The 56,754-nt window shown below is 73.8% G+C and carries 46 protein-coding genes and 1 pseudogene; 31 read left to right on the plus strand and 16 right to left on the minus strand.

Translation table 11 applies throughout. The annotated features are described in order from the left end of the window. The coding region (locus ACZ7C5_RS23575) for a putative Ig domain-containing protein (RefSeq protein ID WP_470323411.1) at window positions 1–1,256 on the minus strand (1,256 nt) is incomplete at its 3' end. Between the two features lie 252 nt (window positions 1,257–1,508). After that, window positions 1,509–2,474 (minus strand): hypothetical protein, encoded by a 966-nt coding sequence (locus ACZ7C5_RS23580; RefSeq protein ID WP_470323412.1) that lies wholly within the window; start codon window positions 2,472–2,474, stop codon window positions 1,509–1,511. Between the two features lie 152 nt (window positions 2,475–2,626). Here ACZ7C5_RS23580 and ACZ7C5_RS23585 point away from each other — a divergent pair, with 152 nt between their 5' ends. Together ACZ7C5_RS23585 and ACZ7C5_RS23590 are read left to right on the plus strand one after the other, a co-directional pair. Further along, window positions 2,627–3,748: an alpha/beta hydrolase gene (locus ACZ7C5_RS23585; protein WP_470323413.1), complete on the plus strand. Its 1,122-nt coding sequence runs from the start codon at window positions 2,627–2,629 to the stop codon at window positions 3,746–3,748. Window positions 3,749–3,821: 73 nt separating this feature from the next. Continuing rightward, window positions 3,822–6,221: a glycosyltransferase family 39 protein gene (locus ACZ7C5_RS23590; protein ID WP_470323414.1), complete on the plus strand. Its 2,400-nt coding sequence runs from the start codon at window positions 3,822–3,824 to the stop codon at window positions 6,219–6,221. A gap of 84 nt (window positions 6,222–6,305) precedes the next feature. On the opposite strand, the gene ACZ7C5_RS23595 is transcribed toward ACZ7C5_RS23590, so the two are convergent. After that, window positions 6,306–7,913: an alpha/beta hydrolase gene (locus ACZ7C5_RS23595; protein WP_470323415.1), complete on the minus strand. Its 1,608-nt coding sequence runs from the start codon at window positions 7,911–7,913 to the stop codon at window positions 6,306–6,308. 83 nt (window positions 7,914–7,996) lie between these two features. Further along, window positions 7,997–8,767, minus strand: a complete 771-nt coding sequence (locus tag ACZ7C5_RS23600; protein WP_401079447.1) for an HNH endonuclease family protein — start codon at window positions 8,765–8,767, stop codon at window positions 7,997–7,999. A gap of 370 nt (window positions 8,768–9,137) precedes the next feature. On the opposite strand from ACZ7C5_RS23600, the gene ACZ7C5_RS23605 reads away from it, so the two are divergent. From ACZ7C5_RS23605 to ACZ7C5_RS23625, 5 genes are all read left to right on the plus strand, one after another. After that, window positions 9,138–9,710, plus strand: coding sequence for a nucleotidyltransferase family protein (locus ACZ7C5_RS23605; protein ID WP_470323488.1), 573 nt, complete (start codon window positions 9,138–9,140; stop codon window positions 9,708–9,710). Between the two features lie 173 nt (window positions 9,711–9,883). Beyond that, window positions 9,884–10,738, plus strand: a complete 855-nt coding sequence (locus ACZ7C5_RS23610; RefSeq protein ID WP_470323416.1) for a hypothetical protein — start codon at window positions 9,884–9,886, stop codon at window positions 10,736–10,738. 207 nt (window positions 10,739–10,945) lie between these two features. Beyond that, the gene (locus ACZ7C5_RS23615) at window positions 10,946–11,812 is read left to right on the plus strand and encodes a hypothetical protein (RefSeq protein ID WP_401079443.1); all 867 of its coding nucleotides are present in this window, start codon (window positions 10,946–10,948) and stop codon (window positions 11,810–11,812) included. Between the two features lie 160 nt (window positions 11,813–11,972). Continuing rightward, window positions 11,973–12,896: a (2Fe-2S)-binding protein gene (locus ACZ7C5_RS23620; protein ID WP_401079441.1), complete on the plus strand. Its 924-nt coding sequence runs from the start codon at window positions 11,973–11,975 to the stop codon at window positions 12,894–12,896. Between the two features lie 214 nt (window positions 12,897–13,110). Further along, a complete protein-coding gene (locus tag ACZ7C5_RS23625; RefSeq protein ID WP_470323417.1) occupies window positions 13,111–14,250 on the plus strand; it encodes a DUF2637 domain-containing protein in 1,140 nt (379 codons plus the stop codon). A 94-nt stretch (window positions 14,251–14,344) separates the two neighbouring features. Here the strand turns inward: ACZ7C5_RS23625 and ACZ7C5_RS23630 are convergent, their stop codons facing one another. Together ACZ7C5_RS23630 and ACZ7C5_RS23635 are read right to left on the minus strand one after the other, a co-directional pair. Then, window positions 14,345–16,756 (minus strand): SpoIIE family protein phosphatase, encoded by a 2,412-nt coding sequence (locus ACZ7C5_RS23630; protein ID WP_470323418.1) that lies wholly within the window; start codon window positions 16,754–16,756, stop codon window positions 14,345–14,347. 315 nt (window positions 16,757–17,071) lie between these two features. Then, the gene (locus ACZ7C5_RS23635; protein ID WP_401079435.1) at window positions 17,072–17,458 is read right to left on the minus strand and encodes an ATP-binding protein; all 387 of its coding nucleotides are present in this window, start codon (window positions 17,456–17,458) and stop codon (window positions 17,072–17,074) included. 699 nt (window positions 17,459–18,157) lie between these two features. Here ACZ7C5_RS23635 and ureA point away from each other — a divergent pair. The 4 genes from ureA to ACZ7C5_RS23655 all read left to right on the plus strand — a co-directional run bounded on the left by ureA (window position 18,158) and on the right by ACZ7C5_RS23655 (window position 22,370). After that, entirely contained in the window at window positions 18,158–18,868 is a 711-nt protein-coding gene (gene ureA, locus ACZ7C5_RS23640; RefSeq protein ID WP_470323419.1) for an urease subunit gamma, read from the plus strand. Continuing rightward, window positions 18,865–20,586, plus strand: coding sequence for an urease subunit alpha (locus ACZ7C5_RS23645; protein WP_401079431.1), 1,722 nt, complete (start codon window positions 18,865–18,867; stop codon window positions 20,584–20,586). Before ureA ends, ACZ7C5_RS23645 begins: the two co-directional genes overlap by 4 nt. 46 nt (window positions 20,587–20,632) lie before the next feature. Then, window positions 20,633–21,682: an agmatine deiminase family protein gene (locus tag ACZ7C5_RS23650; RefSeq protein ID WP_470323420.1), complete on the plus strand. Its 1,050-nt coding sequence runs from the start codon at window positions 20,633–20,635 to the stop codon at window positions 21,680–21,682. A gap of 88 nt (window positions 21,683–21,770) precedes the next feature. Beyond that, window positions 21,771–22,370, plus strand: a complete 600-nt coding sequence (locus ACZ7C5_RS23655) for a TetR/AcrR family transcriptional regulator (RefSeq protein ID WP_470323421.1) — start codon at window positions 21,771–21,773, stop codon at window positions 22,368–22,370. A gap of 146 nt (window positions 22,371–22,516) precedes the next feature. On the opposite strand, the gene ACZ7C5_RS23660 is transcribed toward ACZ7C5_RS23655, so the two are convergent. Beyond that, window positions 22,517–24,175 (minus strand): protein phosphatase 2C domain-containing protein, encoded by a 1,659-nt coding sequence (locus tag ACZ7C5_RS23660; protein ID WP_470323422.1) that lies wholly within the window; start codon window positions 24,173–24,175, stop codon window positions 22,517–22,519. A 316-nt stretch (window positions 24,176–24,491) separates the two neighbouring features. Between ACZ7C5_RS23660 and ACZ7C5_RS23665 the strand changes: the two genes are divergently transcribed. The 4 genes and pseudogenes from ACZ7C5_RS23665 to pth all read left to right on the plus strand — a co-directional run. Beyond that, window positions 24,492–25,031, plus strand: coding sequence for a hypothetical protein (locus ACZ7C5_RS23665; RefSeq protein WP_401079288.1), 540 nt, complete (start codon window positions 24,492–24,494; stop codon window positions 25,029–25,031). Window positions 25,032–25,132: 101 nt separating this feature from the next. Next, window positions 25,133–25,798, plus strand: a complete 666-nt coding sequence (locus ACZ7C5_RS23670) for a DUF3105 domain-containing protein (RefSeq protein ID WP_401079286.1) — start codon at window positions 25,133–25,135, stop codon at window positions 25,796–25,798. A gap of 110 nt (window positions 25,799–25,908) precedes the next feature. Continuing rightward, a complete protein-coding gene (locus ACZ7C5_RS23675) occupies window positions 25,909–26,541 on the plus strand; it encodes a DUF305 domain-containing protein (protein WP_188295458.1) in 633 nt (210 codons plus the stop codon). Between the two features lie 177 nt (window positions 26,542–26,718). Beyond that, a pseudogene (pth, locus tag ACZ7C5_RS23680) lies at window positions 26,719–27,281 on the plus strand (aminoacyl-tRNA hydrolase); the annotation flags it as partial. Window positions 27,282–27,365: 84 nt separating this feature from the next. On the opposite strand, the gene ACZ7C5_RS23685 reads toward pth, so the two are convergent. Next, window positions 27,366–28,907 carry an MFS transporter gene (locus ACZ7C5_RS23685; RefSeq protein WP_470323423.1) on the minus strand — a complete coding sequence of 514 codons (1,542 nt, stop codon included), beginning with the start codon at window positions 28,905–28,907 and terminating at the stop codon, window positions 27,366–27,368. Between the two features lie 281 nt (window positions 28,908–29,188). Here ACZ7C5_RS23685 and ACZ7C5_RS23690 point away from each other — a divergent pair, with 281 nt between their 5' ends. After that, window positions 29,189–29,707 carry a MarR family winged helix-turn-helix transcriptional regulator gene (locus ACZ7C5_RS23690; protein ID WP_401079282.1) on the plus strand — a complete coding sequence of 173 codons (519 nt, stop codon included), beginning with the start codon at window positions 29,189–29,191 and terminating at the stop codon, window positions 29,705–29,707. 43 nt (window positions 29,708–29,750) lie between these two features. Beyond that, window positions 29,751–30,326, plus strand: coding sequence for a GNAT family N-acetyltransferase (locus tag ACZ7C5_RS23695; RefSeq protein ID WP_470323424.1), 576 nt, complete (start codon window positions 29,751–29,753; stop codon window positions 30,324–30,326). Between the two features lie 94 nt (window positions 30,327–30,420). Here the strand turns inward: ACZ7C5_RS23695 and ACZ7C5_RS23700 are convergent, their stop codons facing one another. Both ACZ7C5_RS23700 and ACZ7C5_RS23705 read right to left on the minus strand, forming a co-directional pair. Next, window positions 30,421–30,930 carry a methylated-DNA--[protein]-cysteine S-methyltransferase gene (locus ACZ7C5_RS23700; RefSeq protein ID WP_401079278.1) on the minus strand — a complete coding sequence of 170 codons (510 nt, stop codon included), beginning with the start codon at window positions 30,928–30,930 and terminating at the stop codon, window positions 30,421–30,423. Then, window positions 30,927–32,615: a DNA-3-methyladenine glycosylase 2 family protein gene (locus ACZ7C5_RS23705; protein WP_470323425.1), complete on the minus strand. Its 1,689-nt coding sequence runs from the start codon at window positions 32,613–32,615 to the stop codon at window positions 30,927–30,929. Before ACZ7C5_RS23705 ends, ACZ7C5_RS23700 begins: the two co-directional genes overlap by 4 nt. A 64-nt stretch (window positions 32,616–32,679) precedes the next feature. Between ACZ7C5_RS23705 and ACZ7C5_RS23710 the strand changes: the two genes are divergently transcribed. After that, window positions 32,680–33,138 carry an ASCH domain-containing protein gene (locus ACZ7C5_RS23710; protein ID WP_470323426.1) on the plus strand — a complete coding sequence of 153 codons (459 nt, stop codon included), beginning with the start codon at window positions 32,680–32,682 and terminating at the stop codon, window positions 33,136–33,138. Window positions 33,139–33,201: 63 nt separating this feature from the next. Here the strand turns inward: ACZ7C5_RS23710 and rsgA are convergent, their stop codons facing one another. Further along, window positions 33,202–34,365: a ribosome small subunit-dependent GTPase A gene (rsgA, locus tag ACZ7C5_RS23715; RefSeq protein ID WP_470323427.1), complete on the minus strand. Its 1,164-nt coding sequence runs from the start codon at window positions 34,363–34,365 to the stop codon at window positions 33,202–33,204. A 373-nt stretch (window positions 34,366–34,738) separates the two neighbouring features. Next, window positions 34,739–35,770, minus strand: coding sequence for a cytochrome c oxidase assembly protein (locus ACZ7C5_RS23720; RefSeq protein ID WP_401079270.1), 1,032 nt, complete (start codon window positions 35,768–35,770; stop codon window positions 34,739–34,741). A gap of 275 nt (window positions 35,771–36,045) precedes the next feature. Here ACZ7C5_RS23720 and ACZ7C5_RS23725 point away from each other — a divergent pair, with 275 nt between their 5' ends. Further along, complete coding sequence (locus ACZ7C5_RS23725; RefSeq protein WP_401079268.1) at window positions 36,046–37,479, plus strand: FtsW/RodA/SpoVE family cell cycle protein; 1,434 nt, start codon at window positions 36,046–36,048, stop codon at window positions 37,477–37,479. 111 nt (window positions 37,480–37,590) lie between these two features. On the opposite strand, the gene ACZ7C5_RS23730 is transcribed toward ACZ7C5_RS23725, so the two are convergent. After that, on the minus strand, window positions 37,591–38,970 hold the full coding sequence (locus tag ACZ7C5_RS23730; protein WP_401079266.1) for a YihY/virulence factor BrkB family protein: 1,380 nt from the start codon (window positions 38,968–38,970) through the stop codon (window positions 37,591–37,593). A 177-nt stretch (window positions 38,971–39,147) separates the two neighbouring features. Here ACZ7C5_RS23730 and ACZ7C5_RS23735 point away from each other — a divergent pair, with 177 nt between their 5' ends. From ACZ7C5_RS23735 to ACZ7C5_RS23785, 11 genes are all read left to right on the plus strand, one after another. Next, window positions 39,148–39,231 carry a putative leader peptide gene (locus ACZ7C5_RS23735; protein WP_401079798.1) on the plus strand — a complete coding sequence of 28 codons (84 nt, stop codon included), beginning with the start codon at window positions 39,148–39,150 and terminating at the stop codon, window positions 39,229–39,231. Window positions 39,232–39,428: 197 nt separating this feature from the next. Further along, window positions 39,429–41,153 carry a nitrite/sulfite reductase gene (locus ACZ7C5_RS23740; protein WP_401079264.1) on the plus strand — a complete coding sequence of 575 codons (1,725 nt, stop codon included), beginning with the start codon at window positions 39,429–39,431 and terminating at the stop codon, window positions 41,151–41,153. 99 nt (window positions 41,154–41,252) lie between these two features. Further along, a complete protein-coding gene (locus tag ACZ7C5_RS23745; protein ID WP_188296662.1) occupies window positions 41,253–41,435 on the plus strand; it encodes an eL43 family ribosomal protein in 183 nt (60 codons plus the stop codon). Next, entirely contained in the window at window positions 41,416–42,117 is a 702-nt protein-coding gene (locus ACZ7C5_RS23750; protein ID WP_401079261.1) for a phosphoadenylyl-sulfate reductase, read from the plus strand. Before ACZ7C5_RS23745 ends, ACZ7C5_RS23750 begins: the two co-directional genes overlap by 20 nt. A 50-nt stretch (window positions 42,118–42,167) precedes the next feature. Continuing rightward, a complete protein-coding gene (gene cysC / locus ACZ7C5_RS23755) occupies window positions 42,168–42,764 on the plus strand; it encodes an adenylyl-sulfate kinase (RefSeq protein WP_401079259.1) in 597 nt (198 codons plus the stop codon). After that, the gene (cysD, locus tag ACZ7C5_RS23760; protein WP_401079257.1) at window positions 42,761–43,717 is read left to right on the plus strand and encodes a sulfate adenylyltransferase subunit CysD; all 957 of its coding nucleotides are present in this window, start codon (window positions 42,761–42,763) and stop codon (window positions 43,715–43,717) included. The genes cysC and cysD overlap by 4 nt, the downstream gene beginning before the upstream one ends. A 1-nt stretch (window position 43,718) precedes the next feature. Then, window positions 43,719–45,059 carry a sulfate adenylyltransferase subunit 1 gene (locus ACZ7C5_RS23765; protein ID WP_401079255.1) on the plus strand — a complete coding sequence of 447 codons (1,341 nt, stop codon included), beginning with the start codon at window positions 43,719–43,721 and terminating at the stop codon, window positions 45,057–45,059. Window positions 45,060–45,304: 245 nt separating this feature from the next. Further along, complete coding sequence (locus ACZ7C5_RS23770) at window positions 45,305–46,462, plus strand: aliphatic sulfonate ABC transporter substrate-binding protein (RefSeq protein ID WP_401079253.1); 1,158 nt, start codon at window positions 45,305–45,307, stop codon at window positions 46,460–46,462. 205 nt (window positions 46,463–46,667) lie between these two features. Continuing rightward, entirely contained in the window at window positions 46,668–47,465 is a 798-nt protein-coding gene (locus ACZ7C5_RS23775; RefSeq protein WP_401079251.1) for an ABC transporter ATP-binding protein, read from the plus strand. Beyond that, entirely contained in the window at window positions 47,452–48,363 is a 912-nt protein-coding gene (locus tag ACZ7C5_RS23780; RefSeq protein WP_470323428.1) for an ABC transporter permease, read from the plus strand. Before ACZ7C5_RS23775 ends, ACZ7C5_RS23780 begins: the two co-directional genes overlap by 14 nt. Before the next feature lie 10 nt (window positions 48,364–48,373). After that, window positions 48,374–49,108, plus strand: coding sequence for a sirohydrochlorin chelatase (locus ACZ7C5_RS23785; RefSeq protein WP_470323429.1), 735 nt, complete (start codon window positions 48,374–48,376; stop codon window positions 49,106–49,108). Between the two features lie 288 nt (window positions 49,109–49,396). On the opposite strand, the gene ACZ7C5_RS23790 is transcribed toward ACZ7C5_RS23785, so the two are convergent. From ACZ7C5_RS23790 to ACZ7C5_RS23800, 3 genes are all read right to left on the minus strand, one after another. Then, entirely contained in the window at window positions 49,397–51,088 is a 1,692-nt protein-coding gene (locus ACZ7C5_RS23790; protein ID WP_401079245.1) for a DEAD/DEAH box helicase, read from the minus strand. A 161-nt stretch (window positions 51,089–51,249) separates the two neighbouring features. Further along, the gene (locus ACZ7C5_RS23795; protein WP_188296458.1) at window positions 51,250–51,456 is read right to left on the minus strand and encodes a cold-shock protein; all 207 of its coding nucleotides are present in this window, start codon (window positions 51,454–51,456) and stop codon (window positions 51,250–51,252) included. 295 nt (window positions 51,457–51,751) lie between these two features. Further along, the gene (locus tag ACZ7C5_RS23800) at window positions 51,752–53,950 is read right to left on the minus strand and encodes an MMPL family transporter (protein ID WP_401079243.1); all 2,199 of its coding nucleotides are present in this window, start codon (window positions 53,948–53,950) and stop codon (window positions 51,752–51,754) included. A 563-nt stretch (window positions 53,951–54,513) separates the two neighbouring features. Here ACZ7C5_RS23800 and ACZ7C5_RS23805 point away from each other — a divergent pair. After that, the gene (locus ACZ7C5_RS23805; protein WP_470323489.1) at window positions 54,514–56,748 is read left to right on the plus strand and encodes an MMPL family transporter; all 2,235 of its coding nucleotides are present in this window, start codon (window positions 54,514–54,516) and stop codon (window positions 56,746–56,748) included. The last annotated feature ends 6 nt before the right edge of the window (window positions 56,749–56,754 follow it).

Below are 56,754 nucleotides of genomic sequence, written 5' to 3' on the forward strand. Positions count from 1 at the left end.
GAGTCCGAGTGCGTGGAACCGTAGCCGTTCAGCCACGCCTTCCACGAACCACCGTGCGCCGCCTGCGAGGTGCTGTTGTCCACCACACCGCTGGAAGTCGTCCACGGCGAGGCCGTGCCCGACTCGAAGCCCGCGTTGCCCAGCAGCTGCGCCGGCGTGCAGCCGCCGCCACCGGTCGAGACGGCCCAGGCGAACGTGGTGGAGGCCGACTTGCCCGCGGCGTCCGTCACGGTGACGGTCACGTTGGAGCTGCCCGCGGCGGAGACGGTGCCGGCGATGACGCCGGTGGAGGCGTTGATCGACAGCCCGGCGGGCAGCCCGGTGGCCGTGTAGGACAGCGGGGCGGTGCCACCGGACGCGTTGATCTGGAGGTTGACCGCGCCGCCGACGGCGGTGGACTGGTTGCCCGGGTTGGTCACCGAGACGGTGCCGCTGCCGGCCGGCTTGGTCAGCAGGCAGCCGGACACGTTGAGGTCGATCGCCCGGCTGGAGTTCAGGCAGGTGGTGAACCAGTACGTCTCCTCACCGTAACTCTGGCCCTTGTAGGCCTTGGTGGTGCCGTCGGCGGCCACCTCGCACGGGTTGTTGAGGGTGCACATGGCGCCGTCGTCGTTGCCGGTGTTGTTGATGCCGACGATCCGCCCGCTGGCGGAGTCGACGATCGGCGAGCCGGAGGTGCCGTGCGTGGTGTTGCAGCCGGAGCTGTAGCGCAGCGAGTCGTGCCAGGTCCACTCGTCCTCGCGCAGGGTCGGCACGAAGCCGTTGACGGAGCAGTTCCAGACCTGCTTCCAGTACGACGAGGGTATGTACATCGCCGCGCCGTCGGCCGGGTGGGTGTCGCTGATGGTCAGCGCGGTGACGCCGTACTTGGAACTGATCGACCCGTAGGTGTCGGTGAGCTGGTAGAGCGCGACGTCGGTGCCGGTCATGGTGGCGTAGAGCAGCTTGTCGGCCTGGACGGTGCCCAGGCCGGTGCCCGCGCCGTTCAGCAGGGTGCCGCTGCGGCTGGCACTGGCGTTCTGGATGACCTGGCCGGCCGGGGGCATGGTCGGCAGGCAGTGCCCGTTGGTGAGCATCAGCGCCCGGTCCCCGGCCACCGAGGCGGGGTAACGGACCAGCGAGGCCGAGCAGTTGCTCAGGGCGATGGTGGCGTTCAGGTCCGCCGCCTGGACGGCCTGCGCGGGAGCGGCGGCGAAGGCCAGCCCGCCCGCGACGACGGCACTCGTACCGGCCACCGCGACAAGTCTCTTGAACATGGCTCTCCTTGTGGGGGATCGCGGGGTGTACGACTGGTCGTCGACGCCCGCGCCGCACGAAAGTGCCATGACCACTTCAAAGGGGTCAACCATTGTGACCGAACTCGCCACCACCGGTCGGCCGCCGTGCCGTCCGGCGGCAACCACCTGTCCCGGTATGCCCGTTACGGGCGGGCGCGGTGGCACTCCGCGGTGCCGGCCGTGCCCGCCCGCGGGACCGCCCGTGGAACCCGCCCACGGGGCCGCCGGACGCTACGGCTGCGGGAAGGTGTTCGGGTCCACGTCGTTGGTCTTGGCGTTCCCGTCGGCCACCGGCTGGAGGGTGATCTCCCAGGAGGTCGCCGTCCTGCCGGTCTCGAACGCGAAGGTGTCCTCGAACTTGGTGAAGTGGCAGTCCTTGGTGAAGCCCTTGGCCTCGGAGTCCCAGTCCGCGCCCCCGGAGACGAAGACCTCGTACGTCCCGTCCTCCACGCCCTCGACATCGGCCTTCTGCCCCTTGGCGACGAACACCGAGTGCACCGCCTTGCCGTTCAGCGCGAGCGACACCACCGCGTCCGCCTTGCCGCCGTTGTCGACCTTGAACACGCCCTCGCCGCGCAGCTTCCCCTTGCGGACCATGCTGCCGTTGTCCAGCGAGCGGTTCTGCTGCTGGGGCAGCTGCGGGGCGGCGAAGGTGGTCTGGTAGCCGGCCGTGGTCATCTTGGTGAGGGCCGCCGACACCGCCGACAGCCCCTGGGAGGCGCCCAGTTCGGCCTCGGCCGAGCTCAGCGCGCAGACCTCGTGGAACTTGATGCCGCTGCGGACCTTGCCCGCGTCGGCGGCGAGCGAGGTCAGCGCGGCCACCAGCTCGGTCTGCGCCGCCGAGGCCGCGGGCGGCTCGTCCGCCTTGCCCAGCGCCTTGGCGGCGCCCTGCGCGCTGGTCGCGATGCCGCCGAGCACGGTGTCCAGGTCGGTCAGGCTCTTGGCGCCCGCCACCTGGGCGAGCGCGGTGGTGACCGGGTCGACGTTCGCGCTGAGCACCGGGCCGTACGGCGCCCGGGTGGGCGTCGGCGTCGGGCTCGGCGTCGCGGACGTCCGCACCGAGACCGGCGTCCCCGGCACGGACGAGCCGCCCGCCGAACCACCGCCCCCGCCACCGGAACAGGCCGCCAGCACCAGCGCCGAACCGACGGCCAGACCGGCCTTCCCGACGAACCCGTCGGACCCCGTGAACCTCATGCCCCACCCCCGGAATGCGGACTGCGCGCCCACCGCGCACACACGCGGCGTCACATGGTCCCGAGCACGGACGGCACCGTCAACCCGATACCCGGCGGTCACCCCCCAGGGGCCCTCAGGAGCGCCCCCGAAGGTCAACTACGATCAGGCCCGTGCTCAGTCTCACCGGACTCCCCCTCCAGATCATCACCTCGGTCCTCGCGATCGCCGTCTTCGCCGCCACCATGTGGCTCTGGCCGCGGTTCGGCGGGAAGGGCTGGAAGTCCTGGCTGGGCCGGATCGGCGCCTTCCTGGCCACCCAGCTCTCGGTGCTCGCCGCGATGGGCCTGATCGCCAACAGCTACTTCGGCTTCTACAGCTCCTGGACCGACCTGCTCGGCACCAGCGGCGGGCTCGGCACCGTGGTCGACCACCAGCCCAACGCCTCCGGGGTGTCCGTCACCGGCGAGCAGAAGTTCTACTCCTCCCAGGGCTCCGACCCGGAGCGCTCCGGCCTGATCCAGAAGGTCGACGTCAAAGGAGCCGGCAGCGGCCTGACCACCGAGGCGTACGTCTACCTGCCGCCGCAGTACTTCCAGCCGGACTACGCCAGGCAGCGCTTCCCGATGGCCCTGGTGCTCACCGGCTACCCGGGCACCCCGGAGAAGCTGATCTCGCTGATGCAGTACCCGGCGTCCACGCTGGACGCGATCGAGCAGAAGAAGCTGCCGCCGACCGTCCTGGTGATGACCCGCCCCACCCTGGTCAACGACCGGGACACCGAGTGCGTGGACGTGCCGAACGGCCCCCAGGTGGAGACCTTCTTCACCAGCGACCTGCCCAAGGCCCTCGCCACCACTTACCGGATCGGCACCGACCCGGCCAACCGCGCGGTGATCGGCAACTCCACCGGCGGCTACTGCGCGCTCAAGTTCGCGCTGCGCAAGCCCGACTCCTACCGCGCGGCGGTCGCCCTCTCCGGCTACTACAACGCGGCGCAGGACGTGACCACCGGCGACCTGTTCGGCGGCAACGCCCGGCTGAAGCAGGAGAACGACCTGCTGTGGCGACTGAAGAACCAGCCGGCGGCCCCCGTCTCGCTGCTGCTGACCACCGCGCACGACGAGAACAACTACGACGAGACCAAGGCCATGGTCGCCGCCTTCAAGGCCCCCACCAGGATGTCCACCATCACCCTGGACACCGCCGGCCACAACTTCCACACCTGGACCAGGGAGATCCCCCCGGCGCTGGAATGGCTGGGCAAGCAGATCACCATGCCGCCGTCCGTGTGACACCCGGCAGATCACACCCGGCTCACAGCCCCGTCTCACGGTTCTCTCAGCCGCGCCACCCACCGTGTGGCGCATGACCACGAGCAGCTACTCCCCTCCGGCCGGCGAACCGTGGCCCGAGGCCGCGAACTACCCGCCGCCGGAGGTGCCACGACCGGAGCGGGGCCGGCCGGCCCCGGCGCCGCTCTTCCCCGAGCAGGCCCCGCCGCCCGCCGGACCCAAGGGACCGGCCTCCTGGTCCGGCCGGCTGCGCACCCTCCCGGCCCGCACCTGGCGCGGGCGCCCGGACGACCCCCGCTGGGTGCGCCCGGCCCTGCTGGCCCTGCTGGCCACGACCGCCGTCCTCTACCTGTGGGGCCTGAGCGCCTCCGGCTGGGCCAACTCCTTCTACTCCGCCGCCGTCCAGGCCGGCTCCCGGAGCTGGAAGGCCTTCTTCTTCGGCTCCTCGGACGCCGCGAACTTCATCACCGTCGACAAGCCCCCGGCCGCCCTGTGGCCGATGGCGCTCTCGGTACGGATCTTCGGCCTCTCCTCCTGGTCGGTGCTGGCCCCGCAGGCGCTGATGGGCGCGGCCACCGTCGGCGTGCTGTACGCGACGGTGCGCCGCCGCTTCTCCCCGCTCGGCGGCCTGCTGGCGGGCGCCGCGCTGGCGCTCACCCCGGTCGCGGCGCTGATGTTCCGCTTCAACAACCCGGACGCGCTGCTGGTGCTGCTGCTGACCCTGGCCGCGTACGGGCTGGTGCGGGCGGTCGAGGCGGCGGGCACCCGGTGGCTGGTGTTCACCGGGGTGATGTTCGGCCTCGCCTTCCTCACCAAGACCCTCCAGGCCTTCCTGGTGCTGCCCGCCTTCGCGGTGATCTACCTGGTCGCCGCGCCCACCGGCCTGTGGCGGCGGGTGCGGCAGCTGCTGCTCGCGGGCGCGGCGATGGTCGTGGCCGGCGGCTGGTGGGTGGCGGTCGTCGAGCTGCTGCCCGCCTCGGCCCGCCCGTACGTCGGCGGCTCGCAGGACAACAGCTTCCTGTCGCTCACCTTCGGCTACAACGGCCTCGGCCGGATCAACGGCGACGAGACCGGCAGCGTGGGCGGCGGCCGGATGCCGGCCGGGCTGGACGCCCCGGGCGGCGCGATGCCCGGCGGCGGCCGCGGCTGGGGCACGACCGGGCTGACCCGGATGTTCGGCACCGACATCGGCGGGCAGATCGCCTGGCTGCTGCCGGCCGCGCTGATCCTGCTGCTGGTCGGCCTCTGGGCGACCCGCCGCCACGCCCGCACCGACACCGCCCGCACGGCGTTCCTGGTCTGGGGCGGCTGGCTGCTCTCCACCGGGCTGATCTTCAGCTTCATGTCCGGGATCTTCCACCAGTACTACACGGTGGCGCTGGCCCCGGCCGTCGCGGCGCTGGTCGGCATGGGCGTGGACGGGCTGTGGCGGGCCCGCCATCGGCTGCCCTGGGCGCCGGTGCTGGCCGGGACGCTCGCGGTGACGGCGGTCTGGGCGTTCGTGCTGCTCGGCCGCAGTTCGGGCTTCGTGCCGTGGCTGCGCTGGGCCGTGCTGGCCGGCGGGCTCGCGGCGGCGGCCGTGCTGGCGGCCGGGCCGTTCCTCGGCCGGGCCTCCGGCCGGACCGGCGCGCGGATCGCCTCGGTGGCGGGCCTGGTGGGCCTGGCGGCGGCACTCGGCGGTCCCGCGGCGTACGCGGTGGACACCGTGAACACCCCGCACACCGGCTCGATCGTGACCGCCGGGCCCGGCGTGCAGGGGGCGTTCGGGCCGGGCGGCGCGGGGCACAAGGGCGGCCAGGGCCTGCCGGGCGCCGGGCGCAACAACGGCAACGGGCACTGGGCCGGCGGCCAGGGCGGCAAGAGCGCCCAGAGCGGCAGGCAGGGCTTCCCCGGCGCGCAGGGCTTCCAGGGTGGCCAGGGCTTCCCCGGCGGCCAGGACGGTGGCCAGGCCTTCCCCGGCGACGGCACGGGCGACGGCACGGGCAACGACTCCGGCGGGCAGGCCCCCCAGGGCACGGACGGCGGCCCGCCCCCCGGCGGCATGGGCGGCCTGCTCGACGGCCCCCGGGTGACCGACGAGGTCGCCTCCCTGCTGAAGGAGAACGCCGGCCACTACACCTGGGCGGCCGCCGCGATCGGCGCGCAGACCGCCGCCGGCTACCAACTCGCCACCGGTGAACCGGTGATGGCCCTCGGCGGCTTCAACGGGACCGACCCCTCGCTGACCCTGGACGGCTTCCGGAAGTACGTCGAGGAGGGCAAGGTGCACTGGTTCATCGGCGGCGGCAACCGCGGCTTCGGCGGCGCCCCGAACGGTGGCTCGAACAGTGGCTCGAGCAGCGGGGAGAGCCGCGGCGGCGACGGCAGGCAGGGCAGCGAGTCCGCGCAGATCGAGTCCTGGGTGGCCGCCCACTTCACCGCGAAGACGATCGGCTCCACCAGCTTCTACGATCTGACGGCCCCCACCTCCTGACCGCGACCCCGAAGGGGGCGTGCCGCGTTCGCGCGGCACGCCCCCTCGTCCGTACCCGGCCCCCTCGTCCGTACCCCGCCCCGCTCAGTCGGACGGGCAGCGCGCCCCGGCCGCCGGGAGCCGCCCGTCCACCAGGTAGGCGGCCACCGCGTCCCGGACGCAGCCGCTCTTGTCGTACGCGGTGTGCCCGTCGCCCTCCCGGGTGAGCAGCACCCCGTGCTCCAGCCCGCCGGCCAGCCGCTGCGCCCAGGCGTACGGGGTGACCGGGTCGCCGGTGGAGCCGATCACCAGGAGCGGCGCGCTGCCCGGCGCCCGGATCGGCTGCGGCTGCTCCGGCGAGCGGTACGGCCAGCGGCGGCAGTCCGGGTCGAGCAGGGTGCCCACCGGGTCGTGTCCGCTGACCAGCGGGGCGCGGGCGGCGAGTTCGGCGAGGGCCGTCCGCAGTTCCGGCTCGGTGGGCGGCGGCGGGCCGTCCGCGCAGGAGACGGCGGCGTAGGCGTCGGCGGGGGTCCGGTAGCTGCCGTCCTCGCCGCGGCCGTCGGCACCGTCGGCGAGGGCCAGCAGGTCCTCGGCCTCGCCGCGGGCGACGGCCGGTTCGAGGGCCTCGCGCAGCCGGGGCCAGGAGCGGTGGCCGTTGGCGAGCACGTCCAGGACGGCGTCCCAGCCGAGCGCGGCGGTGAGGGCGCGGCCGTCGGCGGCGCGCAGCGGGTGGTCGCGCAGGCCGTCGAGGAAGCGGGCGAGGCGCTGCGGGGCGGCGGCCGGGTCGGTGCCGAGCGGGCAGGTGCCCTCGCCGTCGGTGGCGCAGTCGGCGGCGAAGTCCCGGAGTCCCGCTTCGGCGGCGGCGGCCTGTTCGACGCCGAGCCCGGCCACGGCGGCGCCGTGGTCGACGGCGCCGTCGAGGACGAGCCGGCCGGTGCGCTCGGGGAACTCCTCGGCGTAGCGCGCGCCGAGGTGGGTGCCGTAGGAGAAGCCGAGGAAGTCCAGCCTGCGCTCGCCGAGGGCGCCGCGCAGCACGTCGAGGTCGCGGGCGGTGTCGCGGGTGCCGAGGTGCGGGAGCAGGTCGGCGTGCCGGGCCCGGCAGGCCTCGGCGAGGGTGCTGCCGCGGTCGTAGCCGGGGTCGTCGGTGGCGTCCCACTCGTCGCGGGTGCGGTCGTCCAGGCAGTGGACGGGGGTGGTGTCCCCGGCGCCGCGCGGGTCGAAGCCGACCAGGTCGAACCGCTCGTGCAGCGGCCCCTGGTAGCTCTGCCAGCCCCACCTGACCATGCCGACACCGGAGTTGCCGGGGCCGCCCGGGTTGAGCAGCAGGGCGCCCATCCGCAGCTGCGGGTCGGCGGCGGGCACCCGGGCGAGGGCGACGTCGACGGTGCGGCCGCCCGGGTCGGCGTAGTCCAGCGGGACCTTGAGGCCGGCACACTGCACCACGGTCTGGTCCGGGTCGGCGCCGCCCTCGTCGGGGCAGGGCCGCCAGTCGATCCGCTGGTCGTAGAGCGCGCGCAGGGCCGGGGCCGCGGTGGCGGCGACCCGCTCGTCCAGCGGCGGCCGGGCGGCCGGGCCGCCGCCCGTGCAGCCGCTCGGCAGGGCGAGGGCGAGGGCGGCGGCGAGGGCGGGCAGGACGCGTCCCGTCGGCCTCCTCGACCGGCGGGGGCGAGGCGGCCTGGCCGGCCGGGGAGAGCGGGAAGGGCGGGAGATCATCGGGGCCACCACCCACGAATACCACCCGCCCTCCGCACGGAGCACACCGCATCCACTCCTCGCGGAGCGGAGTTGACGATTCGTCAGCCGCCGCACTGCTGGAGCATGGCCTTCTTGTCGGCCTCGGTGACGGGCAGCTGGTACTTCAGCGAGACCTGGGCGAAGCGCACCGCGTAGGAGCAGCGGATCTCGGTGTTGGCGGGCAGCCAGGTGGCCGGGCCCGAGTCGCCCTTGGAGGCGTTCTGCGAGCCGTCGGCGGGGATCAGGTTGAGCGGGTCGTTGGCGATCTGGACGCGCTTGGCCTTCTCCCACTTGCTGGCGCCCATCTGCCAGTCGTAGGAGAGCGGCATCACGTGGTCGATCTGGATCTTGCTCGCCTGCTGCTTGGTCCACTGGACGGACTTGCCGGTGTACGGGTCCCAGATGGTCATCGCGGTGACGGTGCAGTCCGAGCCGTCCTTGTGCTCGACGGCCGTGCCGTCCCTGGCGAGCAGGTCGTTGCGGGTGTCGCACTTGTTGCCGCCGAACGGGACGCCGTCGACGTTGTCCGTCCAGGCGGGGCCGAACTCGTTGCGGTCGTAGCCGTCCTTGGTGCCGACGGCGGCGGTGGCGACCTTCGCGATGACGTCCCGGCCGGCCTTCTGCTCCTCGGGGGTGGCCAGCGGGGCCAGGCCCGGCTTGGTGCCGTCCGGGTTCTGGAGCGGGCTGGTGCCCCCGGCCGGGGCGGCGGTGCCGCCGCCGGGCTTGGGGTCGGTCGACTTGTGGTCGCGGCCGCCGAGCAGCCAGCCGACCAGCGCGAGCGCGCATATCAGGAACACGGTTGCGGCGGACAGTGTGGTGCGGCGGGCGGCCACGGGGAACTCCTGGAGTCAGGGGCGGGTTGACGGCGAACCAGCAGATCAGCCGCCCCGAGAGCAGGTCAAGCCGACGCCACGTGATGTCCCGGAGCATGTCGAAGCTCACACCCGCTCACACCGGCTCAGGCACCGCTCCGCGCCCCGCTCCCGGCCGCTCCCGGCCGCTCCTGCCGGGCGGCCGGGACCCGCGGCTCGACGTCGGACGGTGCGCGGCCCGGCCCCGACCGGGCAGGCTGGCCCCATGGAGACCGCACCGATCCCCGCCGAACCGGACCAGCCAGGCCCGGCCGCCGCCCGAGCCGCCTCCCCTGCCTCCGGACAGGCCTCCGGACAGGCCTCCGGACCGGCCGCCGGACCGCCCGCCGCCCTGGTCCTCGCCGCCGGGGGCGGGCGGCGCCTCGGCGGGCGGCCCAAGGCACTGATCCGGTACGGGGGGCGCCCGCTGGTGGAGCACGCGGCGGCGGTGGCCCGGGCCGGCGGCTGCGCGGACGTCACGGTGGTGCTGGGCGCGCAGGCCGGGCGGGTGCGGGCCACCGCCCACCTGCCGGGCTGCCGGCTGGTCGGCAATCCGGACTGGGCCCAGGGCATGGGCTCCTCGCTGCGGGCCGGCCTGGTCGCGCTGGCGCCGCGCACCCCGGCGGTGCTGGTGATGCTGGTCGACACCCCCGGCGTCACCCCGGCCGCGGTGGCCCGGCTGCTGGCCGCCCACCGGGCGGGCGCCGAACTGGCCGCGGCGGCCTACGGCGGGCGGCGCGGACACCCGGTGCTGATCGGCGCCCGGCACTTCGCCGAGGCGGCGGCGGGCGCCCGGGGCGACGCCGGGGCCCGCGCCCTGCTGGCGGCGCACGCGGCGGAGCTCGTCCTGGTCGAGTGCGCCGACGTCGCCGCCCCGGACGACCTCGACACCCCCGCCGACCTGGCCCGCTGGTCCGCCGGGTGAACACCCCGGCCGGGCCCGCCGATCATCCCCCTCGGGAAGGATTCCGCCCCTACCCGGGTGGTCAGGAGCCCCTGATCCGTCCCTGAGGATTGCCTCATTCCGCGCCCCGCGCCGGACATTTCGGGGAGCATGGGAATCGCCCCACCCACCGACACCGACGGACGGAGCCCGCGATGGCCGGACTGCCCGACGACTTCACCGGACACGACCCCACGCGGCCGGGGCCGGGCGGTGGCGCCCGGGCGATCCGCTGTCCGGCCTGCCGCCGGGAGCACCTCTACGAGCCGCCTTCCCTGCCCTGTCCCTGCGGCGCCTCGCTCAAGGTGCCGCTGTTGCGGGGCGGGGTGCCGGTGCAGGTGCGCTTCCGGTCCTGGGAGGACTCCTGGCTGAGCATGCGCTGTCCGCACTGCGGCCGCTCCGACCAGTGGCCGCAGCCCGAGTTCACCTGCAACTGCGGCGCCACCGTCCGGCTGCCGGTGGACCGCACCACCCGCCTGGGCACCGGCACCGCCGCCCCGCTCGCCGCCCCCGGCCCGCAGCCCGCCCGCCCGTACCCGGCCCACCCCCTGAACACCTCGGCCCCGGCCCCGGTCCCGCCCGCGCCTCCGTCCGCCGGCCGGCCCCGCCCGTTCCGCCACCGCGCGCCGTTCCGCCCGCACCCGGTGCGCACCTCGCAGGACGCGGTGTTCACCGCCGCCCGCTACCTGGAGTGGCTCGGCTTCGACGACCTGGAGCTGACCGAGGCCCAGGAGCGCGACGGGGTCACCCTGCTGGGCGGCCGGATGGTCGCCCAGGTGGACACCTGGACCGAGCCCGCCGACGTGAAGTCGGTCGAGTGCCTCTGGCTCCAGACCCTGCACGCCGAGGAGATGGCCGCCGCGATGTTCACCCTCGCGGGTTATTCGCACCAGGCCACCGTGCGCGGCGAACAGCTGCTGGTCGCCCTGTTCAGCCTGGACCTGGCGGGTGTGCCGCAGCCCGCGAACGGCGCCGCCGAGGCCCTGATGGAGACCGGCTGGACCTCCTGACCGAGCGGGCCGCTCCCCCCGCGGCCCCTGGGTCCTCCTCTCGCGCCCCTCTAGATCATTTCTCCCGCGAAAGCAACAACCTTCGCTCGTGATCTGGTGCACAAGCTCCCCCCCGTGTTGAATTGCCGCCACAGCGCGGGCCTTTCGCCCTGCCGTCGTCCTGCGTACGGGTCGTGACGGCAGGGCCTCAGGGGCAGGTCCGCGTCCATGCCGGATGGCGCACACAAGGAGGTGGCGTTGTCGGAGCACGGATGGGACCCGGGCACACCGGACGGGCGGGCGGCAGCGGAGGAGCCGGGGGACACCGTGTGGCGGCTGAGGTCCAGGGCGTGCTGGCAGGAGGCCGCCGAACTGCTGCGACCGACCGCCGAGCACGATCCGGACGCGGCCCTCGGACGGGCCGAACTCCTCATCGAACAGTGCCTTTTCACCGCCGCGAACTGGACCCAGGCGGAGGGGGCGCTGCGCCTGGCGGAGGCGCTGGCCTCCGGCACCGAGCAGCGCGCGGCCGCCGCCTGCGCCCGCGGCTTCCTCGCGTACGTGGCGAGCGTGCTCGGCCCGCGGGACCGGCTGGACGAGGCACAGGCCGCGCTGGGCCGCACCTCGGCCCTGCTGCCGCCGGACGCCCCGGGCCGCCCACTGCTGGACTTCCGGCGCGGGCTGGTCGCCGAGAACCTGCTGCGCGACCGCGGCGCCGCCTGGATCGCCTACCGCCGGGCGCACGAGGGCGCCGGAGAGCGCGGGGACGAACTGCTGCGCTCGTACACCTGGCGGCACCTGGCCGCGCTGGCGCTCGCCCGAGGGGACCGGGGGAACGCCAGGGAGGGCTTCGACGCCTCACTGCGGCTGCGCGAGCAACTCGGCTTCACGGTGGGGGTGGCGCCGGCCCTCGCGGCGCTCGCCGAGGTGTCCGAGCCGCCCGAGGCCGCACGGCTTCGGGCCGAGGCGTCCCGACTGGTGGCCGCCCTGGGCGGGGTGCCGGTCTGGCTCGCGCGCCAGCTGAGCGCCACCCGCGCGCCGGGGCCTCCCCCGGACGGGCGCATCGCGAGCGAGACCGGGGGTGCGATCAGCTAAGGTGAGGCTAACCTGGCCGGGGGGAGCAGTACCCCGGCCGGGTCGCCTTGCCGTTACCCGGGCACCGCCATGCCCCGGTCCGGCCGCGCCCGGCGCGCCACCACCGCCGCGCACCGCCGGGCGGACCATGGGCGCCCCGGTCGACCCGATGGGGCCGCCCATGACCGCGAGCAGCACCCGGCCCGGCCCCGCGCCGCGCTCCCCCCGCACCACCGGGGCGCGCACCCCCGTCCCCGCGCCGGTCTCCACCGCCCCGGGCGCCCCCTCGTACCGCCGACTCGCCGGGCTCACCCCCGTCCTGACGGTGCGCTGCGCCCCACCCGGACGCGGCGGCGGCCGGCTGACCGCCGCCGACCTCGCCACCCGCCCGGGGGCGGTGCGCGAGCTGATCGCCCACGACGCCCGGCAGGGCCTCGCCCGCTACGGGCAGCCGCTGCGCCCGGACGTCGCGGCCGGCTTCGGGCTGCACCGCTTCGTCTGGCCGGTCTCGCTGCTGTTCACCCTGCCGTGGTTCCTGGAGCGCCGCGTCCCGCTGCTCGCCCTCGGGGACGTCGCGCTGCGCCGGCGCCCGGAGGCGGTCGAACTGACCGTCCGCCCGACGGAGTTCGCCTGTCTGCCGGACGACCCGGCGGCCGGCTCCGCGGCGGCCGGGCCGGTACCGGACGAGGAGGCGCTGGCCGCCGCCCTGCGCTCGGCGCTGGGCGGGTTCCTGGCCCCGGTGCTCACCGCCTTCGGCCCGGAGGCACGGCGCGGACCCCGGGTGCTGTGGGCGATGGCCACCGACGCCGTGGTGGAGGGGCTCTGGTACGCGGGCGGGCTGCTCGGGGAGCAGGAGCGGGCACGCACCGAACTGTCCGCGCTGCTGGCGCCCGGCGATCCGCTCGCCCCGGCCCCCGCGCCCGCGCCGGGCGCCCGCCCCGCTCCGGCCCCCGCCCCCTTCACGCCGGGCGCCGGCTTCGCGCCCCCGGCGCCCGGGGACGGCCGCGCGCCGAGCCCGGACCGCTCCCGGGCCAGCTGCTGCCTCGTCTACACCGCGGACCCGGAGGACATGTGCGGAGGCTGCCCGCGCGTCACGCGACGTTGACGAAAGTCCGTACGAATTCAGGTCCGAAAAGCCCGTGATTCCGGGAAGAACCCGCCGCTCATTCCTATGACCATGCGATTTCAGTCGGGTCGGAAATCCCTCTCCTCAGCGCATTGGCGACGAATCCGCCATTCGCCCGCCCGAAATCCGCCATGATGGTCCCCGCCGTCACGACGCAGGAAATCGACGCAGGAGAGCGAGGCCGGTTCCGGCGATGAAATTGTCCGACATACCGCTCGGATGGGCGATCACCGCGGTCGTGGGGCTGCTGGTCAGCGCGCTTCTGCCGACCCTGCTCCGCAGCCGGGGGTCCGCCTCCTCCACCGCAGGACCGGATTCCTGGGAACGTTCCGAGGAACGGCGCCGCCGCAAGGAATCCCTGTACGGCGGCGCCTCCTACACCCTGTTGTTCTGCTGCGCCGGCGTCGCCGCCGCGCTCTCCTTCCACGGCCTGGTCGGCTTCGGCGTGCAGAACCTCGGCCTCTCCGGCGGCTGGGAGTACCTCGTCCCGTTCGGGCTCGACGGCGCCGCGATGTTCTGCTCGGTGCTCGCCGTCCGCGAGGCCAGCCACGGCGACGCGGCGCTCGGCTCCCGGCTGCTGGTCTGGCTCTTCGCCGGCGCCTCGGCCTGGTTCAACTGGGTGCACGCCCCGCGCGGCCTGGCCCACGCCGGCGCCCCGCAGTTCTTCTCCGGCATGTCCCTCTCGGCGGCCATCCTGTTCGACCGGGCGCTCAAGCAGACCCGCCGGGCCGCGCTGCGCGAACAGGGGCTGGTGCCGCGTCCGCTGCCGCAGATCCGCATCGTCCGCTGGCTGCGCGCCCCGCGCGAGACCTACGCGGCCTGGTCGCTGATGCTGCTGGAGAACGTCCGCAGCCTGGACGAGGCGGTGGACGAGGTCCGCGAGGACAAGCGGGAGCGCATCGACGAGAAGCAGCGCCGCAAGCTGGCCGGGCGCCGTGAACGGGCCGAGATCCGGGCGATCAACCGCTCCCACAGCGCCTGGCGGCGCGGCGGCGGATCGGCGCGGCAGCTCGGGTCAGGCTCGGAGTCCGCGATAGCCGCCGGGGCCGAGCGGACCGGCGTCGAGCGGACCGGGAAGGAACGGGGCCCGGCGGAGCGGGCCGCCGCCGAACGGGTGGTCGCCGAACGGGTCCCCGGCGAGCGTTCCGGGGCCGGAGGCCCCGCCGCGCCGCGCGGGGTGGCACCGGCCGAGGGCGCGGCCGTCCAGACCGGCCTGCCGGCCCGTCCGGAGCGGCGCACCATCGACCTCACCATGGAGGAGGACACCGTCACGCTGCCCCGGCTGGACTCGCTGGAACGCAAGCTGAAGGACCTTGAGCAGCAGTTCGGCTGATCCCCTCCCCCGGCCTGCGCCCCGCCGCCCCGACACCCCGCAGCGGCCGGCCGGGCACTCGGGACGGGGCTCGGGCTGCCGGGCCCTACACGCCTCAGGCCGCCGTCCCCGTCCCGCTGAGTTCGAACCACATCCGCTTGCCGGAGCCGCGCGGTTCCACGCCCCAGGAGTCCGCGAGCGCCTCGACCAGCATCAGCCCGCGCCCGGAGGAGGCCTGCTCCCCCGGCGTCCTGCGGGTCGGCCAGAGGTCCGACTCGTCCTCCACCTCGACCCGTAGCCTGGCCCGGCCGCCGGCCGCCTCCGGCTCCCGGTAGAGCCGGGCGGTGAACATGGCGTCCCGGTCGGTGTGCCGGATGGCGTTGGTGACCAGTTCGGAGGAGAGCAGCTCGGCGGTGTCGATGAACTCGGCGACGCCCCAGCGGCGCAGCGCGTCGCGCAGCTCCGCCCTGACCTCGGCGACCCGCGCCAGGTCGGCCTGGCCGATCCGGCGGCGCAGCTGCTGGGCGGCGAGCCCACCGGCCGGGCCGTCCCAGCGCAGGAGCAGCAGCGCTATGTCGTCCTCGCGCTCGCTGGAGTCGGCGGCCTGGGAGGCGATCCGTTCGGCCAGCTCCTCCAGCGGGTCGCGGGCGGCCTCCTTCGCGTCCGGCAGCGGGCGGGCGAGCGTCCGGGTGAGCCTGGCGATGCCCTCGTCCAGGTCCATGCCGCGCGCCTCGACCAGGCCGTCGGTACAGAGCACCACGGTCTCGCCCGGGTCCAGGCTGAACCGGGTGACCCGGTACTCCTGGTCCGGGTAGATGCCCAGCGGCAGCCCGCCGGCCACCGGCACCACGGTGGCGGTGCCGTCCGCACGGCGCACCACCGGGTCGAGGTGGCCGGCCCGGACCGCGTAGATCACGCCGTAGTCCACGTTGACCTCGGCGTAGGTGCAGGTCGCGAAGTGGTCGGTGTCCAGGTCGGCGAGGAAGCGGGAGGCGCGGGCCATCACGGCGGCGGGCGGGTGGCCCTCGGCCGCGTAGGCGCGCAGCGCGATCCGCAGCTGGCCCATGATCCCGGCGGCGTGCACGTCGTGGCCCTGGACGTCGCCGATCACCAGGCCGACGTGCCCGCCGGGCAGCGGCACCACGTCGTACCAGTCGCCGCCGATCTGGAGGCCGGAGCCGGCCGCGAGGTAGCGCACGGCGGTGGTCACGCCCGGGACGGAGGGGACGGTGCGCGGCAGCATCACCCGCTGGAGGCTCGCCGCGAGTTCGTGCTCGGCGTCGTGCAGCCGGGCCCTGGCCAGCGACTGGGCGACCAGCCCGCCCAGCGTGGACAGCAGGGTGCGCTCGTCCGCGTCCAGCTCGCGCTCGTCGTCGAAGCTGACCACACAGACGCCGATCGCCCTGCCGCTGGCCACCAGCGGCAGGTACGCCCACGAGCCCCGGCCGGTGCGGCTGGTCTGCTCCCACACCTCGGGATAGCCGTCCCGGAACTCCTCGCGGGTCGAGACGAACACCGGCGTGCGGTGCCGCAGCGCCTCGGCGGCCGGGTGGCCGGACGGCAGCACGGTGCGGTCCCAGACCGCCAGCGAGCCGGTGCGGTAGCCGGAGGCACCCAGGATCTGCGTCCGTCCGGCCTCGAAGGAGGCCAGCAGCAGGCCGTCCGGCGGCAGCCCGGGCAGCGGCAGCTCGGTGAACACCCTGGCCACGTCACGCACGGTGACGGCTTCGGAGAGGGCGCGCGCCGCCTCCTTGATGAACCGGGAGCGCTCCTCGCGCAGCATGGCCATCCGGTCGGCGTGGTCCCGCTTGTGCAGCTCGACGGTGGCGTCCCAGACGAACCCGACCATCCGGGAGGCCCGGCCGAAGGCGTCGGCCAGCACCCGGCCGCGGAAGCGCACCGCGCGCATGGCGCCGCTCGCCCCGATGGTGCGGTAGTAGGCGCCGCACTGGCCCAGCTCGGCCACCGCGCGCTCGACCCGGCGGCGCACCACCGGTGCGTCCTCTGGGTGCAGCAGGGTCAGGAAGGAGGCGGCGGTGCGGTCGAAGCGGCCCTGGCTCAGGACGTCCAGCCCGATGATCGCGCAGGCCCGGTGATCGCCCTCCAGGACGTCGCGGCGGATGTCCCAGTCGAAGGAGCCGATGCCGTTGGCGGCCATCGCGGGCTCCAGCCAGTCCGGCATGGTGTCCGCTGAGGAGGGCGGCAGTCCGCCCGACAGCACGGGCGCCAGCCGGGCGGCGGCGAGGCTCGGCGAGGGGCGCACCGGGGAGCCGCGGCGCGAGGACTGGGCGGGCGGCCTGGCCCGGCCGGTGCCCGAGGTGGTCGGTCCGACGGCGGGCTGCCCCTGGATCCGCGGCTCCAGGGCGCCCGGCTGCTCGGCGACGCGCGGCTCGGCGGTTCTCGGCCCGGCGGTGCGCGGTCGGGCGGTTCTCGGCTGGGCGGTTCGCGGATCCACGGTGCGCGGCTCGACGGCGGGCGACGCGCCGGGCGGAAGCGCCGGCCCCGGCGACTCGGGCTCAGTGGGCATGCTGCTCCTGCCGCTGCCGTGGCGGACCGCGCCGACCGTCCGGACGGGCCGCGAGGCGGTGTGATGGGTCGTGCTGGATAGGACGGTGCGACGAACGGTGGCCAGTCGAGGTTCGGTCTCCCCGCTGCTTCCCGCACGTGGACACACATTCCCACCATCCTGGCCAATGTTCGGCCGAGCGGCAATGGCAACGGGCCGGAAATCTTCCGTTCCGCCTTCTGTTCAGGGCATCCTTCGACAGCGAATCAATCGACGGCGAACAATCCTACGGCCCTGGCGACGGTGCCGAGCGGCGGCCCCGCGGCGGTACCGGGCTCAGGGCAGGGCGAGTTCGAACCAGGTGACCTTGCCCTCGCCGCGCAGCTGCACGCCCCAGGAGTCCGCGAGCGCCTCCACCAGCAGCAGGCCGCGCCCCGAGGTCGCGTACTCGCCCGCCGGATCGCGGCGGCGCCCCGGCAGCCTGCTGGCGCCGTCCTGCACCTCGATGCGCAGCCGGTGGTCCGAGCCGAGCACCGCGTCGAAGACGGCGCCCTTTCCGGTGTGCAGCAGCGCGTTGGTGACCAGCTCGGAGGAGAGCAGCTCGGCGGTGTCGGACAGCTCCGACACCCCCCAGTGGCTCAGCGCCGAACGCAGCCGCCGCCGGACCGAGCCCACCTCGGCCAGGTCCGCCGGATCGAGTGTGAGGTGCAGCCGCCGGTGCAAGGCACAACCCGGAGCCGGCGCGCCCGGCAGGGCCGTCCCGGTGGTACCGGCCGGCCCTTTGACCGGCCCGGACCGGTAGGCGTCGCCGGAACTCGTCCGCTGCCGCGGGAATCGCGACTGACCGTCCATCAACACATGCCCCCGCCCTGGAATCCGGGCCCCCGCCTCCGGATCCCCCGCCGGTCGGGTGGCCCCCTCGTTGCTGACCACTCATCCTCATGCCCAGTTGACGGCGTTTGCAACAGTGTGCGTCCGATCACGTGGGGTGAAAGGGGCACGGGGTGGTTCGCGTGATCCAACTGCTCGCGCCGGACAGGTTTGCGAAGCGCAGAGGCCGCATTCGAGGAAGCCCCCGCCCGATCCCGCGCACACCCGGCGCCCGTACGGACCGTGCGCCCGGCCACGCGCCCCCCGGCCCGCTCCGCCGCGCGCCGGGCCCGGGCACCGGTTCACGGGGCCCGTCCCTCCCCCTCCTCCCTCCCGGCGCTTCGCTCCCATCCGGCCCCCTTTCTCGCTCCCGCCTCGCCCGTCCCCCGCCCGGCGGGCCTCACCCCCGCCCCCCGCCCGGCGAGCCGAACCTCCGCGGAGCGGCAACGCTGGACAGGGCGGCCCGGTGCGGGTTCAATGACCCGAGATGTTTGAACGGCGTTCTAACATCGCCCGAGCCGACCCCCTCCCGGCGACCGCGAGCGAGGAACCGTGCGACTGACCCCCACCGAGCGGGACCGGCTGCTGATCTTCACGGCAGCCGAACTGGCCCGCGCCCGCCGCGCCCGGGGCGTGCGCCTCAACATCCCCGAGGCCACCGCCCTGATCGCGGACACCGTCTGCGAGGCCGCCCGCGACGGCCTGCGACTGGCCGAGGCCATCGAGGCCGGCCGCTCCGTGCTGACCGCCGACGACGTGCTGCCCGGCGTGGCGGACGTGGTCACCGACGTCCAGGTCGAGGCCGTCTTCGAGGACGGCACCCGCCTCGCCGTCGTCGACGCCCCGTTCAGGGGCGCCGGCTCGCTCGGCGACGAGGCCCCCGGCAGCGCGCTGCCCGGCGCCGGCACCGGCTACGACCCGGTCGAGGAGACGCTGCTGCTCCCCGTCCACAACACCTCGGGGGTGCCGATCTCGGTCACCTCGCACTTCCACTTCTTCGAGGCCAACCCCCGCCTCGCCTTCGACCGGGCCGCCGCCTACGGCACCCACCTGGCCGTCCCGGCCGGCTCCTCGGTGCGCTTCGACCCGGGCGCCACCGTCGAGGTCGGCCTGGTCCCGATCGGCGGCCGGCGGGTCGCGATCGGTTTCGCGGGGCTCGTGGACGGCCCCCTGGACGCGCCCGGCGCGAAGGAGGCCGCCCTCGCGAAGGCCCGCGCGACCGGCTACCTGACCGGCTTCGACGACTCGGAGGCGCCCTCGTGACGGCGATCTCTCCCCACGACTACATCTCCGTCCACGGCCCGCGCGCCGGGGACCGCGTCCGGCTCGGCGACAGCGGACTGATCGTCCGCGTGGAGTCCGACTCCCAGGCACCCGGCGACGAGTTCCTGGCCGGCTTCGGCAAGACCGCCCGCGACGGCCTGCACCTCAAGCCCGCCGCCGTCCGGGACACCTGCGACGTGGTGATCAGCAACGTGCTGGTGATCGACGCGGTCCAGGGCATCCGCAAGACCTCGATCGGCCTGATCGGCGGCCGGATCGCCTCGATCGGGCGGGCCGGCAACCCGGACACCCTGGACGGCGTGGACGTGGTCGTCGGCACCGGCACCACGATCGTCTCCGGCGAGGGCATGATCGCCACCGCCGGTGCCATCGACACCCACGTCCACCTGCTCTCGCCGCGGATCATGGAGGCCTCGCTGGCCTCCGGCGTCACCACGATCATCGGCCAGGAGTTCGGCCCGGTCTGGGGCGTCGGCGTGAACTCGCCCTGGGCGCTGCGCCACGCCTTCAACGCCTTCGACGCCTGGCCCGTCAACATCGGCTTCCTGGGCCGCGGTTCGTCCTCCGACGAGGCCCCGCTGATCGAGGCGCTGGCCGAGGGCGGCGCGTCCGGCTTCAAGGTGCACGAGGACATGGGCGCGCACACCCGGGCACTGGACACCGCGCTGCGGGTCGCCGAGGAGTACGACGTCCAGGTCGCCCTGCACACCGACGGCCTGAACGAGTGCCTGTCGGTCGAGGACACCCTCAAGGTGCTGGACGGGCGCACCATCCACGCCTTCCACATCGAGGGCTGCGGCGGCGGACACGTCCCCAACGTGCTGAAGATGGCGGGCGTGCCGAACGTCATCGGCTCCTCCACCAACCCGACGCTGCCGTTCGGCCGGGACGCGCTCGGCGAGCACTTCGGCATGATCGTCTCCGCGCACGGCCTCAAGACCGACCTGCCCGGCGACGCCGCGATGGCCCGCGACCGGATCCGGGCCGGCACGATGGGCGCCGAGGACGTGCTGCACGACCTCGGGGTCATCGGCATCACCTCCTCCGACGCCCAGGGCATGGGCCGGGCCGGCGAGACCGTGCGCCGCACCTTCGCCATGGCCGGGAAGATGAAGGCCGAACTCGGCCCGCTCGACGGCACCGGCTCGTACGGGACGACGGAGGGCGGCGACGACAACGAGCGCGTGCTGCGCTACATCGCGAAGCTCACCGTCAACCCGGCCATCGCGCACGGCCTCGCGCACGAGGTCGGCTCGATCGAGATCGGCAAGCTCGCCGACATCGTGCTCTGGCGCCCGGACCACTTCGGCGCCAAGCCGCAGCTGGTCCTCAAGGCCGGGTTCCCCGCGTACGGGGTGGTCGGCGACCCCAACGCCTCCACCGACCGCTGCGAACCGCTCGTCCTCGGCCCGCAGTTCGGCGCCCACGGCGCGACCGCCGCCGACATCTCGGTGGCCTTCGTCGCCCAGGCCGCCGCCGACGGCGCCTACCTCGACCGGGCCGCCGACGCGCTGCCCACCCGCCGCCGCCGGGTCGGCGTGCGGAACACCCGCGGCATCGGGCCGCGGGACATGGTGCGCAACGCCCGCGTCGGCCACGTCGAGGTCACCGAGACCGGACTGGTCTCGCTGGACGGCTCGCCGCTTCGCTCCGAACCCGCCGACAGTGTCTCGCTCAGCCGCCTCTACTTCCTCTGACCCCCTCTGACCTCCTCTGAACCTCCTCTGACCTTCCAGGGACTCGATGATGACCACCCCCACGCCCGCCTCGCTCGGCTACCGGATGCCCGCCGAGTGGCACCCCCACGACCGCACCTGGATGGCGTTCCCCACCGCCAACCCCACCTTCGACGGCCCCGAGCAGCTGCACGCCGCCCGCCGGGCCTGGGCCGCCGTCGCCGACACCATCGCCGGGTACGAGCCGGTGACGCTGATCGTCAACACCGGCGAGACGGAGCAGGCCCGCGGGTACGTCTCCGAGCGGGTCGAGATCGTCGAGCGCCCGCTGAACGACGCGTGGATGCGCGACATCGGCCCGTCCTTCCTGATCGACGGCAAGGGCTCGCTGGCCGCCACCGACTGGATCTTCAACGGCTGGGGCGCACAGTCCTGGGCCCGCTGGGACAAGGACCAGCACATCGCCGAGCACATCGGCGAGCTGACGAAGGTCCAGCGCTTCGCCTCCCGGCTGATCAACGAGGGCGGCGGCATCCACGTCGACGGCGAGGGCACGGTGCTGGTCACCGAGACCGTCCAGCTCGGCGAGGGCCGCAACGCGGACTGGACCAGGGAGGAGGTCGAGGCCGAGCTGCACGCCTTCCTCGGCACCACCAAGGCGATCTGGCTGCCGCGCGGACTCACCCGCGACTACGACGAGTTCGGCACCCGCGGGCACATCGACATCGTCGCCTCCTTCGTCCGCCCCGGCGTCGTGGTCGCCCACGTCCAGCCCGACCCCGCGCACCCGGATCACGAGGTCTGCCGGGAGCTGGTGGCCGTCCTGCGCGCCTCGACGGACGCCCTGGGCCGGCCGCTGGAGGTCATCGAACTGCCCGCCCCCACCGTCCTGCTGGACGAGGACGGCGAGCCGGTCGACTACTCCTACATCAACCACTACGTGGCCAACGGCGCGGTGATCCTCTGCGCCTTCGACGACCCGCGCGACCAGGAGGCCGCCGCGATCCTCGCCGACGCCTACCCGGGCCGCACCGTCGAACTCGTGGACGCCCGTGAGATCTTCGCCAACGGCGGCGGCATCCACTGCATCACCCAGCAGCAGCCGACGGCGATCTGACCCGCTGATCCGGCCACCGGAGCGGGCGGTTCTTCCGCCCGCTCCGGTAGCCTGCTGAACTCCGTTCCACCGAGGGAGAGCACGAGAGATGGCCGACCCCCGCCCGCGCCGGCCGGCCCGCCCCCGCGAGGAGGTGTTCGCCACCGCCCGGGCCGCGATCGCCGAACACGGGCTCGCCGGGCTCACCATGGCCGGGCTCGGCAAACAGCTCGGGATGAGCGCCGGGCACCTGCTCTACTACTTCGGCAGCAAGGACCAGCTGCTGCTGGAGACCCTCCGCTGGAGCGAGGACCAGCTCGGCGCCCGCCGCCGCGTGGCCCTCGCCGACACCGCCCTCGACCCCTGGCAGCGCCTCGACGCCTACCTGCGCCTCTACCTGCCGGAAGGGGCGGGCGACCCGCGCTGGATCCTCTGGGTCGAGGTCTGGGGCCGCTCCCCCGCCAGCGCCGAGATCCGCCGGGGCCAGCAGGAGATCGAGGCCCCCTGGCAGGCCGACCTGGTCGCCCTGATCGAGGGGGGCGCCGGCACCGGCCACTTCACCCCGGGCCCGGCCGCCGACCGCGCGCTACAGATCCGCGCCCTGCTCGACGGCCTCGCCGTCCCGATCGCCATCGGCCTCCCGGACGCCCACCGCCCCACCGCCCTCACCCAGGCCACCGCCGTCACCGGCATCCTCCTGCGCACCTGAGGCGCGAGAAGTCGGCCCGGCCGACTTCCGGCGCGTCGGCGGGTGGCAGCGGGATCGCCTCAGGCCCGTGTGCGAGAAGTCCGACGGGGCCGACCTCTCGTGCGGGCAGCGGCGGCAGGGGACGGATTCCACGGACCGGCCCGCCTTCACTCGGTCCAGACGGCGGCGGCCGTGCGGTCGTCCGCGTAGCCCTTGGCGCGGACCTGGACCTGCCGCAGGAAGTCGACGGTGCCCGGCGGGTGGGGGTGGGCCCAGTGGGTCGCGAGGAAGTGGGCGACGGCCGGCTCGTCGGCGATGGGACGGGCGAGACCCGGGGCGCAGAGGAGGAGGATGTCGCCCGGTGTCGCCGGGACGAGCCGGAAGCGGAACGGGCGCGGCCCGGGGACGGGGACGTCGGGGACCGGCGACGGGCCGTCCGGGTGGTGCAGCAGCCGCGCCGCGTAGGCGTCGATCCAGTGGCCGGAGCGCAGCAGGTAGAGCCCGCCGGGGCCGACCCCGAAGGCCACCCGGTAGCCGGCCTCCGGGTCCAGCGACACCAGCAGGCAGTGCAGCGACGCCGGGGACGGGGTGTCGTCCCCCTCCCCCCGGGGCGACAGGGCGCGCAGCGGGGCGACGGCGCCGGTGGCCAGGCGCTGGAGGCCGTAGCGGAGCCGGTCGCGGGCGCCGTCGCGCAGGTCGGCGGCCAGACCGGCCCGGCTGCGTCCGATCGCGGCGGCGAGCTGGTGGCACGCCTCCCCGGTGGCGGCCGCGACCGCCACCGGGGCGACCGCCTCGTCCTCGGCGACGCCCGTACGGTCGAAGCCGCCGAGGACGGCGAGCAGCAGTCCGTCGGGGCCGTCGCCGAACCGGGTGACCAGCAGGGTGTCGCGGCGCGACTCGCCCCGGTAGCGCGCGGAGTCGCCCCGGACGGAGGCGGCGCGCAGCACGGACGACCCGTACTGCGCGCCCTCCAGCACGGTGTCCGGCACCAGTGCGCGCAGTGCGCCGGGGTCCGCCTCGGGTACGGCCGTCGGCTCGGGTCCGTACGTCGGGGGGCGTTCGCCGACGTGCGGGACCGCGGCGCCGCCGTCGGCGAGCGGCGCGCGGAGGGCCAGCCGGGGGTCGGGGACGGTCGCGGCGGGGAGTGCGGGCTCCGGGTCGGGCTCCGGGGTGTGGACGGGTTCCGGCTCGGGTCCCGGGGGTTCCTCGGCGGCAGCGGGCTCGGGTTCGGCCTCAGGTTCGGGCTCGGGCTCGGGCTCGGGCTCGACGATCGGCTCCGGCTCGGGAGCGGGAGCCGGTACGGACTTCTCCAGCGGGACCGGTACGGCCTCCGGCTCCGGCTCCGGTTCCGGCTCAGGCGACGGCTTCGGCTCCGGCTCCGGCTCCCGCGACGCCTTCGGAGCGTCGTCGGCGAAGGCCGGGGCCGGGAACTGGTGGGTCTCCGTGGAGGTCCGCTGACGCCCGATCCCCGCCGCCCCGCCGATCACCCCGACCGCGGTGTCGAACCAGTCGTCGATGCTGTCCCGGGTGTCCGCTCCGCCGCCCCGGCTCCCCGGAGCCGCCGTCGGTACCTCCTCCGCCGCAGCCGCCACCGCCGGCTCCAGAACCGACTCCGGCTCCGATACCGGTTCCGGCTCCAGCACCGGTTCCGCCGAACGCTGCTGCCCGATCAGGCCGGCCGCCGTGTCGAACCAGTCGTCCACGCTGCCGTCCCCCGGGTCGGCGTGCGGGGTGTCCGGGAGGGTGCCCGCCGGACCGTCGTAGACGGCGTCCCACCAGCCGTCGTCCGGCCGGTGCGGCTCTGCGGGTGCACCCTGCTTGCTCATCTGGCGGCTCCTGGTCGTTCCGTGGTCGCGCCGCCCCCGGCGGGCCGGGCTGGACGACATTGTTCTCCACCTGCGAGGACCCTGTCCGGGTTTCGGCGACAACCGGTCACCCACCGGAACATCCCGGCCACCGCGTTCACCAGCCGGTTCGCCGGCCCGCACCGGGCTCGTCACCGGTTCGTCCGCATCCGTTCCGTCCGTGCTTGCCGGATGTGTCCGGAGCGGGGCGTTTCCTGGTCATCCGGGCGCGCGGGCCTCCGAAAATGAGGGCCGATGGGGGGCATCGCATCACTCGTTCGGCTGATTAAATGTGCGCATGACCGCGTCGGCCCCCAGCCTGCCCCGACCGGGGAGGGCCGCGTTCGCGGGCCGCCCGGCGGGTGCGCTGTTGGTCCTGCTGCTCGCCGCCCTGCTGACCCTGCTGCCCTGTGCGGGCCAGGCGAAGGCGGTGGACGGCCCCGGCCATCCGGCGCCGCCCCAGGCCCCGGTCAGCGCCGTCACCGTGCTCAACGTGGTCAGCGTCCAGGTCGCCACCGGGCAGGCCAGTCGCACCGGTCACGCCGCGAAGGTCACCAAGGCCGGGAAGTCCTCCGACCACCACCGGACGGCCGAGGAGCAGGGGCACTGGATCCTCTGCACCGCGGACGGCGAGCCGCCGCGCAACAACGGCTGCTCCAGCCACCCGTTCTGTCCACAGGACGCCCAGCTGCCGAACCCGCCGCCGCAGCCGCAGCCCGCCGTATCGCCACTGACCCCGGCCGCGCCCGAGGCGCCGCCCCGGGTGGTGGCCACCGGTCTGCTGGACGGCTCGCACCCGGTTCCCGACCTGCACGAACTCCAGGTCCACCGGTCCTGAGCGGAACCCGCCGTCGGCACAGTCGCCGACGGATCCGCCCCTCCTCCCACTCCAGCTGACCGCCGCCACCGACCGGTGCGGCGGGGACAAGGACGACCACCATGGGTTCCGCCTCCAAGCAGTCCAACAAGCCCGGCGCCAAGCAGGGCAGCTCCGACCGTCGCGCCCGCATCGCCGAGCTGCGCGCCATCGAGCAGCGCCGCGAGCGCCGCAACAAGATCGTCGCCTCGGTGGCGGCCGGCGTGCTGGTGATCGGTGCGATAGCCACCGGTACCTGGATCGTCATGGACCAGAACCAGAAGAAGAAGGACAAGGAGACCGCCGCCAGCGCGGACATCCCCGGCGTGAAGACCTTCGGCGAGCTGAGCCGCACCCACGTCAAGGAGAAGGTCACCTACCCGATGACCCCGCCGGTCGGCGGCGACCACAACGCGATCTGGGCGGACTGCATGGGCCACGTCTACGACCAGCCGGTCGAGAACGAGCGCGCCGTCCACTCGCTGGAGCACGGCGCGGTCTGGGTCACCTACAACGGCAAGGCCACGCCGGACGACATCAAGACCCTCTCCGACAAGGTCAAGAAGACCCCGTACTCGCTGATGAGCCCGTACATGGAGGAAGAGGGCACCATCACCCTGAACGCCTGGAGCACCCAGCTGATCGTGGACAGCGCCGGCGACCCGCGGGTGGAGCAGTTCTTCACCAAGTACGTCCAGGGCAAGCAGACCCAGGAGCCCGGCGCCTCCTGCACCATGGGGCAGATGTGACCGCCGACGCGGGCCACCCCGACGGGAGCGTGCCGGAGGACGCGGCGGACGCGGCCGACGCGGCGGACGCCGCCGGGGAGGCCGGGGTCCAGGCCCCGCGCCGGCGGCGGATGTGGTGGCCGGCCGCGCTGGCCGCCGCCGTGGCGCTGGCGCTCGGGGTGCCGGCCCTGGTGGCGAGCGGGACCTCGGCGTCCGGTTCGTCCACGCTGTCCGTCCCGGCGGACGACTCGCCCGAGGCCGGGTTCGCCCGCGACATGGCGACCCACCACCAGCAGGCGGTGGACCTGTCGTTCGTCGTCCGGGACCGCACCGGCGACGAGCCGACCCGCACCCTGGCCTTCGACATCATCAACACCCAGGCCAACCAGCGCGGGATGATGATGGGCTGGCTGGACCAGTGGGGGCTGACCCAGCACTCGACCGCCACGCCGATGGCGTGGATGAAGATGGGCCACGAGTACCAGGCCCACGACGGTTCGCTGATGCCCGGCATGGCCACCAACACCCAGATCGCGAAGCTGCGCACGCTCAGCGGGCGGGATGCCGAGGTCTACTACCTCCAGCTGATGATCGAGCACCACAAGGGCGGCGTCGAGATGGCCCAGGGTTACGTCGACCTGGCCAGGAACGACACCGAGAAGCGGCTCGCGCAGTCGATGGTGGTCGCGCAGAACTCCGAGCTCCAGCTGATGACCGACATGCTCCAGGAACGCGGCGCCGCCCCCGGCGCGCCCGCCTCCTGAGCGGTCCCGCCCGGAGCCCGGCCCGCGTGGTCCGCACGTCCCGTGCGGCCGGTGCGGCCGGTACGTCGTGCGTGTTCCCCGGCCGGCCGGGGCGCCGGGGGGGACGGTCCCGTACCGTCCCCGCCGCGCCCCGGCCGTCCGTCGTCCTTCCTCCCCGCCTCTTCCGGAGAACTCCGCATGACCCCCGACGCCCCCTGGCTGATCGCCGGACTGGGCAACCCCGGCCCGTGGTTCCGGCTGACCCGGCACAACGCGGGCTTCCTGGCCGTGGACCGGCTGGCCGAGCGACACGGCGCCCGGTTCCGCCGCCGGGGGATCGCCACGCTGGTGGCCGAGATCGGCGTCGACGGCCGACGGGTGCTGCTGGCCAAGCCGCTGTGGTCCATCAACCTGTCCGGTCGCCCGGTGGCCGCGCTGCTGCGCCGCCACGGCGTCCCGGTCGAACGGCTGGTGGTGGTGCAGGACGACCTGGACTTCCCGCCCGGCTCAAGCGCGGCGGCGGCCCCGGCGGCCACAACGGGGTGCGTTCGGTGGGCGAGAGGCTCGGCACCCGGGACTTCGTCCGGCTGCGGTTCGGGATCGGCCGGCCGCCGAAGGGGCAGAGCGTCGGGGACTTCGTGCTGAAACGGTTCTCGGACGACGAACTCGCCGCCATGCCCGGCGAGTTGGACCGGTGTGCGGACGCCCCGGAAGCGCTGGTGCGGCGTGGCCCGAACCGGGCCCAGGACGCCCTGAACTCCCCCGGCACCGGCAGCACTGTCGGCAGCGGCAACACTGCCGGCACCGCGAACGCCCGTACCGAAGTCTGAGGTGCGGCCCTGGCCTCAGGGCCGGGCGGACCGGACCAGCCGGGTGCGCCCGGCGGCCCGGGCGGATCGGGCGGGCCTGGTGAGCAGCGCGGCCGCCGCCGCGACGGCGGAGAGGACGAACAGCACCGTCCGCCCACCGGACTCGGCGCCCGCCAGATGGACACCGAGGACCGACAGCGCCATGCCGAGCGCGGTACCGAGGCTGCGCGCCATGTTCACCATGCCGCCGCCGACCGCCGAGCACTCCGCCGGTATCGCCCGCATCACCAGCGCGTTGTTGGCGGGCAGCAGCAGGCCCAGCCCGTAGCCGGCGACCAGCAGCGGGGCTGCCGCCGCACCCGAGGCCGGCAGCAGTGCGAACAGCAGCAGTCCGGCAGCCGCGAGCAGCGCGCCGAAGCGGCACCTGGCCACGTCCGACCAGCCCCGGGGCAGCAGCCCGCCGCCGACCGTGGCGGCGAACGCGAACGCGGCGGGCAGCAGGGTCACCACCAGGCCGGCGAGGGCCGTCGACATGCCGGCGCCGGTGAGCAGCACCGGGCCCAGTACCAGCGGGCAGAACAGCAGCAGGTAGCCGATCAGGGCGACCAGCAGGCCCGAGCGCACGCCCGGGGTGTTGACCAGCCCGGGCGCCAGGATCGGCCGGGCGGCCCGCCGCTCCTGGCGCACCAGCGCCACGGCCAGGACGGCGGAAGCGAGCAGCAGCGCGGCGGTCGCCCAGCCGGGCAGCGGCAGACCGGAGGCGGTGGACAGGGCGAGCAGCAGCGCGGTGGTCGCCCCGGTGAGCAGCAGCATGCCGGGCAGGTCGAAGCGGGCGTCCTCACGAGGTGCGGTCTGCTGGGCCGCCGGTCGGCGGACTGCGGGCCGACGGGCCCCGTCCCGGTCGGCCGCGGCGCGGCGCCGGGGCCCGGGCACGACGGCCGCGACGCCCGTCGTACGGGTGCGCGGCAGCAGGTACCAGCCGGCCAGGATGCCGAACACGGCGATCGGCACGTTGACCCAGAACACCCAGCGCCACGAGGCGTGCTCCACCAGCAGCCCGCCGAGGCTGGGGCCGAGCGCCAGGCCGAGCCCCTGGGCGGAGGCCTGGATGCCGAGGGCCCGCCGCATCGCCTGTTCCGGGACCCCGCGCGCGACCAGGGCGACGCTGTTGGCCTGCATCATCGCGGCGCCGACCGCCTGGACGGCGCGGCAGCCGACCAGCACCCAGAGGCTGCCCGCGAAGCCGGCGCCGAGTGAGGAGAGCCCGAAGACCGCGAAGCCACCGATGTACATCGTCTTGCGGCCGAGCAGGTCGGAGAGCCAGCCGATCGGGGCCAGCAGGGCTACCAGGACCAGCAGGTAGGCGAGGGCGACCCACTCGACGGCGGCGAAGCTCGCGTCGAAGTGGCGGCCGAGGGCGGGGAACACCAGGGCGATGACGCTGGCGTCGAGCTGACCGAGGAAGGCACCGAGACAGACCGTGCCGACGGCCAGCCAGTGGGCGTGGCGCCAGCCGGCGATGCCGCGGGGCCGGGGCCGCTCGGCGAGCAGCCGCGAGGCAAGGGCGGTGGCGTTCATGGCACGAATATATCGGATACAGATATGTTCTCTCTACGAGCAGGTCGCCCTGCGACAGGATTCGTCTCACGGTGCGGACGGTGCCGGACGGACGCCGGCCGATGTCGAGCGGGCCGCGGGCGGGACACCGGATGACGCCCGTGCCGGACCCCCGCACCGGAGCCCGCGCCGGAGCCCCGAACCCGGTCCTCCGAGGCCCGCGACAGACCCGCGCCACAGCCCGGACCCCGGGCCCGCACCGGCCGCCGGACCGACCCGTACCAGGCGATACGCTGTCCGCCATGCCGTCGTCACCCAACGTTCCCGACCCCGCCACCGGAGGCCCCGACCCGGCGGTCGAACACGCCCGGAGGCTGACCGACACCGTCACCCGGCTGCGTCGCGCGCTGCGCAGCAGCATCCGCACCGACTACCCGTGGGAGTCCCTGCCGATGGCGCAGGTCGAACTCCTCCAGACGCTGGCCGCCGCCCCGCTGCGGGTCGGCGAGCTGGCCGCGCGGCAGCGGCTCGCACCCAACACCGTCAGCGGACTGGTCGGGAAGCTGCTCGACGCCGGCTTCGTGGACCGCCAGGCCGACCCCGGCGACCGCCGCACCGCCCGGATCGCCCTCACCGAGGCCGGCCGGCGGCAGCTCGACGACTGGCAGCACGCCCACGAGCGCCGGATCGCCACCGCGCTCGGCACCCTCGACCCGGACGACCGCGCGGCGGTCGTCGACGCCCTGCCCGCGCTGGAACAGCTCGCCCGCGCCCTCGCCCAGCCGGGCGGCGGGACGGAGCAGGGGTCCGTGGCCGGGTAAAACCGCTGGTCGCCGAAGTGCGCCCGGAGCTACCGTCCCCGGCATGACCACCACACGGGTACGGATCGAGCCCTGGACGGACGGCGACCTCGCACTGCTGCGCCGGGTCAACACTCCGGAGATGAAGAAGCACGTCGGCGGGCCGGAGAGCGAGGAACACCTGCTCGTACGGCACCGGCGCTACCTGGACTTCGTCCCGTCCGGGCTCGGCTGCATGTACCGGATCGTGCTGCTGCCCGAGGGCGTGGCGACGGGGGCCGCGGCGGCAGGGACGGCGGCGGAGGTTGTGGCGACGGAGGCGGTGGGGACGGAGGCGGTGGGGACGGTCGGCTACGGCACCCGGACCTGGGAGGGCCGGACCGTCCACGAGATGGGGTGGAACGTGCTGCCCGGCTTCCAGGGCCGGGGCATCGCGGTCGCCGCCACCCGGGCGGCGGTCGCGGCCGCCCGCCGCGAGGCCGCGCACCGCCACCTCCACGCCTTCCCCTCGGTGGACAACCCCGCCTCCAACGCGGTCTGCGCGAAGGCCGGGTTCACCCTGCTCGGCGAGACGGACTTCGAGTTCCCGCCCGGGCGGTTCATGCGCAGCAACAACTGGCGGGTGGATCTGCGGAGTTGAGCGCTCCCGGCGCTGCTGTCCGGCGGGCGGACGCTCGGGGCTCGGGGCCCGGGCCTTCGAACTCAGGCCCGGGCCTCCGGCCCGGCCAGGACGGTCAGAACAGGGTGCCGCTCTCCAGCTCCAGCAGCCAGCGCTTGCGGTCCACCCCGGCGGCGAAGCCGGTGAGCGCACCGTTGGCGCCGAGCACCCGGTGGCAGGGGCGCACGATCAGCAGCGGGTTGGCGCCCACCGCGCCGCCGACCGCGCGGACCATCCGCGGCTCCTGCCCGGCCAGCACGGCGAGTTCGCCGTAGGTGACGGTCTTGCCGTACGGGATCTCGTCCAGCGCGGACCAGATCCTGCGGCGGAACTCGGTGCCCTCGGGCGCGAGCGGGAGGTCGAAGCCGGTGCGCTCACCGGCGAAGTAGGCGGTCAGCTGGGCCACCGGCTCGGCCAGCGACTCCGGGTCGAGGGCCCAGTCGTCGGCGGGCTCGGCCAGCGCGTACTTCTGGCCGGGCACGGTGACGGTGGCCAGCGCGGCCGGACCGCCGTCCTCGGGCAGCACACCGCTGAGCAGCAGCCGGCCGAAGGGGCTCTCCATGGTGGTGTAGACGGTGGTGCTCATGCTCGTCCGTTCTCCGTTCCGGTGCTGATGGCGCTGGTAGCGCCGGCGGCGCCGCTGGCGCTGGTGTTGCCGCTGGCGCTGATGTCGCTGATCGCGCTGGTGTCGCTGGTGTCACTGTTGCTGCTGGTGGCGCCGAGTTCGGTGCCGGTGCTCGCGGCGCTCGCCCACAACCGGTGGACGGCGTAGGAGCGCCACGGGGCCCAGGCCTCGGCGGCGAAGGCGGCGGACTTCGGATCGCCGGGGACGCCGAGGCGCAGCAGGCCGTGCTTGACGCCCACGTCGCTCGGGAGGAAGACGTCGGGGTCGGCCATGGCCCGCATCCGCAGGTAGCCGACCGTCCAGGGACCGATGCCGGGCAGGTCCAGCAGCCGGGCGGCGGCCTCCTCCCGGTCGACCCCGCTGTCGAGGCTGACCACGCCCTCGGCCAGCGCGGCACACAGACCGGTGAGCGCGCGGCGGCGGGCGGCGGGCATCGCGAAGTCCTCCGGGTCGGCGGTGGCCAGGGCCGCGACGGTCGGGAAGAGCAGGCGCAGGCCGCCCCTGGGCTCGGGCAGCACGGTGCCGTACTTCTCGGCGAGCCGCCCGGCCAGGGTACGGGCGGCGACGACGCTGATCTGCTGGCCGAGCACGGCGCGGACGGCGAGTTCGTGCGGGTCCACGTGGCCGGGCGAGCGCAGGCCGGGGCGCTCGCGGACCAGCGGGCCGAGCAACGGGTCGGCGCCGAGCTGCTCGTCGACCGCGAGCGGGTCCGCGTCCAGGTCGAAGAGGATGCGCAGGCGCTGGACGGCGGTCGGCAGGTCGCGCAGGTCGGCGAGCAGCAGCCGGCAGTCCAGCCAGCCGCGGGTGCGCGGCTCGTCCCGCGCCAGGCCGTCGACCTCGGCGATGCCGTGGCCGTAGGGGAGCGCGAGGGTGCGGCGGTAGGTGCGCACACCCGGACGCGGGCCGGGGACGACCTCCTCGACGCCGGGGACGGCGCGCAGGGCCAGGAAGTCGATCAGGTGGTCGCTGTCGAGCGCGCCGCGGTAGGCGAGGCGCAGGGTGAGGCCGCCGGCCGGGGTCGCGGTGCGGCGGCCGGCGGTGACCTCGGCGCGCAGGCCGCTGGGGGTGCGGTCGTAGACCTCGCGCACGGTGTCGTTGAACTGACGGACGGACGCGAAGCCGGCCGCGAACGCGATGTCGGTGACGGGCAGTTCGGTGGTCTGGAGGAGGAGGCGCGCGGTCTGCGCGCGGCGGGCGCGGGCCAGCGCGATCGGGCCGGCGCCGAGTTCCGCGGTGAGCTGGCGTTGCAGCTGGCGGGCGCTGTAGCCGAGGCGGCCGGCCAGGCCGTCGACGCCCTCGCGGTCCACCACGCCGTCGCCGATCAGCCGCATCGCGCGGCCGACCAGGTCGGCGCGGTGGTTCCACTCGGGCGAGCCCGGCACGGAGTCGGGGCGGCAGCGGCGGCAGGCGCGGAAGCCGGCCCCCTGGGCGGCCGCGGCGCTCGGGTAGAACACGCAGTTGGTGCGCTTGGGGGTCACGGCGGGGCAGCTCGGACGGCAGTAGATGCCGGTGGAGGTGACCGCCGTGAAGAAGACCCCGTCGAAGCGGGAGTCGCGGCTGTCCACGGCTCGGTATCGGATGTCGTCGTCGATCACGTTGTCCAGTTTGCGGCACTGAGTGAGGGGTGACTGGCGGAAATCGGACATCGCCGTTGATCGCTCCTCCCGAAATTCGCGGGCCCGCCGGACGGCCCGCCGATACTCTCGCCCCATGAGCGAGCAGCACCCGTACAGCGGCCCGGACGACCCGCGCGTCGTCGCCCTGCCCCCGTCCGAGTTCGCGTTCCCCGGCCCGCTGCGGGACCAGCTGGTCGCCGCGATCCTCGACGGTGCCAAGACCAGCACCACGGGCCTGGTCGCCGACTACGAGCACGAGGACGAGCCCCTGCCGCAGGCCGGCGAGCGCTCCGCGGTCCTCGACTCGGACGGCCGCAGGGTCGCCGTGATCGAGACCACGGACGTCCGGGTGGTCCCGCTCTCGGAGGTCGACCTCCAGCACGCCCTGGACGAGGGCGAGGGCTGCACCAGCGTGGCCGAGTGGCGCGCCGTGCACGAGGGATTCTGGCGCAGCCCGGAACTCCTCGACGCCCTCGGTGACCCGGGTTTCACCGTGGACGACGCCACTCCGGTGGTCCTGCAGCGCTTCCGCCTGGTGACCGACCTCCGCTGAGCCGGGAGGGCCCGGCGGGTACCGGCCGGCGGCCCGTGCGCGGCGGCCGGCCGGTACCCGGGATCAACGCTTCACCGGACCTCCCGCGGCTCGCATCGACTTGTTGATCGTCTTCCACTTCTGCAACCGCGCCTTGGCCACCCGGGCGTCCGTGCGCGAGGCGATCCACTCGCTCTCGCGCTGGAGCTTGAGGTAGCTGTCCATCCGGCGCTGCGGCAGGGTGCCGTCGGCCAGCGCCGCCCGCACCGCGCAGCCGGGCTCGGTGTGGTGGCCGCAGTCGTGGAAGCGGCACTCCTCGGCCAGCTCGGCTATGTCGGCGAAGGCCAGGTCGACACCCTCGCCGCCGTAGAGGCCGACCTCGCGCAGCCCCGGGGTGTCGATCAGCACGCCACCGCCGGGCAGCGGGATCAGCTCGCGGGTGGTCGTGGTGTGGCGGCCCTTCTGGTCGACCGCGCGGGCCTCCTGGACGGTCATCACCTCGGTGCCGACCAGCGCGTTGGTGAGCGTGGACTTGCCGACGCCGGACTGGCCGATCACCGCCGTGGTGCCCGGAGTGCAGGCGCGGAGCACGTCCATGCCGTCACCGGTCTCGGCGCTCACCACGAGCACGGTGACCCCGGGGGCGACCGCCTCGACGTCGGCCCGGATGAAGTCGGCGTCGTCGACCAGGTCGGCCTTGGTGAGGACGACCAGCGGATCGGCGCCGGACTCCCAGGCCAGGGCGAGGAAGCGCTCGATCCGCCCGAGGTCGGGGTCGGTCGCGAGGGAGGAGGCGATCAGCACGGTGTCGACGTTGGCGGCCAGCACCTGGCCGTCGGACCGCTTGCCGGCCACCTTGCGGATGATCGCGGTGGAGCGCGGCAGCAGCGCGGCGACGGAGGCCATCGGCCGGGCGTGCGGGTCGACCGCCGCCCAGTCGCCCGTGCACGGGCAGTTGATCATGTCGGCATCGCCCACCCGCCGGGTGTCGAACCGCACGGTGTGCGGCTCGCCCGTCTCCGGGTCGGCGATCACGGCGTCGCACTGGCCGCGGTCGACCCGGACGATCCGGGCCGGGAGCAGCCCGGCCTCGCCGAACGGGGTGAACAGCTCCGCGAGCTCCGCCGTCCAGCCGTAGCCGGTCAGCGCCGACGCGTCGGCGGAGGGAGCGGAGGCGGCGAGAGCGGAGGAGGCCCCGGAAGCAGAGGAGGAAGAAGAGAACGACGGAACGGAGGCAGCGTTGAACAACGCAGTGGCCCTTCGGGAGGAAATGGTCCCGGCGGGCTACGGCTGGCGCGAAGGGCTCAGCCGGCGGCCGGGAAAAGGAGGCGAACGCGAGTGCTGCCCTGGGCAGCTATCGGGGCGACAACGACCACGGGGTTCACCTCCTGCTCTCTACTCCTCGGGCGGCCCAACGGCTCCCGAACCGGACGTGTCACACGCTAGCGGAGCGGGGCATGCCGGCCAACCCATTTTTGACCTGCGGAAACGCGATGCGGAGGCTGCCAGGAGGGCCCGAGCGGAGCAAAATTGGCCCTCCACAGCATCGGCCCTCCACAGCATCGGCCCGCCAGCACACCGGCCCGCCACAACGGTCGCCCAGCCGTCCCCCGCACGGGCTCTAACCCCCGTACCGGCGCCCGAGATCCGGGTCGTCCAGCCACCACGGCCGCATCCCGGTCTCCTCCTCCGCCGGCCGCCCGGCCGCCCGCGCCCGCACGGCGGCCGCCTCGAAGCGGGCGTCCAGCTCGGCGTCCACCACCCTGTTCTCCTCGCGCCCCTGCACCACCATCCGCCGCACCAGCGCGGCCAGGAACGGCAGCCCGACCAGGTCCCCGAGCACCCAGAACGCGTTTCCGCCCCAGGTCTGGTCCTGCGCCGGGCTCGGCCCCCACGGCCGCCCGAGCGCCACGTAGTAGTGCCCGGCGACCAGGTGCCCGCCGTAGATCAGCACGATCCCGAGCCCCGCGTCGAAGATCACCTCGGCGAAGGTGATGAACAGCCCGACCAGGTGCGGGTACTCGTGCCCGACCGGATCGAGCTGGAGCCGCGGCCAGAAGTACGCGAGGCCCAGCAGCACCAGCGCCAGGTGCAGCACCGCGTTCCCGAGCCCGCTGGACACCGACCACGCGTACCAGGGCGTGAGGTAGAGCAGCCACGGCGGTGCCATCAGCAGTGCGGTGGAGACCGCGGGGAACATCAGCACCTTGGACGGACGGCTGCGCAGCGCCCGCAGGACGCGCTCCCGCCGGGCAGCCGGCGCCGCCGAGACCAGCAGCGAGACCGGCGCGCCGAGCGCGAGCAGCAGCGGGACGACCATCAGCAGCAGGACGACCTGCACGGCCCGGTCGGTGAAGAGGATCCGCTCGTACACACCGAGGCCGGAGCAGGTGCACCAGACCCACAGCAGCAGCCCGCCCAGGAAGGCGGCGGTCCTGGTGGGCTGCCAGCGCCCGCCGCCGTTCCGCCGGACGGTGCGCACCGCGGCCAGGTACCAGGTGCCGAGCAGCACCGACAGGACGAGCACCAGCGGTTCGGCCGTCCAGGACCCGGCCAGGTCGGACCACCGCCACGGCGGCGGCCCGCCGTACGCGAGCACCGCGGCGGGACCGCCCGCCGCACCGTGCACCGCCACGTCCATCCGTCCGCTCACCCCGCTCGTTCCGGTGGTCCCCGGCCGCTCCGGAACGCCACCGCCGGGACGCCCCGGCGCCCGGCCATGCTGCCCCTCCCCGACGGCCCCGGCGCGCGCGGGGCCCACCTCTATACCCGGGCCTGGGCAAGCCTTTGCCGAAGCCCCGCAAAGCCTTGCCCAGGCAAAGTTCTGCCCACGGACCGCTCTCCCCCGCAACCGCGTCAAAATCCCGGACGTCTGCCAGGGTGCACGTCGGCGGGACCGCCGGGTGGTGGACAAGGGGACTGGAACAGGTGCGAAGCACTGCACGCCGCGAGGGCCGCCGGCCGACGACGCGCCACCGCGACATCGAACTGGGCCTGCTGGTCCTCGCGGTGGCCGTCTGTCTGGCAGGACACGTCGACGCCGACCTGGCACTGACCGGCAGGATGCCGCCCGGGCTGCTGGTGCACGGCCTGTCGCTGGGCGCGCTGGCCGGGGCGGCACACCTGGCGGTGCGCCGGTTCGCACCGTACGCCGATCCGCTGATCCTGCCGCTGGGCGTCTTCCTGACCGGCTTCGGGCTGGTGCTGCTGGACCGGCTGGACTTCAGCTACAAGGCCGCGCACGCCGCCAAGGGCGACTACCAGAAGATCCCGGCCGCGCCCTCCCAGCTGATGTGGGTGTTCGTCTCGGTCGGGGTCGCGATCGCGCTGATCGTCCTCGTCAGGCACCACCGCGTCTTCCAGCGCTACGTGTACCTGCTGATGACGGGCGCGCTGATCCTGCTGACGGCGCCGGTGTTCTCCCCCGGCGACAGCTTCGGCGCCAAGCGCTGGATCCGGCTGTTCGGGCTCTCCTTCGAACCGGACGAGTTCGTGAAGGTGGCGATCACGGTCTTCTTCGCGGGCTACCTGATGGCCGCCAGGGACGCGCTGGCGCTGGCCGGGCGGAGGGTCTGGGGGATGACCCTGCCGCGCGGGCGGCACGTCGGACCGGTGCTGGCGATCTGGGTGGTCAGCCTGCTGGTGCTGATCTTCGAACGCGACCTGGGCACCTCGCTGATCTTCTTCGGCGTCTTCGTCGTGATGCTCTACGTGGCGACCGAGCGCACCAGCTGGGTGGTGCTCGGCCTGCTGATGGCGGTCGGCGGCGCGGCGGTGGTCGGCACCGTGGAACCGCACGTGCACGGCCGCGTCGAGGCCTGGCTGCACCCGCTCGACTACTACAAGCCGGTGCACGACAAGGCGATCTCGGAACAGCCCGCCGAGGCGCTGTTCAGTCTGGGCACCGGGCACCTGACCGGGACGGGCCTGGGTTCGGGGCGGCCCTGGCTGATCGGCTTCGCCGGGCGCAGCGACTTCATCTTCACCACCATCGGCGAGGAGCTGGGCCTGGCCGGGGTGACCGCGGTGCTGCTGGTCTACGTGCTGCTCGTCCAGCGGGGCCTGCGCACCGCGATCGGCCTGACGGACCCGTTCGGCAAGCTGCTGGCCACCGGCCTGTCGGCGGCGCTGGCGCTCCAGGTGTTCGTGGTCGTCGGCGGGGTGAGCGGGCTGGTCCCGCTGACCGGCAAGGCGCTGCCGTTCCTGGCGGCCGGCGGTTCGTCCCTGCTGGCGAACTGGCTGATGGTCGCGCTGCTGATCAAGCTGAGCGACTCCGCGGGGCGCACCGCCCTGACCCCCGCCACCGCCCCGGCCCCCGCGACCGACCCTGCCCCGGACCCGGCCCCAGTCCCGGCCGCCTGACCCGCCTGACCCGCCTGACCCGCCTGACCCGCCTGACCCGCCACCAGCACACAGGGCCTCCCCCGCACCCGCGGAGGAGGCCCTGCCCGTACTGCTGTCACGCTGCCCCGGCTACCGCTGCTCCCACGGCGCCCGGGGCGGCCGCGGCGGGTGCCCCGGCACCTGCTGCCCGGACGGCCCCTGCACCGGCGGCGGCTGAGGCGGCTGCGGCGGCTGCTCCGGCCGGGGCGGCTGCCGCGACGACGGCGACGGCCCCGCCGGCCGGTCGCTGTCCGGCGGCGGCGGGGTGGGCCGGTGGTGCGGCCCGCCGCGCGCGGTGAGACGCCCGCGCACGTTGTCGGCGGCCAGCACGTCGGCCCACCGCTCCGGGTACTCGGAGGGCACGTCGGCGTCCTCGCCCTCGTCCTCGCCCCACTCCTCCTCCACGCCCTCGGCGAGCCCGAGTTCGCGGGCGCGCCGGGCCCGTTCGACGGCCCGCCGGGCGGCGACCTCGCGGACCACCGCGGCGGCCGCCTCCTCCTGGGCACGCTCGTTCTCGGCGCGCGCGTCGGCGGTCTCCAGGGTGGGCCAGCGGCGGTCTATCGCGGCGTTCATCGCGGCACCGATGAGGACCGCGAGCGCCACCACGAAGATCCACAGCAGGACGGCCACCGGCGCCGCCAGCGAGCCGTACACCGAGACGGAGGGGCCCTCGATCGAGCTGACCAGGTAGAGCCGCAGGCCGACGCTGCAGAAGACCAGCACCACCAGGGCGACCAGGGCGCCGGGGATGTCCTCGCGCCACGGGGTCGAGACCGGGACGGCCAGGTGGTAGAGGGTGGTCAGCGAGACGATCAGCAGCACGATCGCGACCGGCCAGTAGAGGGCGCCGACCAGCCCGGCGATGCCGGGCACGGCGTTCTCCACCAGCCCGGGCCCGGTCGTCAGCAGCGGCAGCACCAGCGAGCCGATCACCAGGGCGCCGAAGTAGAGGCCGAGCGACATCAGCCGGGTCTTGACGATGCCCCGCTTGCCGTCGAGCCCGTACATGACGGTGATGGTGTCGATGAAGATGTAGAGCGCCCTGGAGCCCGACCAGAGGGACAGCAGGAAGCCGATCGAGACGAGGTCGGGCCGGGCGGTGTCGAACACCTGGTTCAGCAGCGGGACCACGACGTCGTTGACGGAGGAGTCCGACAGCACCGTCCCGGAGGCCGAGACGATGTCGTGCTTGAGCCGGTCGATGGTCTCCGCGCCGAGGAACTGGTCGAGGTACCCGAGGGTGCCGGCCAGGCCGAGCAGCAGCGGTGGGATCGACAGCAGGGTGAAGAAGGCCGCCTCCGCGGCGAGCCCGGTGACCCGGTACTCGACGCAGGTGTTGGTGGTGTCCTTCACCAGGTCCCACGCCGTGCGGTGCCAGGTGGCCTGTTTGGCCGCGCGCCGGGAGCCCTTGCCCCGGCGTCGGGAGGGCCGCTCGGCGTTCGTTCTGCTCGTATCGCCTGCTGCTTGCACAGGGCCAACCGTATCGGGCCGGGGGGCCGCGGTTGATCTCCCCGGGGTGCGGGCGCGTGGCCGGGCGTCCGCCCGTGGAGCGGCGGGAACCTCCGACTGTCCCACATGACGAAACATCAGCGTCCAGTATCCGGATGTTAGTGGACCGCGAGTCCCGCGCCGTGCGAATCTCTTGCCATGCGTAGCGCCGGAACCACCCTAGTAGGTCGACTCCACGTCGATCTCCTTCGCGTGTCCAGCGCCATCTGTCCGGTGTCCTGAGCTCCCCCTCCGCCGTACCACCGCACCCGGCGCCGATCTTCCCGCCATCCCCGCCGAAGCGGATGCGCAGGCGCCCGCCCGGTCCCGGTCACTGCCCTTGAGGCCTTGAGAATCCGCAGGTCAGAGCAGCACCGCACGGCCGAGCACGCCCCGCGACCCATCCCGCGCCAGCGCCATCTGCCCAGAAGGACTTCACCATGGCCACCTCCCCCGAGACTGCCGAGCCCCCGGCCGACCGTGCCGCCGAGCGCCGGCCCGCCGCGGCCCGCAAGGTGACCCGTCACCGCGGCGAGGGTCAGTGGGGCATGGGCCACCACACCCCCCTGAACGCCAACGAGCAGTTCAAGAAGGACGACGACGGTCTCAATGTGCGGACACGTATTGAGACGATCTACGCGCACCGGGGCTTCGACTCGATCGACCCCGCCGACCTGCGCGGCCGGATGCGCTGGTGGGGTCTCTACACCCAGCGCAAGGAGGGCATCGACGGCGGCAAGACCGCGATCCTGGACCCGCACGAGCTGGACGCCGAGTTCTTCATGCTCCGGGTGCGCATCGACGGCGGCCGGCTGACCGTCCCCCAGCTGCGGGCGATCGCCGAGGTCTCCGAGCAGTACGCGCGCGGCACCGCCGACCTGACCGACCGCCAGAACATCCAGTACCACTGGATCCGGATCGAGGACGTCCCGGCGATCTGGCAGAAGCTGGAGGCCGTCGGCCTGTCCACCACCGAGGCCTGCGGCGACACCCCGCGCGTCATCCTCGGCTCCCCGGTGGCCGGCATCGCCGAGGACGAGATCATCGACGGCACCCCCGCCATCGAGGAGATCCAGCGCCGCTTCATCGGCAACCCGGACTTCTCCAACCTGCCGCGCAAGTTCAAGAGCGCCGTCTCCGGCTCCCCGCTGCTGGACGTCGCGCACGAGATCAACGACGTCTCCTTCGTCGGCGTGGTCCACCCCGAGCACGGCCCCGGCTTCGACCTGTGGGTCGGCGGCGGCCTGTCCACCAACCCCAAGCTGGGCGTGCGGCTGGGCGCGTGGGTCCCGCTCGACGAGGTGCCGGACGTCTACGGCGGGGTCATCGGCATCTTCCGCGACTACGGCTACCGGCGACTGCGCAACCGCGCCCGGCTGAAGTTCCTGGTCGCCGACTGGGGCGTGGAGAAGTTCCGCCGGGTGCTGGAGGACGAGTACCTCAAGTACCAGCTGGTCGACGGCCCCGCCCCCGCCGAACCCGCCGCCCGCTGGCGCGACCACGTCGGCGTCCACCGCCAGCAGGACGGCCGGTTCTACGTCGGCTTCGCCCCGCGCGTCGGCCGGGTCGACGGCCCGCTCCTCGGCCGCATCGCCGACCTCGCCGCCGCCCACGGCAGCGACCGGGTGCGCACCACCGCCGAGCAGAAGATGCTGATCCTCGACATCGCCGAGGAGCACGTCGAGTCCGTCGTGGCCGGCCTGGAGGCGCTCGACCTGCGGGTCACCCCCTCGCCGTTCCGCCGCGGCACCATGGCCTGCACCGGCATCGAGTACTGCAAGCTCGCCATCGTCGAGACCAAGGAGCGCGGCCGCACCCTGATCGACGAACTGGAGCGGCGCCTGCCGGAGTTCGCCGAGCCGCTGACCATCAACATCAACGGCTGCCCGAACGCCTGCGCCCGCATCCAGGTCGCCGACATCGGCCTCAAGGGCCAGCTGGTCACCGACGAGCACGGCAACCAGGTCGAGGGCTACCAGGTGCACCTCGGCGGCGCGCTCGGCCTGGAGGCCGGCTTCGGCCGCAAGGTCCGCGGCCTCAAGGTCACCAGCGAGGGCCTGCCCGACTACGTCGAGCGGGTGCTGACCCACTACCAGGCCGACCGCACCGAGGGCGAGCGTTTCGCCCAGTGGGCGGCCCGGGCGAGTGAGGAGCAGCTCTCGTGAACGAGCGGAGCGTGGGGGTCCCCCGGCCGGAGGCCGGGGGAGAACCGATCAGGCAGGGCGTTGTTCGCGAAGCGGACGCTCAGCGCAGCGAGGTGGGCGATGAGTGAGCGCGCCGCGCCGTTCTTCTGCCCGTACTGCGGGGACGAGGACCTGCGCCCCTCCGAGACCGGACACGGCGCCTGGGAATGCCACGGCTGCCGCCGCGCCTTCCAGTTGAAGTTCCTCGGCCTGCTGTCACCGACCAACCACGGGGGTACGTCACATGAGCAGCACCGTGACTGACTACGAGGCGACAGCCCTGCGGGCCGGCCGCGAGCTGGAGGAGGCCACCGCACAGGAGATCCTGGCCTGGGCGGCGGACACCTTCGGCCGGCGGCTCTGCGTCACCTCCTCGATGGAGGACGCGGTCGTCGCCCACCTGGCCTCCTCGGCGCTCCCCGGCGTGGACGTGGTGTTCCTGGACACCGGCTACCACTTCCCGGAGACCATCGGGACGCGGGACGCGGTGGCCGCGACCATGCCGGTCAACGTCATCACGCTCACCCCGCTGAGGACGGTGGCCGAGCAGGACGCCGAGCACGGGCCGGACCTGCACGACCGCGACCCGGACCTGTGTTGCGCGCTGCGCAAGGTCGAGCCGCTCAACCGGGGCCTGGCCGGCTACGACGCCTGGGCGACCGGGCTGCGCCGCGACGAGTCGCCGACCCGGGCGGGCACCCCGGTGGTGTCCTGGGACCCGAAGCGCCGCAAGGTCAAGATCGCCCCGATCGCCCGGTGGACGCAGCAGGACGTGGACGCCTACGTCGCCGCAAACGGCGTGCTGACCAACCCGCTGCTGTGGGAGGGCTACACCTCGATCGGCTGCTCCCCGCTGTCCTGCACCCGCAAGCCCGCCGAGGGCGAGGATGCCAGGGCCGGCCGCTGGTCCGGCTCCGGCAAGATCGAGTGCGGCATCCACCTCTGACCCGTCGTCCGTTTCTGACATATCGTCAACTACCGTGTGAGGAAGTTCCCGTGACAGTTCACACCCCGGCCGCCGACGGAGCCGCAGAGGCGGCCCTCCCGGCCGCCCCCTGCGAGCGCGGCGCCACCGTGTGGCTGACCGGGCTGCCCAGCGCCGGCAAGACCACGCTGGCCTTCGCGCTGGCCGAGCGGCTGCGCTCCGAGGGCCACAGGGTCGAGGTCCTGGACGGCGACGAGATCCGCGAGTTCCTCTCCAGGGGGCTGGGCTTCTCCCGCGAGGACCGCCACACCAACGTCACCCGGATCGGCTTCGTCGCCGAGAAGCTCGCCGCCAACGGCGTCAAGGTGCTCGCCCCGGTGATCGCCCCGTTCGCGGCCTCCCGCGCCGCCGTGCGCGAGCGGCACGCCGCGAACGGTACGGAGTTCCTGGAGGTGCACGTCGCCACCCCGGTCGAGCTGTGCGCCGAACGCGACGTCAAGGGCCTGTACGCCAAGCAGGCCGCCGGGGAGATCTCCGGACTGACCGGCGTCGACGACCCGTACGAGGCACCGGAGAACCCGGAGCTGCGGGTCCGGACGCAGGGCCGCGAGGTGGCCGACTCCACCGCCGAGCTGCACGCCTTCCTGACCGAGAGGGGCCTCGCATGACCACCGCGACCGACAGCCCGGGCCGTACCGACACCCCCGGCCAGAACGCGCGGAGCCCCTTCGCGCTGTCCCACCTGGACGCGCTGGAGGCCGAGTCGGTGCACATCTTCCGCGAGGTCGCGGGGGAGTTCGAGCGCCCGGTGATCCTGTTCTCCGGCGGCAAGGACTCCATCGTCATGCTGCACCTGGCGCTCAAGGCCTTCCACCCCGCCGCGGTGCCGTTCTCGCTGCTGCACGTCGACACCGGGCACAACTTCCCCGAGGTCATCGCCTACCGCGACCGCGTCGCGGAGCAGCACAACCTGCGCCTGCACGTCGCCCACGTCCAGGACTTCATCGACCGCGGGGTACTGCGCGAGCGCCCGGACGGCACCCGCAACCCGCTGCAGACCGTGCCGCTGCTGGACGCCATCGAGAAGAACCGCTTCGACGCGGTGTTCGGCGGCGGCCGCAGGGACGAGGAGAAGGCCCGCGCCAAGGAGCGCGTCTTCTCGCTGCGCGACGAGTTCGGCGCCTGGGACCCGCGCCGCCAGCGCCCCGAGCTGTGGTCGCTCTACAACGGCCGGCACGCGGTCGGCGAGCACGTGCGGGTCTTCCCGCTGTCCAACTGGACCGAGCTGGACGTGTGGCAGTACATCGAGCGCGAGGGCATCGAGCTGCCGGAGATCTACTACGCCCACGAGCGGGACGTCTTCGCCCGCAGCGGCATGTGGCTGACCGCCGGCGAGTGGGGCGGCCCCAAGGACGGCGAGCCGGTCGAGCGGCGGCTGATCCGCTACCGCACCGTCGGGGACATGTCCTGCACCGGAGCCGTCGACTCCGACGCCACCACCATCGAGGCCGTGATCGCCGAGATCGCCGCCAGCCGCCTCACCGAGCGCGGCGCGACCCGCGCCGACGACAAGCTGTCCGAGGCCGCGATGGAAGACCGCAAGCGCGAGGGGTACTTCTAACATGACCAGCACCATCCGGGAAGCCACCGCCACCTCGCTGCTGCGCTTCGCCACCGCCGGCTCCGTCGACGACGGCAAGTCCACCCTGGTCGGCCGGCTGCTGCACGACTCCAAGTCGGTGCTCGCCGACCAGTTGGAGGCCGTCGAGCACGCCTCGCGCAGCCGCGGCCAGGAGACGCCCGACCTCGCGCTGCTCACCGACGGCCTGCGCGCCGAGCGCGAGCAGGGCATCACCATCGACGTGGCGTACCGCTACTTCGCCACCCCCCGGCGCCGGTTCATCCTCGCCGACACCCCCGGGCACGTGCAGTACACCCGCAACATGGTGACCGGCGCGTCCACCGCCGAGCTCGCCGTGGTGCTGGTCGACGCCCGCCACGGCGTGGTCGAGCAGACCCGCAGGCACGCCGCGGTCGCCGCCCTGCTGCGGGTGCCGCACGTGGTGCTGGCCGTCAACAAGATGGACCTGGTCGACTACGCCGAGCCCGTCTTCGCCGCGATCGCCGAGGAGTTCACCGGTTACGCCGCCTCGCTCGGCGTCACCGACGTGCTGGCCGTCCCGATCTCGGCGCTGGCCGGGGACAACGTGGTCGAGCCGTCCGCGCACATGGACTGGTACGGCGGCCCGACCCTGCTGGAGCACCTGGAGACCGTCCCGGTCGGCAGCGACCCCGACGCCGTGCCGGCCCGCTTCCCGGTCCAGTACGTGATCCGCCCGCAGACCGAGGAGCACCCCGACTACCGCGGCTACGCGGGCCAGCTGGCCTCCGGCGTGCTGCGCGTCGGGGACGCCGTCACCGTGCTGCCCTCGGGCCACACCACCACGGTGGCCGGGATCGACGCGCTCGGCCGCGAGACCGACGTCGCCTGGGCCCCGCAGTCGGTGACCGTCCGGCTCGCCGACGACATCGACGTCTCCCGCGGCGACCTCATCGCGGCCGGCCCGGCCCCCGTGCCGGCCAAGGACATCGAGGCGACCGTCAGCCACCTCAACGAGCGGCCGCTGCGCGCCGGGGACAAGGTGCTGCTCAAGCACACCACCCGTACGGTGCGCGCGCTGGTCAAGGAGATCTCCTACCGGATCGACATCACCGCGCCGATCGGCGAAGGGGGCCTGGAACAGCGCAGCGCCCCCGAGGGGCTGAACGTCAACGACATCGGCCACGTGGTGCTGCGCACCGCCGAGCCGCTGGCCCTCGACGACTACACCGACAACCGCCGCACCGGATCGTTCCTGCTGATCGACCCGGCCGACGGCACCACCCTCACCGCCGGCATGGCGGGCGAGGCCTTCGCGACCGTACGCACCACCGGAGCACCCGACGAGGAGGACTGGGTCTGATGCCCAGCGAGGCGTTCTCGGGCATGGACAAGGAAGGCGGCCGCATCGGCAGCGGCGTCCTCGGCAGCGGCCAGGGCGGCCTGACCCGATGTGTGGGCCGACAGGGCTGAGAACGCCCTGTCACCGGGCTGTCTACCCCCACAGCCGCCCGGCTTGCCCCGGCACACCGCTGCCGCGCGCACCACCTTCCGCACCTTCCGCCCGAGACCGTCTTCTGACGGTCCGTCCGCGAACAGGACTCCTCCATGGCACCGAACCCGGCACCTTCGCATACCCTCTCCCGCCCCGACGCCGGGCGGATCAGACGCTCCGCCGCGGCCGCCGTCGCCGGCCTGACCGCGGTGGCCCTGCTGTCGGCCTGCGGCTACGGCTCCAATGCCGACAAGCCCTCCGGTACGAACAACGCCGCGGCCACCGCCGGGGATTCCGGGGTGAAGCTGTCCGCGGACACCGTGAAGATCGGCTACTTCGCCAACCTGACCCACGGCACCCCGCTGGTCGGCCTCCAGGAAGGCATATTCCAGAAGGAGCTGGGCTCCACCCAGGTCAAGACCCAGGTCTTCAACGCGGGCCCGGCGGAGATCGAGGCGCTCAACGCCGGCTCCATCGACATCGGCTGGATCGGCCCCTCCCCCGCGATCAACGGCTACACCAAGTCCGACGGCCAGTCCCTGAAGATCATCGGCGGTTCGGCCTCCGGCGGCGTCAAGCTCGTCGTCAACCCGGAGAAGATCACCTCGCTGGACGACCTCAGGGGCAAGAAGATCGCCACCCCGCAGCTCGGCAACACCCAGGACGTCGCGCTGCTCAACTACCTCGCCGAGAAGGGCTACAAGGTCGACGCGGCCTCCGGCGCCGGCGACGTCTCGGTGGTGCGCACCGACAACAAGGTCACCCCCGACGCCTTCCGGCAGGGCTCCATCGACGGCGCCTGGGTGCCCGAGCCCACCGCCTCCAAGCTGGTCACGCTCGGCGCGAAGGTCCTGCTCAACGAGAAGGACGTCTGGCCGGACAAGAAGTTCGTGATCACCAACATCATCGTCTCGCAGAAGTTCCTCAAGGAGCACCCGGACGTGGTGGAGGCCGTGCTGCGCGGCTCGGTGAAGACCAACGCCTTCATCAAGGACAACTCCGAGAAGGCCAAGGCCGACGCGAACGAGGCGATCAAGAAGGAGGCCGGCAACTCCCTGGAGCCGGCCATCCTCGACCCGGCCTGGGCGGACATCGACTTCCTCGACGACCCGCTGGCCGGCACCCTCCAGGCCGAGGCCGACCACGCCGTGACCGCCGGGCTCCTCAAGAAGCCCAGCCTGAAGGGCATCTACGACCTCACCCTGCTGAACAAGGTCCTCGCGGCCCAGGGCCGGCCCGCCGTCGCGGACGCCGGACTCGGCGCCAAGTAGCCCCGGCCGGGCGGCCCGGGTGCCGCCCACGGCCCGGCCGCCCGCCCCCCGACTCCGCGGTCCGGCCCCGCCCGCCCGGTCGATCCCCGATCGATGCCCACCGGGCGGGCGGGGCCCGGACCACGGCCCCGCCTCGCAGACCTTTCCCTCCGCGCCCGCCACCGGGCGGGAGGGGCCCATGACCACTCACGCAGGAGGTGCCCGGATGACTCCGGCACTGACCACCGAACAGGGCGCCGCCGGTGCCCCCGCCGGCGCTCCCGCCGTCCGGCTCTCGCACGTGCACAAGTCCTTCGGCCGCCCCGGCTCCCAGACCCACGTCCTGGACGACATCACCCTCGACGTCGCCCCCGGAGAGTTCGTCACCCTGCTCGGCGCCTCCGGCTGCGGCAAGTCGACCCTGCTCAACCTGGTCGCCGGCCTCGACCAGCCGACCGGCGGCACCATCGAGGTGGCCGGCGGCCGCCCCGCCCTGATGTTCCAGGAACACGCCCTGTTCCCCTGGCTCACCGCGGGCAAGAACATCGAACTCGCCCTCAAGCTGGCCGGCGTGGCCCGCCCCGAGCGCCGCCCCGAGGCCGAGCGGCTGCTCGAACTCGTCCGGCTGAACGGCTCGTACGGCAAGCGGGTGCACGAGCTGTCCGGCGGCATGCGCCAGCGCGTCGCGATGGCCCGCGCGCTCGCCCAGGGCAGCAAGGTGCTGCTGATGGACGAGCCCTTCGCCGCCCTCGACGCCATCACCCGCGACGTGCTGCACGACGAGATCACCCGGATCTGGGCCGAACGGCAGCTGACCGTCCTGTTCGTCACCCACAACGTCCGCGAGGCCGTCCGCCTGGCCGAGCGCGTCGTCCTGCTCTCCTCCCGGCCCGGGCGGGTCGCCCGCGAGTGGCACATCGACCTGCCCCAGCCGCGCCGGATCGAGTCCGCCGGCGTCGCCGACCTGTCCATCGAGATCACCGAAGAACTGCGTGGGGAGATCCGTCGCCATGTCCAGCACTGAGACCACGCTCACCAAGCCCGCCGACGGTACCGACGGCACCGGGGACTCCGCTTCCGTCGGCGCCGGACTCGACGCCCTGGACGCCGTCACCGCGCACCGCAGACCGCTCGGCGAGGCCCTGCGGTCCAAGGCCCTGCCGCCGCTGCTCGGCGTCCTGGTCGTCATCGCGCTGTGGCAGGGCGCCTACAGCCTGCACGTCACCTCGTCGTACAAGCTGCCCAGCCCGGCCGACGTCTGGCGCTCCGCTCAGGACCTCTGGTACCAGGGCACCCTGCTCACGATCATCTGGACCAGCGTCTGGCGCGGCCTGTCCGGCTTCCTGCTCGCCGTCGTCATCGGCACCCCGATCGGTCTGGTGGTCGCCCGCGTCCGGCCGGTGCGCGCCGCCATCGGCCCGGTCCTCCAGGGCCTCCAGTCACTGCCCTCGGTCGCCTGGGTGCCCGCCGCCGTCATCTGGCTGGGCATCAACGACTCGATGATGTACGCGGTCATCCTGCTCGGCGCCGTCCCCTCCGTCACCAACGGCCTCGTCGCCGGCATCGACCAGGTCCCGCCGCTGTTCCTGCGGGCCGGCCGCACCCTCGGCGCGACCGGCCTCAACGGAGCCCGCCACGTCCTCATCCCGGCGGCGCTGCCCGGCTACCTGGCCGGCCTCAAGCAGGGCTGGGCGTTCTCGTGGCGCTCCCTGATGGCCGCCGAACTCGTCGCCTCCTCCCCCGACCTCGGCCGGGGACTGGGCCGGTTCCTGGAGGACTCGCGCGAGTTCTCCGACATGTCCGGCGTGCTGCTCGGCATCATCCTCATCCTGTTCGTCGGCATCGCCATCGAACTGCTGGTCTTCACCCCGGTCGAGCGCCGGGTGCTGCGCAACCGCGGCCTGCTGGCCGCGAGCAAGTGAGGCACCGCTGATGTCCGCCCTCCTCCTGATCGCCCACGGCAGCCGCGACCCGCGCCACGCCGCGACGGTGGCCGCGCTCGTGGAGGAGGTGCGGGCCCAGCGGCCCGGCACCGAGGTCGCCACCGCCTACCTGGACCACTGCGCGCCGCGGATCCCCCAGGTGGTCGGACGGCTGGCGGACGCGGACGCGGTGGCGGTACCGCTGCTGCTCAACCGGGCGTTCCACGCCAAGCACGACATCCCCGCCGCGCTGCGCGCCGCCGGCTCCGGACTGCCGGTGGCGGACGTGCTCGGCCCCTCGCCCCTGCTGCTCACCGCCCTGGACCGCCGCCTCGCCGAGGCCGGCCTGGCGGTCGACTCACCCGCCGTCCGGGCCCGTACCGGCGTGGTGCTGGCGGCGGCCGGCTCCTCCGACCCGGCCGCCGACGCCGCGACCCGCGCGGTGGCCGCCGAGTGGCGCCGCACCCGCGGCTGGGCCGCCGTCGAGGTCGCCTACGCCTCCGCCGCGGGCCCGCGCGTCCCCGACGCCCTCGCCGCCCTGCGCGCCGCCGGCGCCCGGCACACCGCCGTCGCCCCCTACCTGCTGGCCCCGGGCCTGCTGCCCGACCGCATCGCGGCCGCCGCCGACGGCGCGGACACGGTCGCGGCCGTCCTCGGCGCCACCCCCGAACTGGCGGCCCTCCTGCTGCAACGCCACGACGAGGCCCTCCGGGCCACGGCCGCCACCCGGGCCCTCACCGCCTGAGCGGAACCACGCCGGCTCCGCCGTCGTCACCGACCCCAGCCGTGCGTCATCGTCCGCCACCTGCCACCCTCCGCTCTCCGCCGCGCCCCAGCCTGCCGTCGGCACCGGGCGCACGACCAGCCGCCGTCACTCCCTCGGGTGACGGCGCCCGGAAACGCCGACGGCGCGCACGGCGAGCCGTGCGCGCCGTGCCCGGCATCGGCCTGCGGCCGAAACGGCCCGTGCCCCCGATGCCCTCGTGGCGAGGGCGTCGGGGGCACGGGCCGAACGATCAGGCCTGGCCGGACGTCAGTCGAACGTGCGGCGCTGGCGCCCGGTCCCGTAGTTGGAGCCGGACTTGGCACCGCTGCCGGGCTTGGCGCGGCCGGCGGAGCGGCCGATGAAGCCGGCCGCCTGCGGGCGCTCGCCCTGGGTGGCGGCGCCCATCCGCTGCTTGGGGCGGGGGCGGCGCGGGTTGCCGTTCATGTCGACGTCGGCGGGCAGCGCGGAGCGCTTGCCGGGCCGGCGGCGCGAGGAGCCGGACTTGGCACCGGCGGCCTTGTCCGCACCGGCCTTGCCCGCGGCGGCCTGGTCGGCGGCGACCGGCACGGCCAGCGTCACCGGGACGCCGCTCGGCGTGCGGGCACCGGTGATCCGGGTCAGGTCGGCGTCGCCCGGGCGGATCTTGGTGACGGTCGGGCGGATGCCGGCGACCGTCATCAGCCGGTTGACCTCGCGGCGCTGCTCGGGCAGCACCAGGGTGACGACCGTCCCGGACTCGCCGGCCCGGGCGGTGCGGCCGCCGCGGTGCAGGTAGTCCTTGTGGTCGACCGGCGGGTCGACGTTGACGACCAGGTCGAGGCCTTCGATGTGGATGCCGCGGGCGGCGACGTTGGTGGCGATCAGCGCGGTGACGTGGCCGTCGCGGAACTGGTCCAGGACCCGGTTGCGCTGCGGCTGGGACTTGCCGCCGTGCAGGGCGGCGGCCATCACGCCGTTGGCCAGCAGCTGCTTGGCCAGCCGGTCGGCGCCGTGCTTGGTGTGCACGAACATGATCACCCGGCCGTCGCGGGAGGCGATGTGCGCGGTGGCGGAGGCCTTGTCCGTCGCGTCCAGCTGGAGGACGTGGTGGTCCATGGTGGTGACGGCGCCGGCCGAGGGGTCGACCGAGTGGGTCACCGGGTCGGTCAGGAAGCGCTTGACCAGCCGGTCGACGTTGCGGTCCAGGGTGGCGGAGAACAGCATCCGCTGCCCGCCCTCGGCGACCTGCTCCAGCAGCTTGCTGACCTGCGGCAGGAAGCCCATGTCGGCCATCTGGTCGGCCTCGTCGAGGACGGTGATCGCGACGTCGGAGAGGTTGACGTCACCGCGCCCGATCAGGTCGTCCAGCCGGCCGGGGGTGGCCACCAGCACCTCGGTGCCGCGGCGCACCGCGTTGGCCTGCTTGTTGATCGACATGCCGCCGACGACGGTGGTGATCCGCAGGTTGACCGCGGTCGCGTACGGGGTGAGCGCGTCGGTGACCTGCTGGGCCAGCTCGCGGGTGGGCACCAGGACGAGGGCCAGCGGGTACCGGGAGTCGGCGCGCTTGCCCGCGGTACGGGCGAGCAGCGGCAGGCCGAAGGCCAGGGTCTTGCCGGAGCCGGTGCGGCCGCGGCCGAGCACGTCGCGCCCGGCGATCGAGTCGGGCAGCGTGGCGCCCTGGATCGGGAAGGGCTCGGTGACGCCCTCGCGGGTGAGCGCGGAGAGGATCCCCTTCGGCAGCTCCAGCTCGGCGAAGGTCGCCGCCGGGGGCCGGGCCGGGGTGCCCTGGACCACGGTGAAGTCGGTGGCCTCGGGGACGGCGGCGGGGCGGTTCTGCTTGGGGGCGCCGGCGCGGTTGCGCGGCTTGCGCGGGTGGTCGCCGCCGCCGGTGCTGCGGCGGGCCTGGTCACCGCCGCGGCGGGTCTGGTCGGTGCTGCGGGAGCCGCGGTCGCGCGGCGGGCGGGCAGAGGTGGTCACGAAATCTCCGTCGGTCGGTCGTCGGCAGCCCGCGGTGCGGACTGGGTCGGCCGTCGGAGGGAAATTCGCCGCCCCGGCCGTACGGCGGCATGAGCGGGGGCCCGCACCGTGCGGTGCGGGCCCCCGCTTCGCGATGATCGCGAGTCAGCGTGGAGCTGGCGTCAGCCGATGATCGAGATGTTCTCGGCCTGCGGGCCCTTCTGGCCCTGGGTCACGTCGAACTCGACCTTCTGGCCCTCGAACAGCTCACGGAAGCCCTGAGCCGAAATGTTCGAGTAGTGGGCGAACACGTCAGCGCCGCCACCATCCTGCTCGATGAAGCCGAAGCCCTTTTCGCTGTTGAACCACTTCACGGTGCCGGTAGCCATAACCGTCTCCTCTAACTGGGGCATCAGAGATCCACACCTCGTGGATCCCCAAGTAGCCGCGATCCCCATCCGGAGGCTGAAACACCGGACAAAACAAATGCGCCTGTCGGTTGGTACCAGCAGGCGCACACCACGTTCATGGGAACCAAAACTGCAACTGCTTCGACTGTAGCACGGTGCCACCCCGGTTGACCGGGGATTTTCCCGCCTCGTAGATCACGTTTGGCGGGCCGGGGAAAGGGGCAGGCCGCGCCCCGCCGAAGCGGGACGCGGCCTGGTGCCCAGGACCGGTCGGTCAGCGCCGTCCGGCCGGCTCCGGCACCCCGTGGGTGCCGGTCAGCGGGGCCGGGCCCCCGCCGTGGCCGTGGCCGTGGCCCGGGCTGTCCGCGTGGCCGGGCCACCAGGCGCGGTGGCCGAGCAGCGCGGTGAGCGCCGGGGTGAAGAACATCGCCATCACGAAGGCCGCCAGCACGATGCCGAAGGCCAGCGAGAAGCCGAGCTCCATGAAGAGCACGTTGCCCGCGAGCATGAAGGTAGCGAACGAGGCCGCCAGGATGAAGCCGGCCGCCGCGACGGTCGGGCCGCCGTGCTTGACGGCCTCGCTGGCCGCCTCGCGCGGGCTGCGGCCCTCGCGGGCCTCCTCGCGGAGGCGGGCGATGATCAGGATGTTGTAGTCCGTGCCGATCGCCACCACGAAGAGGTAGATGAAGATCGGCAGCATGAACATCAGGCCCGGCTCGCCCTTGACGTTCTGGAACAGCAGGGTGGTGGCACCGAGGGTGGCACCGAAGCCGAGGCCGACCGAGGCCATCAGGTACCAGGGCGCGACGACGCTGCGCAGCTGGAGGCCCAGGATGATCATGATGAGCAGGGCCGCGATCGGGAAGACCAGCGTGTAGTCGTGCACCATCGCGGTGTTGATGTCCTTGTACACCGCGGTGACGCCGCCGACCAGCGCCTTGCTGTCGGACGGGGCCGACGCGTGGGCGGTGTCCCTGACCTTCTGGATGGTGTCGATGGCCTTGTTGGAGGCCGGCACGTCCTTGAGCAGGACGGTGAAGTCACCGGTGGCGCCGTCGGCGCTGATCGTCTTGGCCTCGGCGGTCGGCGCGACCACGCTGGCCACCCCGGGGACGCCCTGGAGCTTGTCGGCGAAGTCCTTGATCGCCGCGTCGTTCAGCTTGGCTCCGCTGCTGGTCAGGAAGACGTGGCTCGGGTCGGCGGCGCCGGCCGAGAACGCCGTCATCAGCTTCTCCTCGACGACGATCGACTCCTTGCCCTTGGGCATCGAGCTGCCGGCCAGGTCGTAGGTGCCGTTGTAGTTGACGCCGGCCAGGGCCAGTACCAGCAGGACGCCGCCGGAGACCAGGGCGACCAGACCGGGCTTCCTGCCGGTGATCCGGCCCAGCGCGGCGAAGCGGGCGTTCTTCGGCTCCTGCATCCACTTCTTGCCCGGCCAGAACACCCCGCGGGAGGGGATGACGGCGAGCACGGCGGGGGCCAGGGTCAGCGAGACCAGGGCGGTCGCGACGACCGCGATGGCCAGCGCCGGGCCGAGCGCGGTGAACATGCCCAAGCTGGAGAGGATCAGCACGGCGAAGGCGACGGCGACGGCACCGGCGGCGGAGGCGATCGCCTCGCCGACCCGGCCGACGGCGTTGGCCACGGCCGTCTTGCGGTCCTCGCCCAGGCGCAGCCGCTCGCGGTAGCGGAAGGCCAGGAAGAGGAAGTAGTCGGTGCCGACGCCGAGGACCACGATGATCAGGATCGCCGAGGTCATCGGGGACGACTTCAGGTCGAACATCTTGATCGCGTCGGCGATCAGGCCGTTGGACACCGGCATCGCGATCGCCAGCGAGAGGATGACCGGCAGGATGCCGGCCAGGATGCTGCGGAAGATGACGCCGACGATCAGGATGACCAGCAGCAGGCTGCCGAGCATGACGATGGCGTCGGTGGCGCCGGAGGACTCCTGCTGGTCCAGGGCGCTCGCGGCCCCGCCGCCGACCTGGAACTTCAGGCCGGAGCCGTCGGCGAGCCTGGTGCCCTCGCTGCGCAGCTTCTTCGCGGCTTCGGTGTACTCCTCGCTCTGCATCTTGGTCTTGTCGATGGCGACCATGGACAGCGCGTACTTGCCGTCCTTGGACTTCGAGGTCTTCGGGTCGACGGGCACGACCGTCTCGACGGCGGGTATGTGCGCGTCGGTGAGGCCCTTGACGACCTTGTCCATCGAGGCCTGGTCGGCCTCGTTCAGCGCCTGGCCGTCGTTGCGCTCGAAGAGCAGCAGCGCGGCCGGGGTGAAGCTCGACGGGAAGGCCCGCTCCTGGAGCTGCGCCGCCTGGATGGATTCGTAGTGCTTGGGCAGGAACGCGGACTCGTCCGTCTGCGAGGTGACCTTCGGCGCCGTCATGACGATGGCGAGCATCGCGACGACCCACGCGGCGATCACCCACCACGCGCGACGAACGACGAACTGTCCTAGTCGGTGGAACATGCTCGAATGCCTCCTGGGCATGGTTCACCGCAGCCCTTGGGGGACGGGACGCTGGGCGACGGCATGACCGGTGCGGGGAATGCCCGGCGGCACTCCCTTGCCGGTCGGCAGGTAAGTAGGTCTGGGGCGTCATCCTACGAGTACTTGCTTGCCGCCCGGCAAGGAGCCCCCGTTGTGCATTCAACCCCCGTGGGGCGCCCATGGGCGGCCCGGCCCCAGTCTCCCCCGAACACGGCCCCGCTGACCTCGTGCTGCGGGTGGAGTCTTCTCCCCCTCAAGGTGGAGGCACATCCCCTACCCCCCGGGAGGAGATCTCGGGGTCCAGGGGTAGGGAAAACCCCACCCCGGCCCCGAGGAGAGCCCCAGGAGAAGGCCACCCGCCAGCCGGATTACCCGTCAACTCCCGCCTCCCTAGGGTTGATCGGGACGCCGGATGGACAGCCGGCGCACCGCAGCCGGCGGCCCCGACCAGGGCCGCCGCTCCCGTCCGGCGACACCCGCCGACGTCCGAGGGGGGAACCACCGTGAAGCCCGTGAAGTCCAGACTCGGTCTGGCGGCCGCGATGGGCGCCTGGAGCGCCCGGCACCGCAAGACCGCCGTGTTCGGCTGGCTGCTCTTCGTCGTCCTGGCCGCCGCGCTCGGCACCGCGCACGGCAGCACCAAGGTGACCGACGCCGAGTCGATACCCGGGCAGGTCTCCAGGGCCGCGGTGATCCTCGACGAGGCCGGACTGAAGACCCCGGCGGGCGAGACCGTCCTGGTCCAGAGCGCCACCCGCCTCGCCGACGACCCCGAGTTCCGCACCGCCGTCGGCCAGGTGGTCGCCGCCGTGAACGGCACCGGCCTGGCCGCCGAGGTCCGCTCGCCGTACGACACCGGGGCGGTCTCCGCCGACGGCCACTCCGCGCTCGTGACGCTGACGCTCAAGGGCGACCGGACCGAAGCCGCGGAGCACGTCCAGTCGGTGCTGGACGCGGTGGCCGGCGTGCAGGAGCGGCACCGGGACCTGACCGTGGTCCAGCTCGGCGACGCCAGCTCCGGCAAGTGGATGCAGGACCAGTTCGCGAACGACTTCGCCCGCGCCGAGTGGACGGCCGTGCCGCTCGCCCTCGGCATCCTGCTGGTCGCCTTCGGCGCGCTGGTCGCCGCCGTGCTGCCGGTGGTGCTCGCGCTCACCGCCTTCGTCGCGGCCGCCGGACTGGTCGCGCTCAGCAGCGGGTTCCTGCACACCAGCAACGACGCCAGCTCGGTGATGCTGCTGGTCGGCCTCGCCGTCGGCGTCGACTACTGCCTCTTCTACCTGCGCCGCGAGCGCGAGGAGCGGGCCGCCGGACGGGACGCGGCCACCGCGCTGGCCGTGGCCGCCGCCACCAGCGGCCGGGCGGTGCTGGTCTCCGGCGTCACCGTGGTGGTCGCCATGGCCGGCATGTTCCTCACCGGGATCGCCACCTTCCGCTCGATGGCCTTCGCCACCATCGTGGTCGTGATCACCGCCGTGCTCGGCTCGCTCACCGTGCTGCCCGCGCTGCTGTCGATGCTCGGCGACCGGGTCGAGAAGGGCCGGGTGCCGTTCCTCGCCAGGCTGCGCCGCCCGGACGCCGCGCGGACCGGCGGACGGTTCTGGAACGCGGTGCTCACCCCGGTGCTGCGCCGCCCGCTGGCCGCCACCGTGCTCGCCGGCGCCTTCCTGCTGGCCCTGGCCGCGCCGATGCTCACCATGAACACCGCCAACCTGACGTTCCAGCAGCAGCTGCCCGCGGGCAACCCCCTGGTCGCCGCCTCGCAGAAGATCGAGGCCGCCTTCCCCGGCAGCCCGGGGCCCGCCGGCGTCGTGATCAAGGCCGCCGACATCGACTCCCCCGCGATGACCGCCGCGATCGCCGACCTCAGGGCGAAGGCCCTGGCCAGCAGGCTGATGCACGGCCCGGTCGAGGTCACGGTGCACGCCGACAAGAACGTCGCCACCGTCGACATCCCGCTCAACGGCACCGGCAACGACGCCACCAGCAACGACGCCCTGCGGAGCCTGCGCGAGGACCTGGTGCCCGCCACCGTCCTCAAGGTGCCAGGCACCGAGGCCCCGGTCACCGGCCGCACCGCCGGGTCGTACGACTTCAACCACACGATGACCGGCTCGATGCCGCCGGTCTTCGCCTTCGTGGTCACCTTCGCCTTCCTGCTGATGCTCACCTCCTTCCGCTCGCTGGCCGTCGCCGTCACCGCGGTGGTGCTCAACCTGCTGTCGGTGGGCGCCGCGTACGGGGTGCTGACGCTGGTCTTCCAGCACGGCGTGGGCGCCTCGCTGCTGGGCACCGCCGGGGTCGGCGCGGTGGAGTCCTGGGTGCCGCTGTTCCTCTTCGTGATCCTCTTCGGGCTCTCGATGGACTACCACGTCTTCGTGGTCTCCCGGATCAAGGAGGGCCACGACCGCGGCCTGCCGACCAGGGCCGCGATCGCCGAGGGCATCCGCTCCACGGCCGGGGTGGTCACCAGCGCCGCGGTGATCATGGTGGCGGTGTTCTCGGTCTTCGGCTCGCTGTCCATGCAGGTGATGAAGCAGATGGGCGTGGGCCTGGCGGTCGCGGTGCTGATCGACGCCACGGTGATCCGCGCGGTGCTGCTGCCCTCCGTGATGACCCTGCTGGGCGACCGCAACTGGTACCTGCCGCGCTGGCTGAACTGGCTGCCGGACCTCTCGCACGGCGAGTCCGTCCCGCCGGCCGGCGCCGAGCAGGCCCTGCCCGAGCGGCCGGCCGCCCCGGCCGAGGGGGCGCGCCACCGCAGGGCCGGGGTCTGACCCGGC

This window comes from Kitasatospora sp. NPDC036993 (assembly GCF_055607525.1).

What these genes read in the sequence shown, in the direction of transcription:
- ACZ7C5_RS23580 (WP_470323412.1), bottom strand. Translation starts at nt 2,474, where the DNA reads ATGAGGTTCACGGGGTCCGACGGGTTCGTCGGGAAGGCCGGTCTGGCC.
- ACZ7C5_RS23590 (WP_470323414.1), top strand. Translation starts at nt 3,822, where the DNA reads ATGACCACGAGCAGCTACTCCCCTCCGGCCGGCGAACCGTGGCCCGAG.
- ACZ7C5_RS23595 (WP_470323415.1), bottom strand. Translation starts at nt 7,913, where the DNA reads ATGATCTCCCGCCCTTCCCGCTCTCCCCGGCCGGCCAGGCCGCCTCGC.
- ACZ7C5_RS23610 (WP_470323416.1), top strand. Translation starts at nt 9,884, where the DNA reads ATGGCCGGACTGCCCGACGACTTCACCGGACACGACCCCACGCGGCCG.
- ACZ7C5_RS23615 (WP_401079443.1), top strand. Translation starts at nt 10,946, where the DNA reads ATGCCGGATGGCGCACACAAGGAGGTGGCGTTGTCGGAGCACGGATGG.
- ACZ7C5_RS23620 (WP_401079441.1), top strand. Translation starts at nt 11,973, where the DNA reads ATGACCGCGAGCAGCACCCGGCCCGGCCCCGCGCCGCGCTCCCCCCGC.
- ACZ7C5_RS23625 (WP_470323417.1), top strand. Translation starts at nt 13,111, where the DNA reads ATGAAATTGTCCGACATACCGCTCGGATGGGCGATCACCGCGGTCGTG.
- ACZ7C5_RS23630 (WP_470323418.1), bottom strand. Translation starts at nt 16,756, where the DNA reads ATGCCCACTGAGCCCGAGTCGCCGGGGCCGGCGCTTCCGCCCGGCGCG.
- ACZ7C5_RS23650 (WP_470323420.1), top strand. Translation starts at nt 20,633, where the DNA reads ATGATGACCACCCCCACGCCCGCCTCGCTCGGCTACCGGATGCCCGCC.
- ACZ7C5_RS23655 (WP_470323421.1), top strand. Translation starts at nt 21,771, where the DNA reads ATGGCCGACCCCCGCCCGCGCCGGCCGGCCCGCCCCCGCGAGGAGGTG.
- ACZ7C5_RS23660 (WP_470323422.1), bottom strand. Translation starts at nt 24,175, where the DNA reads ATGAGCAAGCAGGGTGCACCCGCAGAGCCGCACCGGCCGGACGACGGC.
- ACZ7C5_RS23665 (WP_401079288.1), top strand. Translation starts at nt 24,492, where the DNA reads ATGACCGCGTCGGCCCCCAGCCTGCCCCGACCGGGGAGGGCCGCGTTC.
- ACZ7C5_RS23670 (WP_401079286.1), top strand. Translation starts at nt 25,133, where the DNA reads ATGGGTTCCGCCTCCAAGCAGTCCAACAAGCCCGGCGCCAAGCAGGGC.
- ACZ7C5_RS23675 (WP_188295458.1), top strand. Translation starts at nt 25,909, where the DNA reads ATGTGGTGGCCGGCCGCGCTGGCCGCCGCCGTGGCGCTGGCGCTCGGG.
- ACZ7C5_RS23685 (WP_470323423.1), bottom strand. Translation starts at nt 28,907, where the DNA reads ATGAACGCCACCGCCCTTGCCTCGCGGCTGCTCGCCGAGCGGCCCCGG.
- ACZ7C5_RS23690 (WP_401079282.1), top strand. Translation starts at nt 29,189, where the DNA reads ATGCCGTCGTCACCCAACGTTCCCGACCCCGCCACCGGAGGCCCCGAC.
- ACZ7C5_RS23695 (WP_470323424.1), top strand. Translation starts at nt 29,751, where the DNA reads ATGACCACCACACGGGTACGGATCGAGCCCTGGACGGACGGCGACCTC.
- ACZ7C5_RS23700 (WP_401079278.1), bottom strand. Translation starts at nt 30,930, where the DNA reads ATGAGCACCACCGTCTACACCACCATGGAGAGCCCCTTCGGCCGGCTG.
- ACZ7C5_RS23705 (WP_470323425.1), bottom strand. Translation starts at nt 32,615, where the DNA reads ATGTCCGATTTCCGCCAGTCACCCCTCACTCAGTGCCGCAAACTGGAC.
- ACZ7C5_RS23710 (WP_470323426.1), top strand. Translation starts at nt 32,680, where the DNA reads ATGAGCGAGCAGCACCCGTACAGCGGCCCGGACGACCCGCGCGTCGTC.
- ACZ7C5_RS23735 (WP_401079798.1), top strand. Translation starts at nt 39,148, where the DNA reads ATGCGTAGCGCCGGAACCACCCTAGTAGGTCGACTCCACGTCGATCTC.
- ACZ7C5_RS23740 (WP_401079264.1), top strand. Translation starts at nt 39,429, where the DNA reads ATGGCCACCTCCCCCGAGACTGCCGAGCCCCCGGCCGACCGTGCCGCC.
- ACZ7C5_RS23745 (WP_188296662.1), top strand. Translation starts at nt 41,253, where the DNA reads ATGAGTGAGCGCGCCGCGCCGTTCTTCTGCCCGTACTGCGGGGACGAG.
- ACZ7C5_RS23750 (WP_401079261.1), top strand. Translation starts at nt 41,416, where the DNA reads ATGAGCAGCACCGTGACTGACTACGAGGCGACAGCCCTGCGGGCCGGC.
- cysD (WP_401079257.1), top strand. Translation starts at nt 42,761, where the DNA reads ATGACCACCGCGACCGACAGCCCGGGCCGTACCGACACCCCCGGCCAG.
- ACZ7C5_RS23765 (WP_401079255.1), top strand. Translation starts at nt 43,719, where the DNA reads ATGACCAGCACCATCCGGGAAGCCACCGCCACCTCGCTGCTGCGCTTC.
- ACZ7C5_RS23770 (WP_401079253.1), top strand. Translation starts at nt 45,305, where the DNA reads ATGGCACCGAACCCGGCACCTTCGCATACCCTCTCCCGCCCCGACGCC.
- ACZ7C5_RS23775 (WP_401079251.1), top strand. Translation starts at nt 46,668, where the DNA reads ATGACTCCGGCACTGACCACCGAACAGGGCGCCGCCGGTGCCCCCGCC.
- ACZ7C5_RS23780 (WP_470323428.1), top strand. Translation starts at nt 47,452, where the DNA reads ATGTCCAGCACTGAGACCACGCTCACCAAGCCCGCCGACGGTACCGAC.
- ACZ7C5_RS23785 (WP_470323429.1), top strand. Translation starts at nt 48,374, where the DNA reads ATGTCCGCCCTCCTCCTGATCGCCCACGGCAGCCGCGACCCGCGCCAC.
- ACZ7C5_RS23795 (WP_188296458.1), bottom strand. Translation starts at nt 51,456, where the DNA reads ATGGCTACCGGCACCGTGAAGTGGTTCAACAGCGAAAAGGGCTTCGGC.
- ACZ7C5_RS23800 (WP_401079243.1), bottom strand. Translation starts at nt 53,950, where the DNA reads ATGTTCCACCGACTAGGACAGTTCGTCGTTCGTCGCGCGTGGTGGGTG.
- ACZ7C5_RS23805 (WP_470323489.1), top strand. Translation starts at nt 54,514, where the DNA reads ATGGGCGCCTGGAGCGCCCGGCACCGCAAGACCGCCGTGTTCGGCTGG.